This window comes from Pseudoduganella sp. GW821-FHT12E03 (assembly GCF_058807115.1).
Genome location: NZ_JBXAQJ010000003.1, coordinates 408,654 through 466,324, shown reverse-complemented (window position 1 = coordinate 466,324; position 57,671 = coordinate 408,654). Strand labels below are relative to the sequence as shown.

The window sequence follows — 57,671 nt, the reverse complement described above, 5'->3', positions numbered from 1 at the left end:
GCTGGCCAGTTCGCTGCCCTTCCTGTCGGACGCGCAAAAGCGCCAGGTCGGCGGCGGAGAAGCGCAGGCGGGGGCGCCGATCGGCCTGATCGGTGCGGGCACCGGCCTCGGCGTGTCCGGCCTGATTCCCGGCAAGGATGGGCGCTGGGCCGCGCTGCTCAGCGAAGGCGGCCATGTCAGCTTTTCGCCGGTGACTCCCCAGGAAGTGGCGGTTCTCGAGCATGCGTGGACCGAGTTCGAGCACGTGTCGGCCGAGCGCTTCATGTCCGGCGTCGGTATTGAACTGATTTACCGCGGCTTGTGCAAATATCGCGGCGTGCAGCCGGAAACCATCGCGGTGCCGGAAATCGTCGGCCGCGCGCTGGCGGACGAGTGCGCGCTGTGCGCCGAAACCGTGGAAACCTTTTGCCGCATGCTGGGCACCGTGGCCGGCAATCTCGGTGTGACCCTGGGCGCGCTGGGTGGTATCTATATAGGGGGCGGGATCGTGCCGCGCCTCGGCGCGCGCTTCGACGGTTCCGGTTTTCGCGCCCGTTTCGAGCAAAAAGGACGTTTTTCCGCTTACCTGGCGCGAATCCCCACTTATGTGATTACCGCCGAGTATCCCGCCTTCGTCGGCGTCTCCGCCATTCTGGCGGAAAAACTTGCCACAAAGTAAATTCATCACGGGAGTGTCGCCCGTGAGCCGTTTTATCAGGTACAATTGTGACTGTTGGATGAAACGGCTTCACCAGACACGCAGAATCAGTCGCGGTAATATCTGCCGGTTTTCGCCCGAAAACAAACATCTCCACTTGTAGTGCTCCTGCCCAGCGCGCTTCGGCCCGGGCTTTCTTCATTGCATTTGCTGCAACCAAATATGGAAATAGCTGAGGCGAAGCAAGTCCTCGAAACCGCTTTGCTATGCGCGCAAGAGCCATTGTCTGTGCATAGCCTGAAAAAGCTCTTTGTCGCATTGGACGATCAGGAGCGGCCGCAGGATGACGGTATCAGCTCGGAGCAAATCAAGGGCATGCTGGCGGAGTTGCAGCAGGAGTGGACGGGCCGGGGTGTAACGCTGGTGAGCCTGTCGAGCGGGTGGCGGTTCCAGAGCCGCCCGGAAATGAAGCAGTACCTGGATCGTCTGAATCCGGAAAAACCGCCGAAATACACGCGCGCCACCCTGGAAACACTGGCGATCATCGCGTACCGGCAACCCGTCACCCGGGGCGACATTGAAGAAATTCGTGGCGTGACCGTGAATTCGCAGACGATCAAGATGCTGGAAGACCGTGGCTGGATCGATGTGATCGGCCATCGCGATGTGGTGGGGCGCCCGGCGTTGCTGGGCACGACGAAGCAGTTTCTCGACGACCTGGGATTGAACACACTGTCCCAGCTGCCGCCGTTGCAGCAAATTAGTGAACCGCAGGGTGGCCCGCCGGATATGGCGGCGCTGGAAGCAGCCCTGCAACAGAATTTTGAGAAGGCGGCGCAGGCCGCTTCACATGCTGGTACTGGCAGTGCAATGGCTGATACAACGGTGGCGACACCGGCAGGCCAGGACGACAGCCAGGTTGTTCGCCTCGATGAGGCGCCGGCTCGCGCCGCAATGCTGGAAGCACCGGTTGACGCTGAGCCCAACCAAGAAATGAATAATGAACAACACTGATACCCAAGAGACTGTCGCCGGCACTCCCGCCGCCGACGTGGCCGCCAAACCGAAGCGCCGCACCAAAGCTCAAATCGAAGCTGATAACGCTGCCGCGCTGGCGGCGGGCGAGCAGCCTAAACCTAAACGCAAGAGCAAGGCGGCAAGCGCTGAAGCTGGCGAAGCCGCCGCACCGGTTGCCGATGCGGCAAGCGACGCCGCGCCGGCGAAAAAGCCGCGCGCCCGGGCAGTGAAGAAAACCGCCGAAGCGGAAGCGCCTGCCGTCGTGCAGGAAGCCGCCGCCCCGGCTGCGGAAGCCGCGCCGAAAGCGCCGCGCACCCGCAAAGTCAAGCCGGCCGCCGAGGCGGCCGATGTTGTCGCCGCCGCGGCGCCAGTGCCGGCGTCAGCGCCAGTCCAGTCGGCAGTGCCGGCGCCAGCCGTGGCTGCTGATGCGGCTGCCGAAGGCAAACCGGCCCACGATGGCCAGCGCCGCCCGCGCGGTCCGCGCCAGATGCGCGAACAGCGCGCCGGCCGCGATGCCCTGCATCCGAAACCGATCGCCGTGGCCGCCGCCGCGGTGGCCGAAGGCGTCACCAGCCTGCCGCCGGAAGGCGAGGCGGTGGAGGGGCAGGAGCGTCCGCAGGGTCAGCGCAACAACAAGCGCGGCAAAGGTAAAGGCAAGGGCGCCAATGTCAGCAACGCCGGCAAGCCGCAAGGCACGCCGGGCGCGTTCGGCAACAAGATGAAGCGCAAGGCGAATGACGCCGATGCCGTGTTCTCGTACGTGACCTCGGATGCCTTCGACAGCGACGAGGCGGGCAAAGGCCGCCAGCAACCCAAGGCCGTGCGCCGCGACCTGACGGCCGACGACGATGCGCCGAAGCTGCACAAGGTGCTGGCGGAAGCGGGCTTGGGTTCGCGCCGCGACATGGAAGAACTGATCATTGCCGGCCGCGTGTCGGTCAATGGCGAGCCGGCCCACATCGGCCAGCGCATCCTGCCGACCGACGCGGTGCGCATCAACGGCAAACTGATCCAGCGTAAAGTCAGCAAGCGCCCGCCGCGCGTGCTGGTGTACCACAAGCCGGCCGGCGAAATCGTCAGCCACGACGACCCGGATGGCCGTCCATCGGTATTTGACCGCCTGCCGACCATGAAGGCCGGCAAATGGCTGGCCATCGGCCGCCTGGACTTCAATACCGAAGGCTTGCTGCTGTTTACCACGTCCGGTGATCTGGCCAACCGCCTGATGCACCCGCGTTATGGCATCGACCGTGAATACGCGGTGCGGACGCTGGGCACGCTGGAAGAAGGCATGCGCCAGAAATTGCTGGCCGGTGTCGAGCTGGAAGATGGCGTGGCGCAATTCTCGAAAATCGCCGATGGCGGCGGCGAGGGCATCAACAAGTGGTATCGCGTGGTGATCGGCGAAGGCCGTAACCGCGAAGTGCGCCGCATGTTTGAAGCGATCGGCCTGACCGTGTCGCGCCTGATCCGTACCCGTTACGGCGCCATGACCCTGCCAAGCGACTTGAAGCGCGGCCGCTGGGAAGAGCTGGAAGAAAACCAGGTGCGCGACTTGATGGCCGTGTATGGCGTCGAGAAAAAGCAGGGCGGCGGCGAAGGCCAGCAAAAACGGCCGGGCGGCCAGGCTGCCGGTCAGCCGGGCCTGCCGGCGCAAGCGGGTCAGCCACAGGGCCGTGGCCAGGGTCAGGGGCAGCGCCGTGAGCGCGACCGTGACCGTGAGCGCGAGCCAAACGGCAACCGCATGGACGTCAGCAACAAGAACGCCGATCCATTCCCGCAGCAGCCACGCGGCCAGCGTCGCGGTGGTGGCCAGCAGGGTGCTTACCTCGGCGCCGGCGGCGGCTTGCCGGAGTTTGGCCGTCCAAGCGGTCGTCCGCAGGGCGGTGGCCAGGGTGGCGGTCAAGGTGGTCAAGGCGGCCAGGGCGGCCAGGGGCAAGGTAAGGGCAAGGGCAACCGCCCACGCCAGCCGGATCCACTGCAAACCACGTTCGGCTTTGCCGGCGCCGGTGCGGGTGGGCAGCGGCGTGGCGGCCAGCCGCGCGGCGGCGCCATGGATCATGGCATGCCGCGCCGCCGTAAAGGCTGAGCTACTCAGCTGAGGCAATAAAGGCCGGGTTGGTACGGGCGCTAAGCCCGTGCAACAGCCCGTATTTCGCGCCTTTATGACCGTATTTGATGTGTTGTAAGCCTCGCCATTCCGCGATGCGGCATTGCAGCGAAATCAAGTTGCGGTTATAATGGCCATCCAATGGAAAAGTTATTCGCAGGACGTGCACTTGCTGCGCGGTTGCTGAGGCTGCTTTCATCTGGGTTGGAAATACAAAAGATGGGCAATTGCCCATTTTTTTTTTGGTGAACGTTTTTAGCGGTCCAGCGCACAGTCGAATTGGGCCGCGATCTGGAGAATTTCTTTGCAACTGCCGGAGTTAATTGAAACGACCGTCACGGGTCTGGGCTATGAGCTGGTTGATTTCGAACGGGCCGAGCGTGGATTGCTGCGCGTGTATATCGATTTCACCGCCGAAGACGCAGCTGAAAAAGGTCCGATCACCGTGGAAGATTGCGCGAAGGTCAGCCATCAGCTGAGCCACGTGCTGACCGTGGAAAACGTCAACTATGAACGGCTTGAAATTTCCTCGCCAGGCCTGGACCGGCCATTGCGCAAACTGTCCGACTTCGTCCGTTTCGCAGGCTGCGAAGCGATCATCAAGTTGAAGATTGCAATGCCGGGCACTTCCAACCGGAAGTCGTACCAGGGCATTTTGCATGAGCCGAATGGCGACGCGCTGGCGTTGGAATTTGAAGGTAAAGAAGGGCCGGCGTTATTGGAATTTACGCTGGCCGATATGGACAAGGCACGCTTGGTGCCACAGGTGGATTTTAGGAGTCGCAAAGCATGAGTCGCGAAGTTTTGTTATTGGTTGACGCGCTTGCGCGTGAAAAGAACGTCGATAAAGACGTGGTCTTTGGCGCGCTGGAGTTCGCGCTGGCGCAAGCCACGAAGAAGCGCTACGAGGGCGAAGTCGATATCCGCGTCTCGATCGATCGCGATAGTGGCGAATTCGAATCCTTCCGCCGCTGGCACGTGGTGCCGGACGAAGCCGGCCTGCAGCTGCCTGACCAGGAAGTGCTGCTGTTCGAAGCCAAAGAACAAATCCCCGACATCGAAGTCGACGAATACATCGAAGAGCCGATCGAATCCGTGGAATTCGGCCGCCGCTTCGCGCAAGACACCAAGCAAGTGGTGTTGCAGCGCGTGCGTGACGCCGAGCGCGAACAGATTCTGGCCGACTTCCTCGAGCGCGGCGACGCGCTGGTGACCGGCACCATCAAGCGCATGGAGCGCGGTGACGCCATCGTTGAATCGGGCAAGATCGAAGCGCGCCTGCCGCGCGACCAGATGATCCCGAAGGAAAACCTGCGTATCGGCGACCGTGTGCGCGCTTTCATCCTGCGTGTGGACCGCAATATGCGTGGCCCGCAGGTGATCCTGTCGCGCACCGCGCCGGACTTCATCATGAAGCTGTTCGAACTGGAAGTGCCGGAAATCGAACAGGGCATGCTGGAAATTAAATCGGCGGCACGCGACGCCGGCGTCCGCGCCAAGATCGCGGTATTCACCAGCGACAAGCGGATCGACCCGATCGGTACCTGCGTCGGCATGCGCGGTTCGCGCGTGCAGGCCGTGACCGGTGAACTGGGCGGCGAGCGCGTGGACATCGTGCTGTGGTCCGAAGATCCGGCCCAATTCGTGATTGGCGCCCTGGCGCCGGCGAATGTTTCGTCGATCATGGTTGACGAAGAAAAGCACGCGATGGACGTGGTGGTCGACGAGGAAAACCTGGCCATCGCGATCGGCCGTTCCGGCCAGAACGTGCGCCTCGCTTCCGAGCTGACCGGCTGGAAAATTAACATCATGACGGCCGAGGAATCGGCCGACAAAGCTGCCCAGGAAACCGCCGCGACCCGCGCGCTGTTCATGGAAAAGCTGGATGTCGACCAGGAAGTGGCCGATATCCTGGTGGACGAAGGCTTTGCCAGCCTGGAAGAAATCGCCTACGTGCCGATTTCCGAAATGCTGGAAATCGAAGCGTTCGACGAAGACACCGTCAACGAACTGCGTACCCGCGCCCGCGACGCGCTGGTAACGGAAGCCATTGCTTCGGAAGAAGGCCTGGAAGGCATGGACGAAGCACTGGTTGGACTGGAAGGCATGGACCGCATCACTGCGGGCAAAATGGGCCTGGCCGGTATCAAGACGGTTGAAGCATTTGCCGCACTGGCGTACGACGAATTTGGCGCCATCCTGGCCCTGTCGTCCGACCGTGCCCGTGCATTGATAGCCAATGAATTTGAAGATGTGACCGACGACGAGATGAAGTTGGTTGACTCGAAGTACGACGACCGCGCCAAAGGCTTGCAAGCCAAGGCATGGGCGTTGGCCGAATCCGTAAAGGCTTAATTTGAGTATCTTTATCATCTCCGCGACACATAGAAAAGAGGACTGAATGGCGAGTAACAACGTAGCCCAATTTGCCACCGAACTGAAGATGCCTGCAGATTTGCTGCTGACGCAGCTGCGTTCTGCTGGCGTCGAAAAAAGTTCGACGTCAGATCCATTGTCGAAAGATGATAAGGACAAGTTGCTGGAACACCTGCGCCGTACCCACGGCGCAGCGGCTGACACGGAAAAGAAGAAGATCACGCTGACCCGCAAGGAAACCACCGAGATCAAGCAAGCCGATTCTTCCGGCAAATCCCGCACCATCCAGGTTGCGGTGAAAAAAGTGCGCACCTTCGTGCAGCGCGATGACCCGGCGCCAGCGCCGGCGCCTACCGCCGCACCGGTCGTGATCGATGCTGCCGAACAGGCGCGCCGCGAAGAAGACATCCGCCGCCAGGCCGAGCTGATGGCGCGCCAGGAAGCGGAGTTGAAAGAAAAGCAAGAACGCCTGGCCAAGCTGGAGTCGGAAAAAGCTGCGCAAGCGCAAGCCGCCGCCGAAGCCGAAGCCAAGCGCGCTGCCGACGAGCAGGCCCGCAAGAACGCGGAAGCCAAGGCCGCCGCGGACAAGCAGGCTTCCGCCGCTGCCGCGAAGCCGGCTGAAAAGCAGGCTGACGCTGCCGCCGACGCCAAGAAAGCCGCAGCCGACGCTGCCGCCGAAGCCAAGAAAGTTGCTGCCGAAGCGGAAACCAAGAAAGCCAATGAACAGGCTGCCAAGGAAGCTGCCGAACGTGCTGCCGCCACCGAGCGCGCACGCCAGGCCGTGGCCGACGAAGTGGCCCAGATCAAGGCCATGATGAGCCAGCCGCGCCGTGTGATTAAAGCACCGGAGCCGACCCCGGCGCCAGTGGCGGCCAAGCCGAAGCTGGCCGAAGGCACCTTGCACAAGCCTGCCGACAAAAAACCGGCAGCGCCAGGCACGGCGGCGCCGGCAGCGGGCGACAAGGACAAAAAAGGCGACAAGAAATCCATCAAGTCGGCCAATGTGTCGTCGACCTGGCAGGATGACGCCAAGAAGCGCGGTGCACCGAGTGGCCAGAAAGGCCGTGGCGGCGCCAACGCCAATGCCGGCGGCCGTGATGGCTGGCGCAGCGGTGGCCGTGGCGGCCGTCGTGGCAACTCGCACTCGGATGATCGTGAATCGAACTTCCAGGCGCCGACCGAAGCCATCATCAAAGAAGTGCACGTGCCGGAAACCGTCACGGTGGCCGAGCTGGCGCACAAGATGTCCGTCAAGGCATCGGAAGTCATTAAACAGCTGATGAAGCTGGGCCAGATGTGCACCATCAACCAGGTGCTGGACCAGGAAACCGCGATGATCGTGGTGGAAGAGATGGGCCACAAAGCCTTCCCTGCCGCTGTCGATGATCCGGAAGCGATCCTGGCCGACCAGGGTGAGCACGCTCACTTCGAATCGACCCCGCGTGCACCGGTGGTGACCGTCATGGGTCACGTCGACCACGGTAAAACGTCGCTGCTGGACTACATCCGCCGCGCCAAAGTGGCATCGGGTGAAGCGGGCGGCATTACGCAGCACATCGGCGCTTACCACGTTGAAACGCCGCGCGGCATCATTACCTTCCTGGATACCCCGGGCCACGAAGCGTTCACGGCAATGCGTGCACGCGGTGCGAAAGCCACCGACATCGTGATTCTGGTGGTGGCCGCGGACGACGGCGTGATGCCGCAGACCAAGGAAGCAATTGCGCACGCCAAAGCAGCCGGCGTACCGCTGGTGGTGGCGATCAACAAGATCGATAAACCGGGTGGCAACCTGGAGCGCGTGACGCAGGAACTGATCGCCGAAGGCGTGGTGCCTGAAGAATATGGTGGCGATTCGCCATTCGTGCCAGTGTCGGCAAAAACCGGCCAGGGTATCGATTCGCTGCTGGAAAACGTCTTGCTGCAAGCTGAAGTGCTGGAACTGAAAGCACCGGTCGAAGCGCCTGCGCGCGGCCTGGTGGTGGAAGCCCGCCTGGACAAAGGCCGTGGTCCTGTGGCCACCATCCTGGTGCAGTCCGGTACCCTGAAGCGCGGCGACGTCGTGCTGGCGGGTTCGTCGTATGGCCGTGTTCGCGCCATGCTGGACGAAAACGGCAAGGCGATCTCGGAAGCTGGTCCATCGATCCCGGTTGAAATCCAGGGTCTGACCGAAGTGCCGGCCGCCGGTGAAGAAGTCATGGTGATGGCGGACGAGCGTAAGGCACGTGAAATCGGCCTGTTCCGTCAAGGTAAGTTCCGCGACGTGAAGCTGGCAAAACAGCAAGCGGCGAAACTGGAAAACATGTTCGACCAGATGGCCGAAGGCGAAGTGAAGAACCTGCCGCTGATCGTCAAGACCGACGTGCAGGGTTCGCAGGAAGCACTGGTCAGCTCGTTGCAGAAACTGTCGACCTCCGAAGTGCGCGTACAAGTGGTTCACGCGGCCGTCGGCGGCATCACGGAATCGGACGTCAACCTGGCTACCGCTTCGAAGGCCGTCATCATTGGCTTCAACGCCCGTGCCGATGCACAGGCGCGCAAAGTTGCCGAGACCAACGGCGTGGACATCCGCTACTACAACATCATCTACGACGCGATCGAAGAGGTGAAAGCAGCACTGTCCGGCATGCTGGCGCCAGAGAAACGCGAAACCGTCACCGGCCAGGTGGAAGTGCGCCAGGTTATCCTGGTGTCGAAAGTTGGCGCGATTGCCGGCTGCCTGGTCACCGATGGTGTGGTCAAGCGTGTTTCGTCGGTCCGCCTGCTGCGCAACAACATCGTGGTGTGGACTGGCGAAATCGACTCGCTCAAGCGCTTCAAGGACGATGCGAAAGAAGTCCGCGCCGGTCTGGAATGCGGTCTGTCGCTGAAGAACTACAACGACATCCAGGTTGGCGACACCCTGGAAGTGTTCGAAGTGCAGGAAATCGCCCGTACGCTGTAATAGCGGAAGGCAGCAGTACTGGCGGGTGCTTCCGCCTCGCGCAATGCGCGGGGCCGGGGCACCCGTTTTTTTGTTGGCGTATGCTCCGTAGGGCGGCTTTTACAAAGCCGCCTGCATGCATCAACGCGGCGCGTGCATGGCGGCTTCCGCTATGCGGCAAGTCACTCCGGTAGGAGTGACGTTCGTACTGAATGCCAAGGCGGGTTGGCGGGCCCCGCCCGCTAAACCGCCCTACAATATTTAGGTAACACATCATGGCTAAACATAGCAAAAACATTCCACAGCGCGGCGTGCGCGTGGCGGACCAGATCCAGAAGGATTTGTCCGAACTGATCGCCTTCGAACTGAAAGATCCGCGCGTGGGCATGATCACGCTGTCGGAAGTCCAGCTGACGCCGGACTACGCGCATGCGAAGATTTTCTTCACGACCCTGAAGGACGACAAGGACGCCATCAAGAACACGCTGGCCGGCCTGTCCGCCGCCGCCGGCTACCTGCGCAACCAGCTGGGCAAGCGCTTGCACATTCACACCTTGCCGCAACTGCATTTCGTGCACGACACCTCGACCATGCGCGGCATGGAAATGTCGGCGCTGATCGACAAGGCCAACGCGACCCGCGCCGCCGACTACGAAGGCGATGACGAAGGCGAAGGCAAGGAATGAAGCAGGCGAAGGTAAAGCGCGTCCGCGACATCGTCGACGGCGTGCTGCTGCTGGACAAGCCGGTGGGTTTGTCCAGCAATGATGCGCTGATCAAGGCCAAGCGCGTGCTCAATGCGAAGAAGGCGGGCCACACCGGCACGCTGGATCCGTTCGCGACGGGCTTGCTGCCGCTGTGCTTTGGCGAAGCCACCAAGTTTTCGCAGGATCTGCTGGAATCCGACAAGACTTACCTGACCACCGTGCACCTGGGCCAGCGCACCGATACCGGCGATACTGAAGGGCTGGTCATCGAGACGCGTGACGTCGATGTGACGGTGGCGCAAATCGAAGCCGTGCTGGCGCAATTCCGTGGTCCGATCAAGCAGGTGCCGCCGATGTATTCGGCCCTCAAGCGCGACGGCAAACCGCTGTATGAATATGCGCGCGAAGGCATCACCCTGGAGCGTGAAGCGCGCGACGTGACGATTCATCAACTGGAATTCGTGTCGTATGAAGCGCCGTTCCTGAAGCTGTCGGTCACGTGCAGCAAAGGTACGTATATCCGCGTGCTGGGCGAAGACATCGGCGCTGCGCTGGGCTGTGGCGCGCACTTGAATGCGCTGCGCCGTATCCAGGTCGGCGACCTGGTGATGCGGGACGTCGTGACCCTCGAGCAGTTGGCGGCGCATCCCGAACCGTTGTCGCTGCTGGCGCCGGTCGATGCACTGCTGTCGTCGTTCCCGCCGGTGCAGTTGACGGCGGAACTGGCCAAGCGCTTCCTGCAAGGGCAGCGTTTGCCGCTGGGGAAAGAGCCGGAAGCGGTGGTGCCGGCCGAGTATATCGGCCGCGTGCGCGTGTACCACGAGACCAAATTGCTGGGTACCGCGCAACTGCAAAAGTTCGCGATCCTGGCGCCGGAACGCCTGATCGCCACCGCTGGTTGACGGTTATCCGTGCCGCCTTGCCTGCGTCAACGTGGCGCAGGCATGGCGGCTTCCGCCGCGAACAACCGCGACAACAGGGTAAAATCCCGCATTCCGGCGTTTTCACCGCCAATCTTGTTCCCAACGTTCAGAATGTCGCCCACCCTGTGCTATACTAGTGGGTTCCAGTCTCGCACATCCTGTGCGCACCGCAGTTTCTCTGTACTTACAACGACTATGTCTAATACTAAACGCGCTATCCGCAATATCGCCATCATCGCCCACGTTGACCACGGCAAGACCACCCTGGTCGACCAGCTGCTGCGTCAGTCCGGCACCTTCCGTGAAAACCAGCAAGTCGACACCCGCGTGATGGACTCGAATGACCTCGAGAAAGAGCGCGGCATTACGATTCTGTCGAAGAACTGCGCAGTGGAATACGAAGGCACCCACATCAACATCGTTGACACCCCGGGCCACGCCGACTTCGGTGGCGAAGTGGAGCGCGTGCTGTCGATGGTTGACTCGGTGCTGCTGCTGATCGATGCCCAGGAAGGCCCGATGCCACAGACCCGTTTCGTGACCCGCAAGGCACTGGCCCTGGGCCTGAAGCCGATCGTGGTGGTCAACAAGATCGACCGTCCGGGCGCGCGCGCCGACTGGGCGATCAACCAGACCTTCGAACTGTTCGACAAGCTGGGCGCCAACGATGAGCAGCTGGACTTCCCGATCGTGTACGCATCGGGCCTGAACGGCTACGCCGGCCTGGACGAATCCGTGCGCGATGGCGACATGAAGCCGCTGTTCGACGCCATCCTGCAACACGTTCCAGTCCGTGACGACAATCCGGATGGTCCGCTGCAGATGCAAGTGACGTCGCTGGACTACTCGTCCTACGTCGGTAAAATCGGTATCGGCCGCGTGTCGCGTGGCCGCGTCAAGGCTGGCCAGGACGTGGTGTTCATGAACGGCCCTGATTCGACCCCGCAAAAAGGCCGCATCAACCAGGTGCTGAACTTCAAGGGCCTGGAGCGCGTACTGGTGGACGAAGCCGTTGCCGGCGACATTATCCTGATCAACGGTATCGAAGAAATCGGCATCGGTTCGACCGTTTGCGCGCCGGAAGCACCGGAAGCGCTGCCAATGCTGACCGTCGACGAGCCGACCCTGACCATGAATTTCATGGTCAACAACTCGCCACTGGCCGGCCGCGAAGGCAAGTTCGTGACCTCGCGCCAGCTGCGCGACCGCCTGGACAAAGAACTGAAAGCCAACGTCGCGCTGCGCGTTGCGCCGACCGACGACGACACCATCTTTGAAGTGTCGGGCCGCGGTGAACTGCACCTGACCATCCTGATCGAAAACATGCGCCGCGAAGGTTTCGAGCTGGCCGTGTCGCGTCCACGCGTTGTGTTCAAGATGGTCGATGGCGTGCGCCACGAGCCGTACGAGCAACTGAGCGTTGACGTGGAAGAAGTCAACCAGGGTGGCGTGATGGAAGAACTGGGCCGCCGCCGTGGCGACCTGCAAAACATGGAATCGGACGGCAAAGGCCGTGTGCGTCTGGAATACCGTATTCCTGCGCGTGGCCTGATCGGCTTCCAGGGTGAATTCATGACCCTGACCCGTGGTACCGGCCTGATGAGCCACGTGTTCGACGCCTACGCGCCAGTCGACAACACCAAGGGTGGCGAACTGGGCAGCCGTCGCAACGGCGTGCTGATTTCGCAGGACGACGGCGCCGCCGTTGCCTACGCCATCTGGAAACTGCAAGATCGCGGCCGCATGTTCGTGGTCCACAACGATCCAGTGTACGAAGGCATGATCATCGGTATCCACTCGCGCGACAACGACCTGGTGGTTAACCCGATCAAGGGCAAGCAGCTGACCAACGTGCGTTCGTCGGGTACCGACGAAGCCGTGCGCCTGGTGCCGCCAATCCAGATGTCGCTGGAATACGCAGTCGAATTCATCGACGACGACGAACTGGTGGAAATCACCCCGAAATCGATCCGCCTGCGCAAGCGCTTCCTGAAAGAACACGAGCGCAAGAAAGCCCAGCGCGAAGGCGCGTAATGAACCCTCAGGCCATTACCGTATGAAATGGTGATGGCCTGAAATCCGTAGGGCGGCTTGGCGCGTCGGCGCCAAGCCGCCATGCATGCGCCGCCTGGCTGCACGCATGGCGGCTCGCCAGCGAACCGCCCTACGCATTCAAAGCCCACCACCTTGAAAAAGGTGGTGGGCTTTTTTCATGCCCTTGCGCCCATGCGCCGGATAATTGTGGTCTACTTAGCGGGCACCCCCACTACCGGAGATTCGCAATGAGCAACCCGGCGTTTGGCTTGTTTGGACAGGCCGTGGAATACTGGACCGATGCCTGGCAGCGGTCCATTTTGATGATGGACGTGCTGTACCAGCGCGGCAATGAGCGCAATGCGCGTGAACACGAAACCGCGCCCCACGTCCTCACCTTTGAATTTGATACCCTGATCGATGGCCGTACTCTCGAGCGGCCCTGCAATTACAGCCTGATGCGCATCGTACCGCCGCCCGGCGTGGTGATCGATGACACCAAGCGTCCCTTCATCGTGTTCGATCCGCGCGCCGGCCATGGTCCCGGTATCGCCGGCATGAAACAGGACAGTGAAATCGGCGTCGTGCTGAAGGCCGGCAATCCCTGTTACTTCGTCGGCTTCCTGCCCGACCCGGAGCCGGGCCAGACCATCGAAGACGTGTGCCGCGCCGAAGCGCGTTTTATCGAGCACGTGGCATCGCTGCATCCCCAAGCCGAAGGCAAGCCGGCGCTGATCGCCAATTGCCAGGCCGGCTGGCAAATCATGATGACCGCCGCGCTGCGTCCCGGCATCACCGGGCCGCTGATGCTGGCCGGCGCGCCGCTGTCGTACTGGGCTGGCGTGCGCGGCAAGAATCCGCTGCGCTACCTGGGCGGCTTGTATGGCGGTACCTGGCTGACCTCGCTGGCAGGCGACCTGGGCAATGGGCATTTCGATGGCGCGCACCTGGTGTCGAATTTCGAAAGCATGAACCCGGCCAATACCTACTGGAAGAAGGCGTACAACGTATATGCCAATGTCGATACCGAAGCGGAGCGCTTCCTGGAATTCGAGCGCTGGTGGGGCAACCCGGTGCTGCTCAATGCCCACGAAATGCAATTCATTGCCGACAACCTGTTCGTCGGCAACCGCCTGTCGAACGGCACCATCCACGACAGCGAAGGCCGCCGCATCGACTTGCGCAACATCAGCGCCCCGATCATCGTGTTTTGCTCGTGGGGCGACGACATCACGCCGCCGCAGCAGGCGCTGGGCTGGCTGTTGGATTTATATGAAGACGACGCCGCGCTGGTGGCGGCGGGACAGACCGTGATCTATTCGACGCACCAGTCGATCGGGCACCTTGGCATCTTCGTGTCGGCCTCGGTGGCCAACAAGGAGCATGAGGAATTCACGCGTTCGATGGATTTGATCGACGTGCTGCCGCCCGGCTTGTATGAAGCCGTGTTCGTGGAAAAGAGCGACGACATGGCCAATCCCGACCTGGCCGATGGCCGCTACGTGATGCGCTTCGAACGGCGCGACGTGCGGTCGCTGGCGGCGATGGGCGGTAATGACGATGAAGATGAACGCCGCTTCGCCACCGTGGCGCGGCTGTCGGAAGTCACGCAGGGCTTGTACCGCACCTATGCCAGCCCGGTGGTCAAGTCGATGGCCAGCGAACCGGTGGCGGAATGGCTGCGTTTCATGCATCCGTACCGGCTGCGCTATGAAACCTTCTCCGACAAAAATCCGTTCATGAACGGGATTCCCGCGCTGGCGGAAAAAGTACGGGCGGAGCGCCAGCCAGTCTCGGACGACAATCCCTTCGTGAAAATGCAGGAACAAGTATCGGACGGCATCGTCGCGATACTGGACCAGTACCAGCATGCGCGCGACCACTGGGTGGAAAACTTCTTCCTGAATGTGTATGGCCAGCCGTTGCTGCAAACCCTGGTGGGCTTGCGCGCCGATTCCGGCAGCGTGCGCCGCCGCATCGGCCGCGATATCGCCCGTGAATCCGTGGTGGCCGCGCGCCGCACGGAACTGGCCAAGCAAATGGCGGCCGGCGGCGAGCCGGACGGCGTGGTGCGATCACTGCTGTATGTGGCGCGCAGCCCGGAAATGCGGTCCGCCGACGAGCGCGCCTTTGCCGCGCTGCGTGAAGTCCGTCAGCTGATTCCCGCCAGCCGCCGTGTATCGCTGGCCCGTTTCAAGGAAATCGTCCACGAGCAAAACATGATCTTGCAGCTCGACGAAGCGCGCGCGATGGCGGAAATGCCGCACCTGATGCCGGCCGATCCGGAAGGGCGCCAGCGCGTGTGGAACAGCATCCAGTCCATCATGACGGCAGCGGGCGAACTGAAGGGAGAAGCGGCGCGCCGGCTGGCGTATGTCGGTGAATTGCTGAACAGCCCGGCGCCGGACCGCGCCATCGCGCCGCCAACCGCGCCCGACGCGGCGCTGCCGCACGTGACCCTGGAGCTGAAGGCCGAACCGCTGGGAGCCATCCCGACCTCGGCCGCCGGCGTCAGCGCGATCGACGAGCCGGCCGGCCCGGGCCAGCCGCCCGTGTTCGTGCCGCCGCAGGCGGCGTCCAGGGCGTCCGCGAAGGCGGACGGCAAGGGTCATGGGAAAGGCCGTGGCAAGTCACCGAAATAACTGACGCCAACCCCGTGGGGTGGTTTTCGCCGGAGGCGAAAGCCACCATGCATGCGCTGTCACCAGCGCCGGTCGTACCGTCATGCCGGCATGGCGGCTCGCAAGCGAACCGCCCTACGGTTGGCCCCGCCGACACCAGTGCCAACACCAGCGCGGGCAGGCGCGGAATCTGCCTGTATAATATGCAGCCCAGTTTTCGCCCCTGCATAGCTTGCCAACATGACCATCCTGTCCGACATCGCCACCGCCGTCCCCGCCGCTACCAACGTGAACGGCCGCCGCCTGTCCGTGGCCCCGATGATGGACTGGACCGACCGCCATTGCCGCGTATTCCACCGGGAAATCACCAAACACACGTGGCTGTATACGGAAATGGTCACCACCGGCGCGCTGGTCTATGGCGACGTGGAGCGCCACCTGCGTTTCAATGAAGAAGAACACCCGGTCGCCCTGCAACTGGGCGGCAGCGACCCGGCCGACCTGGCCACCGCTGCCCGCCTGGGCCAGCAGTGGGGCTACGATGAAATCAACCTCAATTGCGGCTGCCCGTCCGAACGCGTGCAAAAAGGCGCCTTCGGCGCCTGCCTGATGGCGGAGCCGCAACTGGTGGCCGATTGCGTCAAGGCCATGCGCGACGCCGTCACCATCGACGTCACCGTCAAGCACCGCATCGGCATCGATAAAACCGAAAGTTACGACTTCGTGCGTGACTTCGTCGGCACGGTGGCAGACGCCGGTTGCCGTACTTTTATTGTGCACGCCCGTAATGCCATCCTGAAAGGCTTGTCGCCGAAGGAAAACCGGGAAATCCCGCCGTTAAAATATGACTTCGCATACAAACTGAAACAGGACTTTCCCGACTTTGAAATCCTGATTAATGGCGGCATTAAAACCGAATCGGAAATCGACGAGCATTTAAAGTATGTCGATGGCGTGATGCTGGGCCGCGAGGCTTATCACAATCCATATATGATGGCGCGTTTCGACCAGCGTTATTACGGTTCCGATGCCCCCGTGAAGACCCGCGCCGAAGTGTTGGCCGCGATGGTGCCGTATATCCAGGCCCAGTTGGCGAAGGAGGGCGCGCGCGGCCTCAAGATGAACAGCCTCACGCGCCACATGCTGGGCCTGATGCAAGGCTTGCCGGGCGCCAAGCAGTTCCGCCAGACCCTGTCCGACTCGAAAAAGCTGGCCAGCGGCGACGCCCGACTGTTACTGGAAGCCGCTGCGCGGTTACACGGCTTTGCATAATATTTAACACTTCATACTTTCTATGTGGCAATATATCGGCGCAAATGGGTTTCGGCCCGCGCCGCTATCGCTTCATTAATTAACCGCATTTTTAGCCGTTAAAAGATGAAATTCCCATGCAATGTTTGCGTTATCTTGCTTTCTCCGCAGAAAGTTAGGATGCGTAAAATTGAGGCAGTTTTTGCTTGCCCCAGGGAAAATTTTGCCACTATAATTTCGAATATACACACATAGTCACACTCTCCGCTGTGCACCCGCTGTGTACCGTGAATGCGCTGAAAAACCACACATTGTCACAACCGGAAGCGCAAGTTTTGCATTCGCAGTCATTGTTTGTTACTGTCTTTACTTGCGCGGCAGCAACGGGACTTGGCGGATGTCAATCATGCAAGATGAATGCATTCCTGGGTATTTCTTATCAATAGTGTCACTTACAAAGAAGCCGAAATGAATTTTGCAAAAATGAAAGTGGGGACGCGCCTGGGCCTCGGGTTTGCGTTGGTGCTGGTATTCCTGATCGCGGTGACGCTGGTCGGGATTATTCGCATGGCACAGATTCAGGACCGTCTGGACCACGTCGTCAGCTTTAACAGTGTAGTGACACGGCAGGTGATCGACATGCGCAATAACGTCGTCAGCCGTGGTGACCGCCTGCGCGTTTTGACCTTGATGAGCGACTCCGGTGACATGGAACCGGAAATGAAGAAAATCAAGGAAGAAGCGGAAAAGTACGCTGCTGCGCAAAAGAAGCTGCAAGAACTGTTTGCCAAGGAAGGCACCAAGGAAGAGAAGGCCCTGCTGGCGCAAATCGTCGAGCATGAAGGCGCCGCCATGCCGGCCATCGCCAAAGCGTCCGACCTGTGGATGAATGACCAGGCCGAAGCCGCCACCAAGGTCATGATCAAGGAAATCCGTCCAGTCCAGAAAAAATGGATCGAGTCCCTGGACCAGCTGTCCGCGCTGGAAGACAAGCTCAATGAACAAGTCAAGAAAGATGCGGCGGAAGGCTTCTCCGGCGCGCGTACCTTCATGATCATCCTGGGCGGCCTGGCCACCGCCATGGGCATTGCCGCCGCTTATATCATTACCCGCGGCCTGCTGAAACAGCTGGGCGGCGAACCGGATTACACCGCCGCCATCGCCGGCCGTATCGCTGACGGCGACCTGTCCGTGGCGATCGACACCAACAGCACCGACAAGGACAGCCTGCTGGTGGAAATGAAAGACATGCGTAACAGCCTGGTCGGCATCGTTGGCCAGGTGCGCAACGGCACCGAAACCATCGGCACCGCCTCGCGTGAAATCGCCGCCGGCAATACCGACCTGTCGTCGCGTACGGAAATGCAGGCATCGGCGCTGGAAAAGACCGCGTCGGCCATGGAAGAACTGACCTCGACCGTGAAACAAAACGCCGACAATGCCCGCCAGGCCAACCAGCTGGCAGCCAACGCATCGGACGTGGCGCGCAAGGGTGGCGAGGTAGTGTCGCAAGTTGTAGACACCATGAGCTCGATTAATGAGTCGGCCAACAAGATTGTGGATATCATCGGCGTTATCGACGGTATCGCGTTCCAGACCAACATCCTGGCGCTGAATGCCGCGGTGGAAGCAGCCCGTGCCGGTGAGCAGGGCCGCGGCTTCGCGGTGGTGGCGTCGGAAGTGCGTTCGCTGGCCCAGCGTTCCGCCGCTGCGGCGAAAGAGATCAAGACGCTGATCGGCGATTCGGTGGAGAAAGTCGAGCGCGGTTCGAAACTGGTCGGCCAGGCTGGCGTGACGATGGATGAAGTGGTGGATTCGGTGCGCCGCGTGACCGACATCATGGGCGAGATTGCCAGCGCAAGCCAGGAACAGAGCGCCGGTATCGAACAGGTGAACCAGTCGATCATTGAGATGGACAGCATGACCCAGCAAAATGCCGCACTGGTGGAAGAAGCCGCCGCTGCCGCACAAAGCTTGCAAGACCAGGCGTCCGAACTGGCCCGCGTGGTCAGCATCTTCAAGCTGACCGAAGGCGAAGAGCGCAAGCGGGCAGTGCCGGTTTCGACCGCGGTGGTCGCCAAGGCGAAACCACCGGTGGCGCGTCCGCCAGTGAAGAAAGTTGCCGCACCGGCCGCCAGTAAGCCGGCGGCAAAGAAAGTCGCAGCGGCCACCGCGGCCGCCGACGAATGGGAAGAGTTTTAAATAGCAGTGCGGATGGCTGCGAAGGGAGCCGCCATCCATTCAAACCAAGAGAGAATTATTGAACATGACCAAGTATTCGATCAGTTTTATCGCAGCCGCCGTTTTCAGCACGTCCGTTTTTGCAGCAGAAGTCTCCGCCGTTTTCGATGCAAAGAACTGCAAGGCTGAATACCCCAAGGCCTCGCTGTTGAATGAAGAGCAGGGCGCAGTATCGATGTCGTTCCTGGTATCCCCGTCCGGCGACGTGCTGGATTCGAAAGTCGACAAATCGAGCGGCTTCAAGAACCTGGACAAGGCAGCAGTGAAAGCGATCAGTGCTTGCAAATTCAAGCCTGGCACCAAGGATGGTGCTGTGGCGCAGACCTGGACCAAAGTCGACTACGTCTGGAAACTGTAATCCGGCGTCGTTCAACTCCAGCAGATCACACACGGGGAAATCAGATGTTTACGAATAAGCGTTGGTTGAGTGTTATCGCTGCGGTGCTCGTTTCGGGCGCAGCGTTTGCCGCAGAAGTTCCCGCCAGCTTTGATGCAAAGAATTGCAAGGCTGAATATCCGAAAGCCTCGTTGATGAACGAAGAGCAGGGTACCGTCACCATGTCGTTCCAGGTATCGGCCTCGGGCGATGTGCTGGAGTCCAAAGTTGATAAGTCCAGCGGTTTCAAGAACCTGGACAAGGCCGCCATCAAGGCCATCAGTGCGTGCAAGTTCAAGCCGGGCACCAAGGACGGCAAACCGGATATCACCTGGACCAAGGTGGACTACGCCTGGAAACTGGATTGATTTATTGCGATCGGCGTGCCTGCGCCGCTGCAACCGAACCGGCCCTGGTGGCCGGTTTTTTTTCGCGTTTTTTCATGTAACAGCCGGTAAGAAATGCGGAAAGGCGTTCCGGAATTTCCTATAGTGATAGATCAAACTGGAGTCTGTCCATGAAAATTGCGATCCCATCCTTCGGCGTCCTGGCCGCCGTTACCGCCGCCACGGTCTTGTCTGGTTGCGCCGTGCCGGCGCAGCAGCGTTATGCGCGCGCCCAGCCGGTCAACCCTTATGAATGGCATACGGTGTCGGTCACGCCGGTTGCCCCGGGCAGCCGCGTCATCGCGCGCGATACCCGGCCGACGGAATATACGACCGAAGAATTCAGACCGGTGCCGGCGCAGGCACGGGTCGAATATACGACCGAACCGGTTTCTCCCGTGTATGCGCCAGCGCCGGCGTATTACTATCCGCCGGTGACGATCGGGCTGGACTTCGTGTTCGGCAATTGGGGCCACCGCCATTATCGCGGCCGCCGCCGTTGAGGATCGGGGTTTAGTGCACGAAGAAGAACGAGGCTTTGTGCAAGACTTCGGCCGAGCACAGCAGCCAGGTGGAGAGGCCGGCCAGTCCGACCAGCAGCGATCCGAATGTGATGGGGCTAAAGCGAGTCATGGTGCGCTCCTGCAATTCGATGACGGTATGACGTCATCTTAGTAGCGCACCCGCTGGACGGGGATCAGCGGAAAGTCCTCCACCCTGTAGGACTTTGCCTCGTTAAAACTTATCTTTCTTCCATGTTATGTGATCGGACGCCGGCGCGGTATCCATCGCGTTCGACACCGTCAGCCAGTGCACCAGTTTTTCCGGGTGCTTGATGTTGATACCGTTGCCTTCGATCAGGCCGACCAGTTCCAGTTGCTTGGCGTCCAGCTTGCCCTTCGATACGGTCGGCGCCCGCATCACCATGCGGTCGTACGCCTTGCGCACCTTGTTTTCCCATTTGTGCAGGCTGGTTTCATCGAAGCGGTTGCCTTCGAAATACACCGTCAGCGTCCCATCGGGATTGCCGAAGCCGACAATGCCGCACCCCATGCGGATGGTGGCGTTGGCCGCAAAATTGAATTCCGCGGAAGGAACGAAAATACCGGCGCGGCCATCGATATCGGGGTGGCCGATGGGCGTTTCTTTGCTGTAGGTGGACAGCTGGGCCAGGATCTTCTCTTCGGCCGTCAAGGGTTTGTCTTCGGACATGGTCAGCTCGGAAAAGTGGGACGTGGTGGTGATGGCATTGTACCGTCTATTCAATGCCTTAGGGCAACGCGCGACTGCGCAGTCACAATAATATCCGGATAAAAAAAATGCCGTCCATGGGACGGCATTCCGTGCGTTGCACTTATTGGGATGCGGCTGTTGTTAGCAGCGCCCGGCAAGGCCATCGTAGTCCCTGCAGGCTACGTGGCAAGGCTCCCTGCTAGGAGCGTTATTCGGTGCTTGGTATTAAAAATTTGCAACTAAACTTTCTTCTTGGTATGTAAAAATCATACCACCGGCGCGGGAGAATGGCAGTAAAAAACCGTGCAAACCGTGTATCCATGCGCCCTCCGTTGTATTTCCGCACGCCGGGGCGCCAGCGTGGCGTGCCCCGGGATATGCAATCTTTTCTATATCTAATTTGGCAAGTCCGTGTATCATTCGGGGAAATGTTTTTATGGCAACACCCTGATGAGCAACGATCTATTTCAACCCCTGGCCGCTTCCCGTCTGGCCTTCCTGGACGGGGGCGGCGAGTGCGGCGAACGGCTGCGCGCCTGCGATTGGCGCGCGTCCCGCATGGGGGCGCCGGAGCAGTGGCCGCTCAGCCTGCAAATGGCGTTGCGCACGATCCTCGCCTCCAAATTCCCCATGGCGATCCACTGGGGCCGGGACTTGCTGACCTTTTATAACGACGCCTTTGCCCATGTGCTGGGCAGCAAGCACCCGGGCCATCTGGGCCGCCCGGTGATTGAATTGTGGCGGGAAATGTGGGATCAGCTCGGCCCCATTTTTGAACATGTGTTTACGGGCGAAACGTATTACGTGGAAAACGCCAGCTATGCGCCTGAGCGGGGGCATACCCAGCGTGAAACCTACTTCACCCATTGCCACAGCCCGATCTGGGGTGACAGCGGCCAGGTCGAAGGCGTGTTGCTGGTGCTGACGGAATCGACCCGCGAAGTGCTGGCCGAACGCGCGTTCGTCGCGCTGAACCGGCGCCAGGCATTCCAGCTCGACATGGCCGACCAGTTGCGCGCGCTGGGTTCGGCGGCGGAAATCACGGCGGTGTCGACGGAATTGCTGGGCAAGTATTTGCGGGTATCGCGCGTGTATTACTCGGAAATCCATGCCGCCAGCCACACGGCGTTCCTGCAGGGCCTGTGGACGTCGGCGGAAGGCGGCGCCTTGCCGCCGCTGCCCTCGAGTTTCAAGCTCGATGAACTGGGTCCGGAAATCATGGCCATCCTGGGCGATGGCAAACCGTTTGTGGTCGATGACATCCATATCGACCGCCGCACGGCGCCCCACGCGCACCAGTACCAGGCGCTGGGGATCGCCGCCATGGTGGTGGTGCCGCTGATGCAGCAGGGACGGGTGACGTGCGCGCTGAACTTGACGATGGCCACGCCGCGCCAGTGGACCCGCGACGATATCTCGATGACGCAGGATGTGGTGCAGCGCACCTGGGAAGCGGCGGAGCGGGTGCGCGCGGTGGCGGCATTACACGCGGAACACGACGCCAGCAAGCGCGCGCAAGCCGCGCTGCGCGATGCGGACAGCCGCAAGGATGAATTCCTGGCGATGCTGGCGCATGAATTGCGCAATCCGCTGGCGCCGATCGGGACCGCCGCGGAATTGCTGCGCCGGTTCCAGTTCGACGAAGCCACGGTCAAGCGCACCAGTGAAGTGATTTCACGCCAGGTGCGCCACATGACGGGATTGATCGATGATTTGCTCGACGTGTCGCGCGTGACGCGCGGCATGGTGGCGCTGAAAAAGGAAACGCTGGATTTCCGCACCGTGGTGTCGCACGCGGTGGAGCAGGTGCGGCCGCTGATGGAAGCGCGCCGCCACCGCTTCAATGTGCACCTGCCGCAGGAAGCCGTGTTTATCCATGGTGACAATAAGCGCCTGGTGCAAGTGCTGGCCAACCTGCTCAACAACGCCGCCAAGTACACGCCGGAAGATGGTTTTGTGGAATTGCGCGTCAGTGTGCGGGGCGAAAACATCACGGTGACGGTGCGCGACAACGGCGTCGGCATGCGTCCGGAATTGCTGGCGCGCGCCTTTGACTTGTTTGCGCAAGACGAGCGCACCCTGGACCGCTCCCAGGGCGGCATGGGCCTGGGCCTGGCGCTGGTGCAACGCCTGGCGGAAGCGCACCACGGCAGCGTGGCCGCGCACAGCGACGGCATCGGCAAGGGCAGTACCTTTATCCTGCGCCTGCCGATGGCGCAGCCGGGCGCGGACAGCGCGGTGCTGGCCGACAGCGGCGGCGCCGACCCCGTGGCCCGCAACCTGAAATTGCTGGTGGTCGACGATAACGTGGATGCCGCCAGCACGCTGGGCATGGTGTTGTCCGATGCGGGCCATACGGTCCGTGTGGAAAACCATCCGTATGCCGGCATGGATGCGGCCCGCGCCATGCGGCCGGACGTGTGCCTGCTGGACATCGGTTTGCCGGGCATCGACGGCAATGAACTGGCGCGCCGCCTGCGCGCCCGGCCGGAAACCGCCAACGCGGTATTGGTGGCGATTACCGGGTATGGACAGGAACGCGACCGGCAGGAAGCGTATTCGGCCGGTTTCGATTATCACTTCGTCAAGCCCGTCGACATGACGCGGCTGTTTGCCTTGCTGGCGCGGGTGGAGCCCTGAAAAAAAATCGCTGCAGCGGTTTGCACCGGTGCAGCGAACAGCCCCATCAACTTGGCTTAAATCATTAGGTCCATTGTAGGCATTTCGGGCGGCCTCGACTTCGATTCCCTCAATCTTTTTCATGTTGCGTGTTACTCTGGAGACAAATTGCATAAAGGGAGTGAGTGGTGTTCTCGACGTGGTGTCGGAAAGTCATGACGCTGGCGGCCATTTCCGCCATGTCTGCCGTGGCGCCGGGTTGGGCCGGCAACGAGCCGCCTGTATCGGCGGCGCCTGCGCCTGCACGGTTCCGCCTGTGTTCGATGGATGTCGACTATCCACCCTATGCGCGGGTCGATGGCACCGGCCACCTGCAATACCTGATGCAGCAAGCCGCGCGCGGCATGGGCGTCGAGCTGGAGCGCCGCGTGGCACCGCGCCGCCGCTGCGTGGAAGAGTTGAAGGCCGGCCTGGTCGATGGCATGGTTGGCGCGTATTCCGCCGAACGCGCCGAATACGCGGTGTTTCCCACGGCGGGCAATGGACTCGATGAGCGAAAAGCCATGGCCGTGCCGCGTTATTTCCTGTACCGCCGCAAGGGGACGCCACTGGACTGGGATGGCCAGCGCCTGACCGGACTGGGGGATGGCCGCATCGGCGTGGAATCCGGGTTTGTATTCATCATCGAGCGCCTGCAGCAACTGGGCGTTGCCTACGACGATGGCAGCAAGGCGCTGGACCCGAATGTCGCCAAGCTGGCGGCAGGGCGGCTCGATGGCGTGATTGCGATGGAACTCGAAGCGGACCCATTGGTGGCGGCGCGCTATGAAGGCAAGATCGAGCGGGCCGGTAAACCGTTTGAGCAAACGCCGCTGTACCTGATGATGTCGCGCCAGTTCCATGCCCAGCATGCCCGCTTCGCCGACCGCTACTGGCAGGCGCTGGCCGAGTACCGCACGACCGCCGATTACCGCCAGTATCAGCAGTCGCGTCCCTAGCCGGCGGTTACTGCCAGTCCCACACGATCACCTGCCACGGTGATCCTTGATTGATTTCCTTGAAACCGACACCGGCGTGCGCATGCATCGAGCGCAGGTTTTTACGCGACACATCGGTGGCGACGAAATCAAAGTGCGCCCGCATTTCCTCGCGCAGCTTGTGGTACAGCCCGCGGAACATGCCCTGGCCCCGGTAACCATCGGCCACGCAGACCTGGCCCATGACGAAGTAGCGCGCATCCGCTGCGCGCCAGGCGTCGACCGCTTCAAACATGTTGCCAATCTCGGGAAAGTATTCCTTCGCTTCCGGCAGCAGTACTAGCGTATAGCCGACCACCTGGCCGCCATCTGTCGCGATCACATGGCGGTACGGGCCGCACACGGATTCCAGCAGCGGCACTGTGTACTGCAGCGTCACGAACCCCTGCTCATCCTGCCCCGGCGCGGCGCCAGGCAGGTTGGCGCGCTGCAGGGCAAGGATTTGCTCGAGGTCGGCGCGGGATTGGGCGGTGGTGTAGGTGAGGGTGGGTTTCATGGTTCCAACGAGTTGGCATGGCGATGTTTCGCGCTGATTAAAGTTGACTGCTCGCCGCTTTATCCTTTGCCCTTTCCAGTGTTTCGACAGGGCTGTTGGCCTTCATTTCCTGCATAAAGGTTTTAATGCAGTCGAGCGGATAATCTTCCGGCAAATGACGCAGCACTTCCTGTTCGCAACGGGTGATTTCCTCGCACATTTCTTCCATCAAATGCAGCCGGTCCGGATCCGTCAAGCCAGGGGAATAGGTCATGGGCAAGGTGTCGAACGGAATGCCCACGCCATTGCTAGCCAGGAACTGGCCAATGCTGCGTATCGGTCCCCACATGAGGCGGCGCGACGCTTGCAGCAGGCGGCCATCGTGCATATGCGACCAATCGAGCGCCATGCAGACCAGCCAGTAATACAAGTTGGACAGCCAGGCCACTCGACGAAATGCCGGCGCCAGGATGGCGCCGTCGGCACCCTCGCATGCGCTGGGATTGGAGGGTAATGGATATGCCGGGTAGTCGGGATGCTGCGGCGGCAATTCCCATGGGTTGTCCACGCCGGAAAATGCGGGGTGCGTCCCAAGCAAAATGCCGCTGAATAATTCAAAGTGCCCGCCTTCGCCTTCGTCCTTGATCTTGCCCAGCTCGCTGCGCCAGTGCGCATAGTCGAGACCGGGGAAATGGCCGGACGTTTCCAGCTCGGTCAGCAGGTGCAGAATCCGGTCGTAAATGCTGCCAACTGGATTGAGGCGGACATAGCGGCTCAGCCAGCGGTTGACCGCTTCGCTGATCGGGTTGCTATTGTCCGGCAGGATCTGGCCGTGCGGCGCTTCGATATACGCGTACTTGGCAACGCTGCCGGGACTGAGCGGCTCCAGATGCACAGGAAACGGATAGACATCGGATTCCAGCGGGAATTGCTGGCGGCCCAGGTTGGGGCGGGCCCCCAAGGCGACCAGCAGCTGGTTCACCGTGTACAGGTGCACCATTTCCTCCACCGCCACCCCGAGCAGGCTGTTGGGCGGGCCGCCATGGCGGTGGGTGCTCCAGCCGGCCAGCATGGCATAGCGCGGCAGCTTGATGGAAAACACCGCATACAGGTACTGGATCATCAGCGAATGTTCGATTTCCGCCGCCGAGCGCAGTAGCCGGATCAGCTCCAGGTGTGCCGACGCGAACGTGCGGTGAGGCCCCTGCGCCGCCGTCTTGAAGTAGGGCTGCGGTGGCGGTGGTGGTGGCGTGGGCGCCGCGTCGGGAACCTCATCTGGATCGGCGCCGATCGCGCCGGCCGCCAGCCGTTTAATCGACGCGTAATATTTTGCATACCCCGTGCATCGGCAAAAGTTTTCGCCCAATGCGTCCTGTATCAGTTGCGGCAGCTGTTCCGGCGGGACGGGCTTGACCTTCAACTGTTCGAGCAAGCCGATGGTCGACATGATAAAGCCGGGCGCGCAATAGCCGCACTGGAACGCGAAGTTGTCGACGAATTCCTTTTGTACCTGTGCGTACTCGGTGCCGGCGACCGACTCAATGGTGTAGATGTGTTGGCCCTGGCAATGGCGTAACGGTGTCATGCAGCTTTGTTGCGCGCGCCGGTGGCCAGCCTTCGGATCGGCCACCAGCACCGTGCAGGCGCGGCATTCGCCGATTCCGCATCCATGCTTGGTGCCCCGGGCCTGGAGGCCTGGGTCGTCATGCAGCAGGTTGAGCAACGACCTGCTGCCGTGCGCCATGGTGTTCACTTCCTGGTCGTTGACTGTCAGGTGGACGTTGATTTTATCCATTAATGTTTTCCCTCAAACGCGCTCAGGATGAATTGACGGGTCAGTGGCAATTGCAATCCGTTGAGCCAGTCATAATTGCCTGACGCATGGGCAATGGCGTTAGCCAGCGCCGGTGCGACGGTGGTCATCACGGCTTCCGCAATGCCTTTCGAACGTGCCTTGGGCTGTCCGTCCGGCAGGATGCTGACACCGCTGGGCAGCGGTATCAATTCCAGCGTGTGCCGAACTGGCGCCACGTTTTTGAACCGCGGCGCCCGGTACGTATGGAAGTTCATGAAATCCGCGTCGCGCGGATCGTCGGGAATTTGTTCCGACAGCGCGAATCCAAGGCCCATGGCAAAGCCGCCTTCGGCCTGGCCTTCAACGATTTCCATGCTGATGATGTCGCCCGCGTCGAGGATGGAATGGCAGGACAGCACGGTCAAGCGGCCGCTGTTCGTGTCGACCGTCACTTCGACCAGGTGGCCTGCCGATGCATAGAGCGAACGCTGTGGCGCACCCTTCGGTGGATCTTCCGGCGTGACGGGCAGGGTGTGCCATGCGTTGGTGAATTCCGCCTGGATCGCAATCCCATCGAGGAAGACCGGGGTTTTTTCATCGTCGATGATCGCGGTGGCTTTGCGCCAGCCATTTTGGAACGCGGCGTGACACATGACACCGCTCCACAGGTGTTTGCCGCGGATCGTCTCGAGCAGCGTGGTGCGCTTGACCGGCTCCGCGCCGGGGATATGAAGCGAGTCGCCTTCCCAGCGGTATTCGCGCGGAAGGGCTGCGAGTCCCAGGATGTGCTGTGCGGCCGGCAGGAAGCCATGCTGCATTAACAGTTGGCAGGCTTCGCGGATTGGGTGCACGTGGATAAAGGCAGTCCGCGATGCGGTGCTGGAACTGTGTTTCAGCTGGCTGGTAAACGGCGCTTCGAATATGCCGGTTTCGGCGAGCTTGATGTCGTCCATGCCTGGCCTGACACCAAGCAGCGCTTCCACCACCAAAGCAAGGGAAGTACGGCTGCCTTGCCCCATTTCCGCCGCGTCGGAATAAACAATGACATTGCCATCGTGTGTCAGCCGCACGGCGCCGAACACGGGATCGCTGGATGCCCCGTAGGCTTCCATATTGGCGGCAAAGCCCACGCCGTATGCCAGACCCTGGTCACGCATGTCAATCTGGCGCTGCTTGCGGTTGATCCATATGTCATGGGCCTTGGCTGCCTCGATGACTTCGCGGTTGGCAACATGGAAGTTGAGTTTATAACCGGCCGGGTCCATGTCGCCATTCTTGAACAGGTTCCGCAGCCTCAATTCGATGGGATCGAGCTTGAGGTTGGCCGCGATCCGGTCCACCAGGGTCTCGATATGCAGGCATGCTTGCGGGATGCCGAAGCCGCGCGATGGGCCGCAGGGCGTATGTGGCCGTAATGACGCCATGCCGTGCAGGGATGTCTTGGGGATGCGGTAGGGGCCGGTCAGGTGCAGGGTGCCCAGTGCCACGATGGCGCTGCTTAAATTGGCCTGGATGCCGGCGCCCAGCACGTAATAGGACTCGAGCGCCAGGAATTCCCCTGAAACCGGGGCGGCGCGCAGGGACGACTGGACGATGGAAGAGTGCCGTTTGAGGCCGAGTAAGAATTGCTGAAAACGGTCCCAGCGCAGCCGCACCGGGCGGTCCTTGGCAGACACGGCAGCCAAGGCCAGGTAATAGACGAACAGTGAGCCGTTGCGGCCACCAAAACCACCCCCTATATCGTGGTTTTCCGCATTGCATTCGACTTTGTCTTTTTCTCCGACAGGCAGTGCAGCTTTATAGGCTTCGATTGCCGAGCCGGCATTGCCAATGTCGCTGAAGATGTTTTGACTGCCGAGCTGCAGATGTAGGCGTTTGGTCGCGGATTCGTACCAGGCCAGTCCGGACTCCGGTTCCAGGAACGCGTTATCCCCCAGCATGGTGCCGGTTTTATGCGTATACACGTTGGGATCCGGCGATGCTGTGGAAGTCTGCCGCACCGCCGCCTTGACTTCGTTATAGACGTCCCAGGCTACTTTGTCCGTGTCGATGTTGTCGTTAAAGCGCGGCATGGGCGGCATGCCGACATTGCGCGTTTTGAATCCCGGCAGGTCGCTTTTGAACGCGGGCTGCTTGTCTGGTGTTTTCAGGTAGCTGATCGCACCGGTGCTGGCTTTGGGGAGCAGCAACTGTTGCCATGCTTCGAGATCATCCTCAAGCGAGAAGCGGCGTTTGAGGCTCTCGTCATGCGCATACTTGCCCTCGAATTGGCTCAGTTCGCGCAAATACTGGTTGGCAAAAAAGGCGGTTTCACTGTCTTCGTACAAGGCGATCGCAATCGGTTGGCCGAAGAAATCCGGCTTTTTGCCAACGGTGGCAAAAAGAGGCAGGTTGCCAATTTCTCCGAGGGCCAGCTTGGCATCCCCTGGTGGCTGAAATACCTGATTCGGACGCACCGCCTCGGGCAGTTGCTGGCTATCCCATGGCTTGATTTCGTGCTCAAGGGTCCTCGAGCAGACCAGGATGGCTTCAAGCGGCGGTGGCGCCTTGTCCCATTCCTTAATATTACGTGGACCAAAGTCACTGATGAAAATGCGTTCGCCCTGGCTTTTTGCAGGCCCTTCGGTTCGTCCCATCGGTTTCCCCAGTCGGCTACAACAAGTTGCATGAAGTATATTTGACTTAGCGTAACACCGATGCCGTTGAAAGCACAAGATTGCCAAGTAGATATCTTTAGGGGAGTTTCAGGGCGGCGGGACGGGGGCTCAGTTTCGCTTCAGATTGCCAATCACGCTGGCGACCTTGGTGGTAATCACATCCACCGCCGGCCCATTGGCGCCGTGCGGCAAGATCACGTCGGCATGGCGCTTGGTCGGCTCGATGAATTGCTTGTACATCGGGCGCACGGTTTCCATGTATTGCCCGATCACGCTCTCCATGCTGCGGCCGCGTTCGGAAATGTCGCGCTGCAAGCGGCGGATAAAGCGCACGTCCGACGCCGTGTCGACGAAGATCTTCAGCGACATCTGCTCGCGCAAGTCGGCGTCGAACAGGGCAAACAAGCCCTCGATGACGATCACCGGCGCCGGTTTCACGTGAATGGTCCGGGTCGAGCGGTTGTCGATGGTGAAGTCGTATTCCGGCATCTCGATCGCTTCGCCGTTGCGCAGCGCCTGCACTTGCTGGATCAGCAGCGGCCAGTCGAAGGCGTCCGGGTGGTCGTAGTTGGCCTTGCGGCGCACGTCGGGGGCGAGGTGGGTCTGGTCGCAATAGTAATCGTCCTGCATGACGACCGACACCACGTCGGCGCCAAACGCGGCCAGTACTTGCTGGGTCACCGTGGATTTGCCACTGCCGCTGCCACCAGCGACACCGATCACAAACGGCGGGGAAGAAGTTGTATTCATTATTCGCGGGACGCGGGGAGCGTCGTGACGGTCGAATTAGCGCTAGCTTGCGCCAAACGGTACCAAATGAAAAGCCCAGCGCGAGGCTGGGCTTTGGAATTTTGGGGTGACTGATGGGGCTCGAACCCACGACAACAGGAATCACAATCCTGGACTCTACCAACTGAGCTACAGCCACCGCTGTTTTACTGCTTTACTTCTTCTGTCTTTGCTGTGTTCTGCAAGACAGGACCGAATTATATAGGCGGATACGGAACTTGCAAAGGGTAATCGCCACTTTTTTATGAAAATAGCGGCTTACTTGCAATGTTGCTTAAATTTTCAGCGTCTCCACCGCAACATCGAGCTGCAGCAGCGAACGGAACGCGGGCGCCAGCGCATCGACGCCGCCGGTGGTGTAACCGCGCAGCTGGGGCGGGTGGCCGACGCTGCCCGGACGCTGCAAGCCGCCACCTTCCAGCAGGCGCGCCAGCTGGCGCGCCACCGCGCCGCCGGTGTCGATCAGCGTCACGTCCTGCCCGCCGCCCGCCAGCACCGCCCGTTCAATCGCCGGCAGCACAAATGGGTAGTGGGTGCAGCCCAGCACCAGGGTATCGGCGCCCTGCGCCAGCAGCGGGGCGATGAACCCGGTCAGCAGCGCATCGGTGGCGGGGCTGTCGAGTTCTCCCTGTTCGATCAAATCCACCAGCCCGGGGCAGGGCTGTAGCAGGAATTGCGCGCCGGTGGCCGCTGCAATCTGGTCGCGCAGCAGCAGCAGCTTTTCACCCTGCAGGGTGCGCACGGTGGCCAGCACGCCGACCTTGCCGTTGCGCGTGGCCGCGGCGCCCGGCTTTAAGCCCGGCTCCACGCCGACCACCGGCAATTCCGGATAGTGCGCGCGCACCGCCTTGATGGCGGCCACGGTGGCGGTATTGCAGGCCACCACCAGCGCTTTGACGCCTTGCCCGGTGAGGTAAGCGGCGATCGCCAGTGCGCGCTCGACCACAAATGCCTCGGTCTTGCCGCCATAGGGCGCGTGGCCGGAATCGGCCAGGTAAATCAAGTGCTCCTGCGGCAGCTGGGCGCGGATATGGCGCAGCACGGACAAGCCGCCGACGCCGGAATCAAAGACGCCGATCGGGGCGTCCGCCGGGGTAGGGAAGGGAGGGTGTGAAGTCATTCCAGCAGTATATACGCCGCAAATAAATAAGGCGGATCATGAAGATCCGCCTTGCAGGGTGATGCGTCCGATGCCGCTTACTTGGTGACGACCGCCACGTTCAACTGCTCGATCTTGGCTTGCCACTCTTTAGGACCGGTGTTGTGCACCGAGGTGCCCTGCGAATCCACCGCCACGGTGACCGGCATGTCGACCACGTCGAACTCGTAGATCGCTTCCATGCCCAGGTCTTCGAAGCCCACTACTTTGGCGTGCTTGATCGCCTTCGACACCAGGTAAGCCGAGCCGCCCACCGCCATCAGGTAAGCCGACTTGTGCTTCTTGATCGATTCGATCGCCGTCGGGCCGCGTTCCGCTTTACCGATCATGGAAATCAGGCCGGTTTTTTCCAGCATCATGTCGGTGAACTTGTCCATGCGGGTGGCGGTGGTCGGACCGGCCGGGCCCACCACTTCGTCGCGCACCGGATCGACCGGGCCGACGTAGTAGATCACGCGGTTGGTGAAGTCCACCGGCAGGCTTTCGCCCTTGGCCAGCATGTCCTGGATGCGCTTGTGCGCGGCGTCGCGGCCGGTCAGCATTTTGCCGTTCAGCAGCAGGGTCTGGCCCGGCGCCCACGATGCGACTTCTTCTTTCGTCAGGGTGTTCAGGTCGACGCGCTTGGATTTTTCGGTATCCGGCGCCCACGACACGTCCGGCCAGTCGGACAGCTTCGGTGGTTCGATGTAGGCCGGGCCGGAACCGTCCAGCACGAAGTGCGCGTGGCGGGTGGCCGCGCAGTTCGGGATCATGGCGACCGGCTTCGATGCCGCGTGGGTCGGGTACATGTTGATTTTCACGTCCAGCACGGTCGTCAGGCCGCCCAGGCCCTGTGCGCCGATGCCCAGCGCGTTGATCTTGTCGCACAGTTCGATCCGCAGTTCTTCGGTCTTGTTGCGTGGACCGCGCTGCTTCAACTCGTACATGTCGATGTCTTCCATCAGCGACTCTTTCGCCATCAACATGGCTTTCTCGGCCGAGCCGCCGATACCGATACCCAGCATGCCAGGCGGGCACCAGCCGGCGCCCATCAGCGGGACGGTTTTCAAGACCCAGTCCACCAGCGAGTCGGACGGGTTCAGCATGACGAACTTGGTCTTGTTCTCGGAGCCGCCGCCTTTGGCCGCCACGCTCACGTCCACCGTGTCGCCTTCCACCAGTTCCATATGCACCACGGCCGGGGTGTTGTCCTTAGTGTTCTTGCGGTCGAAGTGCGGGTCGGCCACGATCGAGGCGCGCAGCTTGTTGTCCGCGAAGTTGTAGGCGCGGCGCACGCCTTCGTTGATCGCGTCGGTGACGGTGCCGGTGAAGCCTTCAAAGCGCACACCCATGCCGATCTTCAGGAAGACGTTGACGATACCGGTGTCCTGGCAAATCGGACGCTTGCCTTCGGCGCACATGCGCGAGTTGGTCAGGATCTGTGCGATCGCATCTTTTGCAGCCGGGCTTTGCTCTACTTCATAAGCGCGCGCCAAATGCTGGATGTAGTCGGCCGGGTGGTAATAGCTGATGTATTGCAGCGCGGCGGCTACGGATTCGATCAGATCGTCTTGCTTTATGATGGTCATGGTGAACTCGCTAGAGATGAAAATAAATACGCGGTCAGTGGTGCTTTGTTGTCATTGCCTGAGTTTTGGTCATCAGGTGATCCGTGTACGCGATCGCGATCGTGGACAGCAGGAATACGCAGTGAATGCCGGTCTGCGCGATGAGGGTTTTCGTGTCATACGAACTGGCATTGATAAACGTCTTGAGCAGGTGGATCGACGAAATGCCGACGATCGCCATTGCCAGCTTGGTCTTCAGCACGGACGCGTTCACGTGCGACAGCCATTCCGGCTGGTCCGGGTGGCCTTCCAGGTGCATGCGCGAGACGAAGGTTTCATAGCCGCCCACGATCACCATGATCAACAGGTTGGAAATCATGACCACGTCGATCAGGCCCAGTACCACCAGCATGATGGTGGTCTCATTGAGTTTGGTGGGGGCAGGCGCACCCGCCACGGCCACCGCGTGGAAGATGTGTTCCAGCGACGCGGCGTTGCCCATGGCCGCGCCAATCAAGTCTTTCAGTTCGACCCAGAAGTGGAACACATAGACGCACTGCGCAAGGATCAGGCCCAGATAGAGCGGCAACTGCAGCCAGCGGGACATGAAAATGAACGCCGGCAGTGGCGACATCTTGAACGGTTGTTGATTAGGATCACGGTCCGCCATTGAAAACTGACTCCTTTACTGCAGAAAATTAATGCCGACATTCTACATGTGATTGCCCTGCTGCACCGCAATGCGCCGACTTGCCGTAAAATTGCAGAAATGCTCATTCACATACCAATTAAATACCAGTTGATCATGGTTGGATGGGACTAGTAAGGCATCAGTAAGCGACTACATTTATGGTGTAGTCAAAATGATTACCACACGGAGACTTCAGCATGACATCGCAGACCACGGAACAACAAGGCCCACAAGAATCCCGCCTCTTCAATCCACCGGCATCGTTTGTGGCGAACGCCACCGTGTCCGGCATGGACACCTACAACGCGCTGTGCGCCGAGGCCGCACAAGACTATGAAGGTTTCTGGGCCCGTCTGGCCCGCGACAACGTGGAATGGAAGGTGCCGTTCACGCGCACGCTGAACGAAGACAATGCGCCATTCTACAAATGGTTCGAAGACGGCAAGCTGAACGTGTCGTACAACTGCCTGGACCGCAATCTGCAAAACGGCAACGCGGACAAGGTCGCCATCATCTTCGAGGCCGATGACGGCGCCGTGACCAAGGTTACTTACCAGCAATTGCACGAAAAAGTCTGCAAATTCGCCAACGGCCTGAAATCGCGCGGCATCAAGAAGGGCGACCGCGTGATCATCTACATGTCGATGTCGGTGGAAGGTGTGGCGGCGATGCAAGCCTGCGCCCGTATCGGCGCGACCCACTCGGTGGTCTTCGGCGGCTTCTCCGCCAAGTCGCTGCAAGAGCGCATCATCGACGCGGGCGCCGTGGCCGTCATCACCGGCGACGAGCAGCAGCGCGGCGGCAAGTTCCTGCCCCTGAAAGCCATCGTCGATGAAGCGCTGGCGCTGGGCGGCTGCGACACCATCAAGGACGTCATCGTCTACAAACGCACCGGCAACCCGATCGCCTTCACCGAGGGCCGTGACACCTGGCTGCACGACCTGGTGGCCAAGCAGAGCGCCGAATGCGAACCGGAATGGGTGGAAGCGGAACATCCGCTGTTCATCCTGTACACGTCCGGCTCGACCGGCACCCCGAAAGGCGTGCAGCACTCGACCGGCGGCTACCTGCTGTGGGCCAACCTGACGATGAAGTGGACCTTCGACATCAAGCCGACCGACGTGTTCTGGTGCACGGCCGATATCGGCTGGGTCACCGGCCACACCTACATCGCGTATGGCCCGACGTCCGTTGGCGCGACCCAGATCGTGTTCGAAGGCATCCCGACCTTCCCGCACGCGGGCCGCTTCTGGGAAACCATCGCCAAGCATAAAGTGTCGATCTTCTACACGGCGCCGACCGCGATCCGTTCGCTGATCAAGGCGTCCGACGCCGACGCGAAAGTGCATCCGAAGAGTTTTGATGTGTCGTCGCTGCGTTTGCTGGGTTCCGTCGGCGAGCCGATCAATCCGGAAGCGTGGATGTGGTACTACAAGAACGTGGGCGGCGAAAAGTGCCCGATCGTCGACACTTTCTGGCAAACCGAAACCGGCGGCCACATGATCACGCCGCTGCCGGGCGCCACGCCGATGACGCCGGGTTCCTGCACCTTGCCGCTGCCGGGCATCATGACCGCCATCGTCGATGAAGCGGGCCACGATGTGCCGAACGGCCAGGGCGGCATCCTGGTGGTGAAACGTCCATGGCCATCGATGATCCGCACCATCTGGGGCAATCCGGACCGTTTCAAAACCAGCTACTTCCCGGAAGAGTTCGGCGGCAAGTACTACTTGGCCGGCGACGGCGCGATCCGCCACAAGGACACCGGCTACTTCACCATCACCGGCCGTATCGACGACGTGCTGAACGTGTCGGGCCACCGCATGGGCACGATGGAAATCGAATCGGCGCTGGTGGCCAACCCGCTGGTGGCGGAAGCGGCCGTGGTTGGCAAGCCGGATGAAACCACCGGCGAATCGATTTGCGCCTTCGTCGTGCTGAAACAGGCCCGCCCGAGCGGCGACGAAGCGAAAAAGCTGGCGCTGGAATTGCGCAACTGGGTCGCCAAGGAAATCGGCCCGATCGCGAAACCGAAGGAAATCCGCTTTGGCGACAACTTGCCGAAGACCCGCTCGGGCAAGATCATGCGCCGTTTGCTGCGCGTGCTGGCCAAGGGCGAGGCGATTACGCAGGATGTGTCGACGCTGGAAAATCCGGCGATTCTGGAGCAGTTGAAAGAAGCTTCCTGACGCGGTAGTCCATAGAGAAAGCCCGGCCACGCACTGGCCGGGCTTTTTTTATTTGCATGGAACAGTTGTGGTGGAAGACTTGGGCCGGTGCATAGCCAGTACTTGCGCACAATTGGAATTGCTGAAAAATTAACAATTTTGTTATGCTGGCTGCTTCCTATGCGGGCATTGTTGAGCCCGACCTTTGAAAGGGAAGCCATTGCCAACCGATATAACAAGCATTTGGTCTGAACTGGGCAGGTTAGAGCAGCGACTGAGTTTTGGAAATGGCCTGCACGCCGCTTACGATAGTCTGGGGCGGGAAAAGCGTGCAAATCATTATGGACACTGGGGAAATTTTGATGAACAGCTGTCACGTGTCGAGCGCGTGCGCCGCGCATTGTTCGACTCTGGTGAGGCCGCCAAACGTATCGTCGTCGGACGGCTGGCCGGTATCGATCTTTCTTCCATCTGGCCCATCCTCATAGAGGCTTGCAAAGACATTGCGCTCATTTATGGGGGCTCGATTGCAGCAGGTGCGACGGTCGGTGCTGCCGGGGGAGCATTCCTTGGGGGAGTAGGCGCTTTTCCGGGCGCCGCTGCCGGAGCTGCGGCCGGCACCCAGGTCGGTACCTGGATAATGGCGTTACTGGGTTTGAAGTCTGTAGTTGATGAATTGCAGATATCTGTTCCTGAGGCGGTGAATTACTACGAACGCGGTTTTAGGATGGCATGGGGGCCGACATGGCGCGAACAACAGTTACGCGCGCAAACAGTCGGCGGCCTGAGTGACGGTGACGTACGCCAAGCTGCATTCGAATTTGCCAATGGCCACGTGATCTTGGTGGCTGCAATACTGACTGCGCTCACGGCTTATGTGTCGCGAGGCAGAGGTAACAAAGCCGCAGTGTTGCGAGAGATACGTGGTAGTTCTCGATTGGGGCCGAAGGTCGCTCGCTGGATCGAGGAAAATGAAAAGACATTGATAGCGCATCCTGCCTTGCAAAGCAGGCGTAACAATGTTGTTGGCAGTGAAAATGCGTCGTCCATGGCCGGGGGAAAGCGGCAGCGCCCAGCGGTGGAGGGCGAGCAATCGCTTCCAAAGGGAATGCCGTTGAAAGGAGTACCATGCTTCAAGGCGAATGATTTGCCTTCTGGAAAAATTCCGGAATTTGACCGCCAATTGGCAGGGCAGGAGACCGGCCTGAATAGAATGACGGTTGAGGAATATATTGAAGGGCGCGACGCGTTTAAAAATAAAATTTCGGTACGTGACCCACAGATAGCAAGAAATGCCAGAATAGACCATGAGCAGGTCTTAATTGAACGATTTGCAGAAAAATTCCTTGATGAAGGAATGCATATTGATGAAGCTGAAGCAAGAGCTAAGAAACTCGCTGCGCAAAAAATGGAAACATTGGCAGCGCTTCATAATCCCGATATGGTTTCGGCGGGTAAGGATGTGATCGCGGATTTTGGTGACCGCAATGTTAATTCACGTATCGGAGCTCAGTGGAGAACACGAGTATCTGAGTTGGATGCGGCTGCAAATAAGGTGCCGGAAGCAATGCGAAGCAAAGCAAACATGAATGTAAAACTTAAGCGGTGTTAAATCATATGGATGATTTTTTTGAAAAATTTCAAAGGGAATTTGGCGAGGCGATCGATAGGCGTGATGTCCCAGCCTCAACGATAGAGCGCTATCGTGGAAAGCTTCCTGATAAATTATTATCCTATTGGGAAGAGCACGGATGGTGCGGCTATGCCGACGGCTTGTTTTGGACCGTTGATCCTCAAGATTATGAGCCTGCTTTGGAAGCTTGGATCGGGGATACCCAGTTCATGGAGGACGATGCCTATCACGTTATTGCGCGAAGCGCATTTGGCGCTATTTACTTTTGGGGCGAACGAAATGGATTTGCATTTAAATTGTTCGCACCAGGGTCTTATGCGGTGGAGAGAGAGCGTAAGTCGAGTTCGCTGGAGAGACAAATTCAAACGTTCTTTGCCCTTAGAACACGTAAAGAAAATGATTTTGATGAAATGTTTGCCGGCGCCTTAAAGAAAATTGGACGCCTTCGCTACGATGAAATGTACGGTTTTGTGCCGGCGTTGGCGCTGGGCGGAGCGGCTACATTGGAGTCCGTAGAGAGGGTTAAAGTAGTTGAGCATTTGGTGTTGCTTGCACAGATTGAATCCCTGGAGATAATGTCCGTTCCGCCGGATTGAGATGGGAAGTCAGGTCCAGCCCAGCCTCCACCCGCGCCAGCCCCTCCCGTATCGCCGCCCCATCAAAACACGAAAACCCCATCACCAGCCCCGGGGGCGCCGCATGGCGCACCCGGTACGCCGACACCGGCCGCGTGACGATTCCTTGCCGATCCAGCGCACCCGCCACCAGCAGATCATCCATTCCGGCCGGCAGCAGCACCGTGGCATCCAGCCCGGTACTGATCGGCGCCACAGTCAGCAAGCCATCGAAGCGCGCCTTGCATTCCTGCTGGAACTGCTGTGCTCGCTCGCCGTACAGCAGGCGCATTTGGCGCAGGTGGCGGGCGAAGTGGCCGTCGGCGATAAAGTCGGACAGCACGGCCTGCTGGAACACCGGCGCATGGCGGCACGTCAGCGACAGCGCCGCGGCAAACGCGTCGGCCAGCCCGTCCGGCACCACCATGTAGGACAGCCGCAATGACGGGAACAGCAGCTTGCTGAACGAGCCCAGGTACAGCACGCGTCCGCTGCGGTCCAGGCTTTTCAAGGCTGGCAGCGGGGCGCCGTCAAAACGGAATTCGCCATCGTAATCATCCTCGATGATGATGGCGTTGCAGGCGTCCGCCCACTCCAGCAGCGCCAACCTGCGTTCCAAGGGCAAGGTGCCGCCCAACGGGGCCTGGTGCGCGGCTGTCACATAGGCCAGGCGGATGTCCTGCGATACCGGCAGTGGCGGCTCGGTGCGCAAGCCTTGCATGTCCACCGGCACGGCCACCAGTTGCGCGCCGGCGGCGTTGAAGACCTGGCGGGCGCCGGAATAGCAGGGGTCTTCCAGCAGCACGCTGTCGCCGGGATCCAGCAGCAGGCGGGCGCACGTGTCGAGCGCATGCGTGCAGCTGGAAAAGATGATGACCTGGCTGGCGTCGCATGCGATACGCTGGGAATAGTGCAGATGGTCGGCAATGGCGTGACGCAGCGGGGCGTAGCCGGCCGCGTCACCGTAGCCCATTTCTCGGATCAGGCGGCCGCGCGCATAGCGGGTGGACAAGCGGCGCCAGATGGACAGCGGAAACGCCGACACGTCGGGCTGGTTGGGGCGGAACGGCACCATGTCGCTTTGCTCTTGCAGCGGAAAGGGGGTGTCGGTCAAGCGCAGGCCTTGGCGGGACAGGCGCGGCTGGGCGATTGCCGCCGGCGGCGCTTTGGCGGGCGTGGCTTTGTCCGGCAAGCGCGGCGAGACGGTGGTGCCGCTACCGGTGGCGCCGGCCAGGTAGCCCTCGGCGATCAGCTGTTCATACACAGCCAGTACGGTGCCGCGCGAGATGCCATGCTGGCGCGCGAAATCGCGGGTGGACGGTAGGCGTTGGCCGGGGGCAAGCCGGCCCGATAGCACCGCGCCGCGCAATTCGCCATACAACCAGCCTTGCAGCGTGCCGCCAGGTGGGCGCGGCGCCAAGGCGAATTCCAGTTCCTGTGCACGTCGCATACCAAAGTGGCCTAATCAATTCTGTGCTAAATGGGCATATGAATCGTACCACACGACCTTTACTATTCATTCATCGATAACACATCACTGAAAGGAAGCGCCATGACGCAGCGATTCGAACCCGCCAAACTGATCCCTGAAGGCTATAAGGCGATGTATGGCCTGCACAAGCAGGTGCAGAGTTCCGGCCTTGGCCTTGGCCTGGGCCTGCTGGAACTGGTGCGGCTGCGGGTGTCGCAGATCAATGGCTGCGCGTACTGCATTGCGATGCACGTGCCGCTGGGACGCGAGCATGGGCTGACGGAACATCAGGTCAACCTCACCGCCGCCTGGAAAGATGCGCCGGTGTTCAGCCCGCGCGAACGCGCCGCGCTGGCCTGGGCCGAAGCCGTGACGGTGCTGGAAGGGCGGGAAGTGTCGGATGCCGCCTATGCCACCGTGAGCGCCGAATTCAGCGCGGAGGAAGTGGCCCAATTGACGCTGGCCGTGTGCGAGATCAATTCGTGGAACCGCCTCAGCATCGCGGCGCGCCTGACGCCCGTGCTGGCATGAGCGGAGGCTTGATGAAGACATTGAACCTGCTGCTGATTGAAGCCAGCCCGCGTCTGGCCAATGCCACCAGCGGTGCGCTGGGCCGGCGCCTGGTGAGCGCATTGCAGGAGCGTTCGGGCTGCCGCGTGGTACTGACCGAGCGCCACCTGGGCGCCCGTCCATTGCCGCCGCTGTCGGCCGAGTATGCGGAATCGTTGTTGCTGCCCTATGATGAGGCGCTGGCGCGCTATGGTGCGCACCTGGAGCTGTCCGATGAACTGGTCGCGGAACTGGAACGGGCCGACATGGTGGTGATCGCCTCGCCCGTGCACAATTTCACGGTCCCGGCCGCGCTGAAATTGTGGATCGACCTGGTGGTGCGCAATGGCGTGACGTTCAAGATCACCCCGGAAGGTAAAGTGGGCTTGCTGCGCGACCGGCCGGTGCTGGTGGCTGTCACCTCCGGCGGCGCCATGTTCCGCGACCCGCCGAAACAGCCGGACTTCTTCCGCCCTTACCTGAGCGCGGCGCTGGACGTGATTGGCTTGCGCAGCATGACCTATGTGCCGGCCACGGGACTGGCATTTTCCGAGCAACCGCTGGCGCAGGCCGCGAGCGAGGCCGATGCGTGGATCGCCGCGTCGCTGCAGGATTTTTTGCAAAGCGTGCCGGGGCCAGTGCAGGAATAAGGGATGGGCGCAGCCGGGATCCGCCATGGCGACGCGGATGCCGGTCTGCCACACGGTATCGGCGCCAGGTCCTGGCGGATCCGGTGTGTTTTTGCGGTAGAATTGTTATCGATAACTATTTCGATAACTGGAGACCGCATGACCCCACGCCGCATCCCGGTGCTCGCCGCCACGGCAGCCATCCTTGCCGCCGCGCTGAGTATTCCCGCCGCAGCCCAACTGCCCAACACCGTCCTGTTCGGCGCCGCGTATTACGACGAATACCTGCCGGTGGACCGTCTGGAGCAGGACGTGGCCATGATGCAGGCCGCGAACATCACCGTGGTGCGGATTGCCGAATCCACGTGGGGGACGCTGGAGCGTCAGCCGGGCGTGTTCGATTTCACGCACGTGGACCGCATGCTGGCGGCGATGCACAAGGCTGGCATCAAGGTCATCGTCGGCACACCCACCTATGCGATCCCGACCTGGCTGGCGCGCGCGTATCCGGATGTGCTGGTGGAGCGCCCCAACGGCAAGGCGTTGTACGGGCCGCGCCAGAACATGGACATCACCAATCCTGAATACCGCGCGGCCGCCGAGCGGGTCATCGTGGCGCTGGTCGGTCACGTCAAGGATCATCCGGCGGTGATTGGCTACCAGCTGGACAATGAAACCAAGGCTTACGACACCAGTGGCCCGAATGTGCAGGCCGCGTTCCAGCAATGGCTGCGCAAACGCTTTCCCGACCTGGACCAGCTGAACCACGCGTACGGCCTGAATTACTGGAGTAACCGGATCAACCGCTGGGAAGACTTCCCGTCCGCGACCGGGTCCATCAACGCCAGCCTGTCGTCCGCGTTTGCGGAATTCCAGCGCGAGCTGGTGACGGATTTTCTTGGCTGGCAGGCGGATCTGGTCCGCAAGCATGCGCGCCAGGGGCAATTCGTCACGCAGAACTTTGACCTGGACTGGAAGGACGCGTCATACGGCGTCCAGCCGGCGGTCGACCACTTTGCCGCCGCCGCCAAACTCGACATCGCCGGTGTCGACATTTACCACCCCGGCCAGGACAAGCTGACCGGCGCTGAAATCGCATTCGGCGGCGACCTGACCCGCTCCATGAAAGGCAACCGCAATTACCTGTTGCTGGAAACCCAGGCCATGGGCTTTCCGCACTGGACGCCGTATCCCGGCCAACTGCGGCTGCAGGCCTACAGCCATATCGCGTCGGGCGCCAACATGGTCGAGTACTGGCACTGGGGCACCACCGCCAACGCCATTGAAACCTACTGGCGTGGTTTGCTGGCGCAGGATTACCAGCCGAATCCCACCTATGAGGAAGCAAAGCAGATCGGCGCCGAGCTGCGGCGGCTGGGACCGAAGCTGGTCGACCTGCGCAAGCGGAACCGGGTCGCGTTTTATGTCAGCAACCGGGCCTTGACCGGCTACAACGCTTTTAAACCCGCTGGCAACGCCGGCTACAACGACGTGCTGCGTCCGTTATATGACGCGCTGTACCGGATGAACGTGGAAGTCGATTTCGTCCATCCCGGCACGGAAGACTTGTCGCACCACCAGCTGATCGTGGCGCCCGCGCTGTATGCCGCGTCGGACGCGGAGATCGCCAAGCTGAACGCATTCGCCAAGGCGGGCGGCCATGTGCTGTATACGTTCAAGAGCGGCTTTTCGGACGAGCACGTGAAGGTGCGTTATGCCACGCAGCCGGGCGGCATTGCCGAAGCGGCCGGTGTGCGCTACACGCAGTTCACCAATCCGGACCACGTTGCGCTGGCCGGCGACCCGTACAAGGTTGGCAAGGAGGCGAACCAGGCGCGCTGGTGGATGGAGTTGCTGACGCCGACCACGGCGCAAGTGGTGGCGCGGTACCAGCACCCCGTGTGGGGCCAGTATGCGGCGGTGACGCGCAACGCGTATGGGGCGGGGGAGGTGACGTACGTCGGGTTCATGCCGACCGATGCCATGGCAGAAAAAATCCTGGAGTCAGCGGTGAAACGCGCCGGCTTGTGGCGTGAGCAGCAGGCGTTGCGGTACCCGCTGGTGGTGCGCAGCGGGGAGTTGAACAATGGGCGGCGGGTGCATTACCTGTTGAATTATTCCGCCAAGGCGGTGACGGTGCGCAATCCATTCGGGGCGGGGGAGGATTTGCTGACGGGGCGGCGGATTGGCGCGGGCGCCAGTGTCGGGTTGGGGGCGTGGGGTGTGGTGATTTTGGAGGAGGGGCGGAAGTGATGGTTGTGGCGGGTTCATTATTTTGGGCTTTTCGGTCCCTTGAGAGGCCGGCGCGATGACTTTGGCATACACAGATCAGTGGCATGGGCAGCCAGTCATGTGTTGACAACAGCTATACGCTCTCCTACTATTTGTATATCCATTGCATACACAAAAAGGGGCCACCATGCGTGCAGCAGCCATCAATCTACGCGCCTTGCCCGAGCAGCGTGATCTCATCGATCAAGCCGCCAGCCTGTTAGGCAAAAACCGTTCGGACTTCATGCTGGAGGCTGCGTGCGAGCGCGCGCAATCGGTGTTGCTCGACCAGATATTCTTTGGCCTGGATGCGGAGAAGTTTCGGCAGTTCACCGCCATGCTCGACGCGCCGCCGGCTGTTAATCCGGGACTTGAGCGGTTAATGGCGGTCAAGGCGCCGTGGGATGACAGCCAGGGATGAACTTGAAGCTCTCCGCACCGCAACCGCTCACCGCCACGCATCTGTTGGATCACTTCGAGTGCGGCGAGCACGCGCTGGATGAATGGCTCAAACGCCGGGCGATGAACAATCAGCTCAGCGGCGCCAGCAGAACGTTTGTGGTCGTTGACGAAGAAAATCGGGTGCGGGGCTTCTACGCCATGGCAGCGGGCGCGGTCACCCATCAGCTGGCAACGAGTGCGGTTCGCCGCAACATGCCCGACCCGATTCCCGTCCTGGTGCTTGGCAGGCTGGCAGCGGATCGCCAGGCGCAGGGCATCAAGCTGGGGGCGGCCATGCTGCAGGATGCGGTGAACCGTGCCATTGCCGTGTCGCAGAACACCGGGGTTCGTGCGTTGCTGGTCCATGCGCTCCATGAGCGCGCCAAACAGTTCTACCAGCACTACGGTTTTCAGGAGTCGCCGCAGCATCGGATGACGCTGATGCTGCGGTTGCAGGGTGTTGGGGCTTAATCGGGCTGGGTCGGGCTTTTTCGTTACCTTCGTCTAGACGCGCGTCCTTTGTGGCGCGCGTTTTATTTTCAGCAATCGAATTCTGGAGTGCTGAGTGAGAAAGAGGCCTGTTTTCGTGCCATTTCCGACTGGCGGCGAAATACGCTGTGTTTCAAAATGGACTTTCCAGTAACTACTCAGGAAAATTCCTATGAAAGCCTTGATCATCATCCGCGTGCGTAGCAGCAAGAAACTTGGCTCGATGAAACAGTCTTTGGGAATCGGGTTAACTGCCGCATGTTTGTTGCTGGGCTGTCTGGTGTTCGTACTGGTGAGTCAGCGGATGCTATAGCAACAGGGGAGCGCGAAGTCATATGGCGCGCGCTCTTTTTGTTGAGAGGGGGATTCGAATCATTTGATTTTCTGATGATATAGCTCAATAATTCAGAAGTTCGAATTTACGAATTGCCCCCAATTTTCTCTTATTCGGAAGAGAAAGCCATCCACTTTTAATGGGTTAAGTTTTAATCGTTCTCTAAATTACACTCCGTCTCTCGCTTAACCGAACCTAAAGTGTCATTCTTGCATTGTTTCATCCAGTCATGAAAAATATCAGGTGCGCCTGTATATCTTTGAAGAACTGTGGTTGTTAAGGATGCAATCCGCTCTCTGATAATTGGAATGTCATGAATGTCTAAATTGGATGAGGGGAGTGAATATTTTGCTTCGTTTAGTAAGAATTCCATGCCTACTTGAATTTCCTGAAGAATTAAATTTTTGTAATTTGGATTGCAGTTATTTAATATCCATGAACTTAAACTCAAAGCTGGGATTAAGAGTGGTATTTGTCTTTTTTGTATTGCATTGCCTAATTCAGAAATAATACTTTCAACTATTTCTGAAATGTTTGATTCTGAATTTATCCTCTCTAGCCAGTGGCATATTAATTGGCATGCCGCAGTGCAAAGATCTCGATCTCCCGATGACATATAGCTTCTTATCTTCTTTTCGACTGAATTACACAAGTCAGGAAGTTCTTCTAATAGCAGTGGATAAACTCCCGCGGAATATTGAGAGAAATCTTCATCGAAACTTTCTAACTTATTAAAGATTTCAAAGCAAAGTTCCTTGTCAATTTTTATGCTGCGAATAAGATGTGGTAAAGACTGCAAAAAATCCTTGTCCGCTTCATTGCTACCTAAGACTTTTGCTATCCGATGCATTGGTGGAGGATTTGATGTCCTAGACCAACTTAAAATAGACTCTTTGATCCATATTTTTTCATTTTCGGAAAGTTCAAAATTTTGATAATTTAATTTTGAAGCCAGAAGGCACTGAGCTATAATGTGAAGAATTCCGACTGGAGCCACTTGATTTAAGTTTACGAATTTTTTTCTGAATGCATAATTTCTTTTACTGCTAGCATTGCAAGGAAGTGAGAAGAATGCCCATGGCATGATGGCAGCATCTGGCCAGCCATCAGCATCAACATTTCCATTCTCCCAAATAGCCGAAGCTAAGTATTTCATCTCCTTATTGTTCAAATAGGATGATCTAATTAGTATCGATAATCTTTGAAGAGCAAGACCTCTTACGGTAGGGTCATTGTCGCTGGAATTATTTATTAAAAATAATATCGTCTCTTCTAATTTTGCATTTCTTTCTTTTGAAATGCCAAGTTGATGTGTTTTTCGCGGCCAATTTGATGTCGGGTCAAAACCAAAAAAATTTTCATTTTTAAGTGGGAAGGAAAAGCAAACTGGCATGTAATTTTCTAACGCATCATAGGGAAGCGAGAGGTTCAGCGCCCTAGCCAGTGTTGAAATGGATTTACTTAACTTGTGATCCGCTTTCAATACGTCATTGTGAAGAATGTGTCGTAGAATATTTATTTCGTCATCAAATCCGAAAGATCTGGTTCTAACAGTTAATCTAGCCAGTACTTCTACTGCTGTCGCTGTCCGTCGAGTGCCCCAGCGCAGGTAATCTTCTTTTGGCAATTTTAAAAGTAACGATAATTCATTAAGGGCATATGCTCTAAGTGCACGAAAATGGTTTTCTGAAAGCGCCGCAATGTGTGTCCGTGAAAGAGTTTGTAAATCTATTTCACCAGAATCAGAACCTTTAACTGAATTTATTGTACCCAACCATTGATCAGATTCAATCAATGTTAGCGCAGCAAGTTTAATTCCATTATTTGTAACAGCTACGTTTCCGCACATGCAAGGCATTCCCGATAAATCGCATAACCGCAATATTTGATATGCAAGTCGAATTTCTTCCGGGAGACCGTTAGATAAGCTGACAGAAGTATTGCGTCCACCAAAGAATGTTCTATGCTCTCTTACCTCTGGCTTTTTCCTCACTTTTTCCAAAGAAAGGTTGGACACAATTTCCTCAAAGTCTACAAAAGGATTGCAATCAAATGTGTTTAAGCTTCGGAGCCTAGTCACCGCCCCCTCATTTTTGCGCAAGGAACTAAATATGTCGTTATTTGATTGAAAAACTGATTCATGCCATAGTAACCACCCTTCTCTTGAAAGCGCAGGGTAATCAATATCACCTTTTCGTCTATTCCGACGAGTTCTATTGATTGCCATTCTGTTAGTTCTCTCAGCCATAGAGAATTTTCCAACATGAGCCAGTAGTCCAGCTTTTTTTATTGACCAACAAGTGTCAATATTAGTGACATCCCATTCATCCAGAAGTTTAGTTAAATTCTGAATCTCACCTCTATCGCGATAAATCAAAAGATCTTCATAAATGGCACTATTAAATATTTTCTCATCATGGCCGGAAATTTCTTTTACTCTATTTATCTGATTTTTTGATAACGCAAAGTCAGCAGAATTTCTCGCATCGCAAGCGATAAATAGTGTCACACGACACCATGCCGAAGTGATATGGCTCCAAGAAAATTGGGCGCTAATTTTCACATCGGCAGGATTGGAAATTGATTTTTCCTCCACTAAAACCTTGTCAGTTACTGATTTTGCGCAATTAATGACATCAAGAAAAAATGGTGCTAGGCACGTTTCAAGTCGCCAAATTAATTCATCTAAGGCGACAAGGGCATCTATTGGGTGCAAAGAATCGATAGAAGTGCATAGGGGCTCTATCCAATATTTTGTATTATTCCACAATGCATCTCGTACCGATCTGGGGGCAATAAGCCATCCGGGATAGAGATCCCTATTCCATTTCCAGATTTCTATTTGATTTTGCAAAGTTTGGATAGGTACGACTTCTGTCCCTGGAAAAACGGGCTCATCTTTAGTTATTATTTCTTGTGGCTCAGGTATTTCACCAAGGTGAGCGGGAGAGAATTGCTCTTCTCTTTGGATATTTGGCCAGCTCTGGCGATTTTTTATTCGCTTTCTACTTAAGGATCGCAAAAACCACTCGGTAGCGTTTTTGTGTCGTAAATTTTCATGCCACTCTTTGGACTGCGGTAGTTTAGAAAGGTCTATAGGGACGACATTTCTTTCCTCTAACATTCTACGTCTGTGCTGGGACAAATCTAACCAGCCTACTAAATAGATTTTCGGTGCGTTGGGGCCTAGATTGTCGCGCACCCAGCCTGTCCAATGAAGGAAGTTAGGATCATCCCCTGAGAAGCCGATTAAACAGAGCATTGACTCCATTAATGACTGTTGAACTAAGTTGACAAAAGAGGCATTGTCAGACGGATATTTTCTATAATCGTCTTCAGTAAAAACAAAGGGCTCATGAGCTGGTAATGTGCCGTGAAGCTTTACTATTCGTGGCCTTTTGGAGGATGGAATTTCTGAGTGAGTCCTGATTACATCATAATCGAACTCAAATATATCTCGCGCAGTTCTTTCTAGCAAAGTATCCCAGTTAGTTGTATGAATATCGCTCCACGGGAGGCTAAGTAAAAGCTTGTGTAGTTCTCCAGGTTCGTACTCCATATCTGGAACGATTGTTCTAATTTTTTCGTTCAGCGCTCCTTGTCCAAAGGCAACTTTGAACTCCTGCGCAAGTCGTAAAAATCCACTAGTTGAAGATAATTCATTCAAGATGCCGTTTTTTGCGTCTGACTCTATAGGGTAGAGTAAATCACATAAAGATCGAGAAAGTTGCAGCCAAGTCGGCATTGGCTTAGCCGTTGGGGATGTTGGAATGGCATTACGACTAAATCCTGCCCCAACCATAACTGCTGCTCGATTCCCTGTGGAGCTCCAAAGGGAATCCCTAATTGCATCAATCGCATACTGATCTGGAAATGTCATTTTATATGTTAGGGTTCGAAAGCAAAATATATTGCTTTCTATTATTTTGCTTATATTAATGAAATTATAATTCTTTTTAGATATTAATATTACCGATCGTTGATTTTTAAATTATTCAATATTCATTGATCAAGCAATTTCTTTTCTACGGCATGATTCGAATAATCTATAGCGTAGGTCTCTAGTAAGAATTTCTTTCCTATGGTCGAAAGTTGGTCAACGACATAGCTTTCCTTCTTTTTGTCGATATACCTCTGAAATAGCAATTGCGGCATCGCCCCGAAGCTAGCAAGAGTGGATACTCCTGCTAAAATTATTAAGAAAATCATTACCTTAGGATCCCAAAATGAAGATATAGTGTAGTATTTGTCAAAGATAAAGCTTGATATTCCTAATGTGACAGCTAACACACCGAACAGTGATGCGAAAATGACATCCCAAGTCCTTTGTATTCTAGGAAGTTGATTCACAATTGAAACTAAAATTTCTTCTTTGTCTTTTTCTCTCTCATTAGAAATTAAGGTGATTTTTTCGCTAACTTCAGAGAATTTTTCAGTTAAACTGCTCAATGATTGATGGTGCTCATTTGAAATGTCAGAAGCTTGTTTCTTTATGGATGCGAGTTCAATCTTGTTTTGCAATAACTCATCTAGAATTTCACGCTTTTCTGCTTCGTTGGCTGCATTTAAATTATGTTGCTCATCCTGAATTCTCTGCAATTCAAGGTTTTTACTTTTTTCCATTTCTACTGCAGCTTCTTCTCCAGCAGCATTTTTAACAGCTTCAATAAATTCACTTATATTATCAAGGGTAACTAAACTGGGATCTCCGAGAGATTTTCTTAGCATTACTTCTGCTCCCCTGGGAGTTCTTGACCAAATCATAAATGACTTTGAAAGTTCAGACTCATCCTCAGAAATTAACCTTATTACACGTTCCCGAACTAGTTGATCGGATTGAGGTATCGCTGCGCAGTTGGCTAAGAGGCGCTGATATGGTAATCCCGCGTTCTCGGATGAACCGTACATCAGCCATAAAATTGCTGCTAATGAACTATCAGTGACGACTGGCGGCATATCATCATCATTGTAAACTTGTTGAGCTAAAAGAAAATTTTCAGAGAGTTGTGCGAGACGGGTATTTCGAGTAATGAAAATATATTTCGTAGATGAAAAATCTTGCCTAGCAGATCGATGATTTCCACGAAGCCTAACTATCGAAGCTATTGAGCTAGCATCTCTTAGCCTTGCTGCATCTTTTGAGTAATAGCCAATATTATTTGATAAATGATTCTCTATATCAAAGCTTAAGAAGGCTTGTGAGGAACTTGATGTGGGCGCGTCAAATATGGTAAATCCTAAATCCTTCACTTCCATTTTAAGATTTTGTTGAACGGCACTAATTCTTCGAACAAAATCAAAGCTCGAAATCATCCGGATTCCGATAGCGCCATGGGAATTTCTTTCGCTATAAGCTGAAAGTGCTGCTTTAATATTATTTGAAGTCTCGGAGAGGGAATGTGAGAAAACGCCGAATTTCGCCTTAGCATGATTTAGCTGGGAAAACATTTCTTTAGCAAAAATATGCCTTTCTGGCGAATCTAGATCAAGTAAATCCATCAGCAAAGGTGTATCAAAAATAAACCAAGTATTTTGTAAATTTTTTTCGACCTTAGGGTCGCAAAAATTAAGAACAGCTTCAACGACAATCGAGCCAGTAGCCACCTTTTTAAATAGTTCATATTCTGAACTGGATGTCCCTAGCTTATTTAAGACAAAATCAGAAAATATTACGTTCATCCATTGAATTTTTCTATTTTCATCAATTTCTTCTTCACTCAATTGTGATTTTCTTGTTAAGGAAAGCGTTTTTGAGGAAGGATTTTCGGTTCGATATTGTTTCCATGTATTTTGATCGGGTAATGGAAAGCTTTGCAGGCGTGTAATGAAAGCAGCATCTAATTCGGAATTGGTAAAATCTTTTAGTCCATGTTCAGCAGTTTGATTATTAGCGAACTCTCTGAATGATTGAAAAAGTTTCTCGACGTGATTTTCATCAACATTACTTTCAATTGCGATGGTCTTGCTAACTGTATATATCGCTAAATTTGATTTGGTTTCTCGGCCAGATTCAATAAGGTAGCCAGAGTCACGTAATTTTGACGCTAAAGATCGTACGGCATATGGGTGTATTTTTGAACCGTATACCTCACTAAAACTCCTCGCTATTTGCACGGGGTCGAAAATATTTCCTCCCAAAGGCTGCAAAATGGGTGCAAACATAGGAACCAATCCGTCTAATGTGCTAATTCCGTCATCAATATGACTCTGTACTCCGAGCAAGTAGGAAAAAGTCAGTTTGCTCCGATATTCATCGTAATTCGGCATAAATTTTTATATAGATTTTTTAATGATTGATGAATGGATTTAATATTTTTAGCTGGTGTGATAGCTTGGCATTAGAGAAAAAATGAAGGGGAATAGTTTTATTGAATAAAAGAATTTCATATCGTCGGATGATGAATTTGTTTACGTGGTTAATGGTATATTGCTTACTACTTTGATGCATCACATGAAATGTTGTTTAACTGAAAACTATCAAAATGATAGCGTGGACGAAAAGTGGTATAGAGAAAACTCTACGCTTCATCATGGATAGATGCAATACGGAAATATATTCTTACTGATACATGGATGTCTTGTAAAGGAAGTTTTCCAATACCTGAATCAGCTTGGAGCTTTTTCAGAGTACAGCTCTGAAGAGTAAGGAGGAGGCTGTTATCGATAGTGCGAAGAAGCTTCTATTTTGTACACCGTCTATACACTTTATAGTCCGATTAGGTCGCTGGACAAGTAGGTATGAATACCTCCAGAACCGTGAGCAATGTACTTGCCCGAGGTTCTGGGTTTTACGATATGGAAAAGAAGGAGCAAAGCGGCTACGCTGAAGAGGGGCAGCGCAATTTATCCCTCACGTCAATACAGCGCTGTTGCCATAATGCGATTTCGGCCTCGTCCCACGCTATTGTCTTGGGGCCAATGGGAATTGGTGCTGGCAACACACCTGCTTTCACTTTACGCCATATCGTAGCGCGAGACCATCCAGTGGCCCTCGATGACAGCAGGTAAGCGGAGAAATTTTCGGGGCGTACTCATGATTACTCCTTCGGTCTCGGAACGGAAACAGAAAAACGGATGTGCTGCTTGATGCGATTGTTATTTACCTAGATAGATGGCGGTCACTTGCTCGCGAAAATGGCCCATCTCCTTCGATAATTTGAGTCTTACGTCTCGATCGACCAGTTTGTTGGCAACAGTTAGTTGCTTCGAAGAGATCCCTCCACTTGCCGGGCACGGCCAACCAGACAACTCCGCATAGCGTCGTTGTGCATACTCATGCCGCAACCCATGCACACCATGGATGCCAGCCTTATTGCACTGCGCCCGAAAACGGTTCAACTGATCCCTATACCGCATCTCCGCCGGAATCAGGCTGCCTTTCCCTGCCAGCGCCTTGGCCGCGTCCAGCACAGCACGCTGCTGCGCAGTGGTGATCGGCACCTTCCGTTCTTTGCCGCCTTTGGTCCAGCTATCCCGCAGCCGCAAGGCGTCGCCGCAATCCGCCCAGCCCGGCATGATCTTGATACTTTCCTCGCGCCGCAATCCAAACGCCGCCTGCAACTGCAAGGACATCCGTGTATAGGGATCAGTCACGCGGGCCAGCATACCTGCGTCCAGCATCTTGGCCTTGGAGACATTGGTGACAAACAACCGTTCAGCGATGCCGTAATCGCTGTTGGAGCGCGCAATGACGTTTTCCTTGCCGGTCTTCTCGGCCCACCACCGCAAGGCGCTCATGCGGTTTTTAACGGTCCCGGTGCTGATGCCATCCTGCTTCCATTTTTCGAGCAGCGCCGCCACATGCTTCGGCTTCAGGCTGTCGGCATTCAGATGCTGGAAGCCGCGTGCGACCAGGTCGTTCGCGCACAGGTTCAATAAGCGCTCGCGGTCGGCCTGCGTCGCATAGCTGCCGTCCCGGTTGCGTTGACACAGTTGCTTGAGCTGGTAGTTCAAGTCGTGCATGGCAAAGTCCTCCTTCCGATCATTGGGGTTCAACAAACATCGATGCCGCGTGGTGTAAGCCTGTCCGGTAAGTGTTTCTGGCCACCCGTACTGCCGCAGCAGGACGGGGTTGAATAAAGGCCTCGGGGCACCACCCCCCGTGTATGCGGTTGCTGTTACTGCCTGCCCGCGCCGCATGCGCGTGTGGCACCGCTGCGCGTTCCCGGAGGGAACTGCCGCAGCGGGGACTAATCACCCAGGGTCCATGGAGTGCACCTCGTGCACGGATCAACTTCAACTAATCAGCCCGAAGCGTGCAAAGGACATCGCGAGGCTTGCCTGCGATGCGGGGCGCTTGGCCCCATCACTGACCACCATCACGTGGAAGAATGCCGCTTGCCGCCAGCGTTTATGCCGCTTGCGGCGCGTCGTTACTGGCAGCACGCCGCCAGTAACGACGCGCGGGCTCGCATCCGTGACAACTGCTCTGGGTAACGCCGCTATCGCACGGTGTGCGACGGTCGCGGCGGATCGGAAGCGCCAGCGTTGGCGGTTCATGGGCGAAGTGCTGGCGTCCAGTGATAACACTGCTGGAGGAGCAGGCCAGTCGCGCAGAATGCAACGCAGGGCTTTATGCGGCCCGCAAATCACGAGGAACGTGCGGGCCAATCGGTGCAAGGAGCTTGCCCTTGCCAAGGCGCGCCGCAAGGGCGCAGATCGGTAAAACACGCCACCGGATTCCGGTGGCTTCTTCTAGTCGCTGACCACGTTGCCGTGCAATGTCAGCTTCATCGACTTACGAAAGCGCTCTCTGCGCTCAATATGCAGGCAGGTGACGACTGCGACGCCTATGCCGCCAGGCATAGGGACATGCTCGACGCATGCCCTCGTGGGAGCGATTCCCACATGTGAGGTCTTTATTCTATGCCAAGCAGTGATGTTTGCAAGAGAGGACAGTGGTAATGCGGTGAACGGCGAAGGTTGTTTGCGATCTCATTTACAATCGGGGTATCTCAATAGCTACCCGGCGCAAAGTCGAAATTAATGGATCATCGCCGCGAACATGCCAGAAGATTCCTTACCGTCCCGAGTACCGTGATTCCGTTGGATGGTAGCCCTCCGATAAGTGCGCACCTGATCGACCTGTCACGTCACGGGGTCGGCTTCCTGTCCAAAGTCCAGTTAGACCCGGACGCACGCTACGATTTGCGTTTCCAGTTCCCCGGCCAGAGCGACGTCGACTCGGTTCGGATCGAAATTGTCTACAGCAACTTGCATGAAGCGACTGGTATGTTCCGGTGCGGCGCTCGTATTTATGCGATGACCCCGGAGTCCGTGACGCGCCTGGTCGATTTTGTGACCATGCCAATTACGGATGAAAGATGATGAGGGAGGGGCGGAAGTGCCTGGCTGGTCGTCACGGGGAACCATTGCCGCGTTGCCGATGGTTGGTGGCTGCGGGCTGATCCACCGACGCGGCGGCGGACTTCATCTCATCGCGTTTGGCGACCACTTCCTTGCGTAATTCCTGAAGCCGTTCGTCGGAGTGGCCTCGTGTCAATACCTGCGATTGAAGCTCTGCCTGATAGCGAAGCACAGCCTCGTGCCACGCGAGCCAAGCGTTGAAATATTTTTCCCAGTTCGACACTTGTTCCCCACTTCCTTGAGTTTTTCCACGCCTTCAATGCTCAGGCGGGGAAGCATTCCAAGCCGCGAAGTACACGGTAAAAGCTTGGGCTAAGTGCTTAGATGCAAGCAATATGTTAAATGAAAAATCTTTGCCTGTGCGCACGACACTTTGTTGTGCAGCACGGGGCTTGCATGCCGGGCTAAGGGCATGGCCATGGTAGGTGTTGCAATTTTTAGTATTGGCGGAGTTTGGAGTCGGCATTGTCACCAGAGCGGCGCACCCGGCCTCTGGCATCTTTCATCGCGATTGCCAACTCATCGGCATTCATTCCGCTGCGCAAATAGCTTCCGGCCAGCGCCGTCGCAATGCCTTCCAGTTGACGATATATGCCTTGCAATCCGGCCTGCTCAATTTGCCGGGTGAAGGCTCGCAGGATATTGCGCTGGGCTTCATCGGCCGGAATCCGGGCCAGGGCAGGGAATAGGGTGGCTTCAAGATGGCGGATGGCGTACCGGGCAGTTTGCAAAATACTCGTGTGGACATGGTTCCAATCTGCATCGTTTAACAGTTCGTCCAAGGGAACTAGCTGCGGCCGTGGATGCAGCTTTTCATGATTGAATTCTGTGCGCGGGTCCAGTGCATGTTTCAGCATCTTGCGGGCCGTGTACATATGTTCGCGTGCCTTGGTGATGGAGACTTCGGGATACCGGCCAAACGTGAGCGCATTTTCCGAGCGGTCTTGCTGGCGGTATTTCATGCGCCAGATCTTGCTGCCGGAAGGTTGCACCTCGATGTAAAGCCCGTCTCCATCGAACAGTCTGTAGGGTTTTTCTCTTGGCATTGCTTGATCGATTTTGGCCTCGGTTAGTGGCGGAATACGTTTAGGCATGGAGGCCTCCTGTTCCGCCATCACGGCTGAAATCGTCATTGACCGGCATGAGCCGTGGCGTTTGCGGCGGCGCTCCCTTGCCGCTAACGGAATCGATGTAATCAGCCCAGTCCTGCATCATTTTGCGCCGTTCAGCGAGGAACTGCGCGCGGTCGTAAGCGCTGGCCACCTTGTCCTTCGGAGCATGCGCCAACTGCCTGTCCACGACTTCATGCCGGTAGCCCAGGCGCTCCTTGATCGTACTCATGGCCAGCGCCCGGAAGCCATGGCCGGTCATCTTGCCTTTGTATCCCATGCGCCCGAGCGCAACCAAGATTGTGTTATTGCTGATCGGCTTTTCGTGGTCGCGCTGGTTCGGGAACAAATGTTTGCTGCGGCCCGTGATGGTGTGCAGTTCGCGCAGCAGCTCCAGCGCCTGCCGCGACAGGCAAACGTGATGGTTGGTCATGTCGGGATTAACGGTCAGCTTGCCGCGCTTCATGCGCTGCCACGGAATGATCCACTCGCCGCGCTCCAGGTCGATCTCACTCCACGGTGTTTCGATCAGTTCACTGGTGCGATCTTTTCGAAGGTATTGGCGGCGCGGTCCTTTAGAAGCCGCTTGGCTTCGTCGCGCTGCTTGCCGGGTCTATCTTTTGCAGCAGCAGTCTGCGTGGCGCCATGCGTTTTAGTTGCTCCTCCTGCTGGGGATGTTCGCTTGGGGGCCGAGCGTCGGCATGTCAAGCGCTTTTCACTGCGTGGGGCCTGATTCTTGTAGGCGGGGCTTGGGGACCGCGCGGATCTGCATGTTTAACTGCAGAAGTGGTGACAAGACGCGCGCCCACGGCGCGCGGCGCTGGAAGTTCGCCGCGTTGCGGCAAACTTCCAGCAAATGGGCGATTCGGTCGCGTCCCGCGACCGCGCGTTCGCCTGCAGGCGAGACGCTTTCGAATCCCCCGCGCAAGGCCCGCAGGGGCCTTGCTTCTCTCCGCCATGAAACAAATGCAAAAAGGCTACCCGAGGGTAGCCTTTTTCACATTTGTATTCCTGGCGGAGAGAGGGGGATTCGAACCCCCGATAGGCTATTAACCTATACACGCTTTCCAGGCGTGCGACTTCAACCACTCATCCATCTCTCCTACTTCTTACAGCCTCGCTGCAAGAGAGGCCGCATTGTAGCAAAGATTCTGAAAAGTACCAATATTTTTTATCACCATTGCTGTGGCGCGTCAGTACTCGGGGCGGCGCAGCTGTGGTTGCCTTGATAACATTTTAATCAGGGCAGCCCAGGCCGCACTCGCCGTCATTCCGACACGCCTGCCTCCGCCACCAACCGCCCCCGCCGCTCCTCCGCAAACCCCACCAGCTCCGGAAAGAACGCCTCAAACCCCGCCGCAATCTCCTCATAGTGCAGCCACAAATCCGCAATCCCCGCCCGCAGCTGCTCGCCATTCCTGCTCAGCCGCAGTGAAATCCGCTGCACCGCCTTGTCCACGCTGGCGAAATCGTCATAGGCGTTCAGCCAGTTCACCTGCACCATGTGCGGCGCCATGGCGCGCAGGCGATCTGGCAGCAGGGCTTCGTGTTCGGCCAGTGCCGCATAAAAGCGGTCCAGCATGGCCTGGCGCGGTTCGTCGCACCAGCGCTGCCACTGCAGGCTTAATAAATGGTCGTAAAACACGTCGAGCAGGATGCCCGCGTAGCGGCGCCGGCCTTCGGGGAACAGCTGGGCCGAGGCTTTGACGGCGGGGTGGCTGTCGGTATAGCTGTCGATGTAGCGGTGAAGCTGGATTTCGCGCGCGATCTCCACCGGATAACGGCCGGTGACATCGGCTTTGACGAAGTCGCCCATGATGCCACCCAACATGGCGGCGCCGCTGTGGCGGGCGAGAAAGAGGTGCGCGAGGTAATTCATCGGCGTCGTCTCAGCGCACCGTGCGCAGCGCCACCGGGTGGCCGGCGCGCAGTTGCAGCAAGTCCCACAGGTTGCCGTACAAATCTTCGAACACGGCCACGGTGCCGTAATCCTCTTCCTTGGGTTCGCGGATGAAGGTGACGCCGTTGGCGCGCAGGCGTTCGTAGTCGCGCCAGAAATCGTCGGTGTTCAGGAACAGGAACACGCGGCCGCCGGCCTGGTTGCCGACGAATGGCTGCTGTTCGGGCTTCGACGCCTTGGCCAGCAAGATGGTCGTGCCCACGCCGCCGGGCGGCGCCACCACCACCCAGCGTTTGTCCTGCGCCGGCTGGTACGTGTCGTCCAGCAGCTCGAACCCCAGCTTGCCGACATAAAAAGCGATGGCTTCATCATAGTCCCGCACGACCAGGGCAATGTGAACAATGGCTTGCTGCATAGACGCTCCGCTGACAGGTGGAGCCGCCATTGTAGGCGTTCCTTGCGCGGCATGTTTCGCCGCTGTTTGCTACGATGGCGCTCTCTCCCTATTCTGAAGGAAACCCTATGCGACTCGCCGCCATCTCCGATATCCACGGCAACCTGTGGGCGCTGGACGCCGTCCTGGCCGATATCGCGCGGCGCGGGGCCGATGTCATCGTCAACCTGGGCGATATCCTGTCCGGGCCCTTGCTGCCGGGCGAGACGGCCGACCGCCTGATGGCGCTGGCGTTGCCGACCATTGCGGGCAACCATGAACGGCAAGTGCTGACGCATGCCCCCGAGCGCATGGGCGCATCTGATCTGTATGCGCACCAGCAGATCACGCACCGGCAGCGTGAATGGCTGGCGGGGTTGCCGCCGACGTTGCAGCTGAATGCGGACGTGCAGATGGTGCACGGAACGCCCGGCAGCGATCTGGTTTACTGGCTCGAGACGGTGACGGTGGAGCAGGGCATGCGGCCCGCCACGCATGCGGAAGTGGTGGAGCGCTCCGCCGGGGCGCAGGCGCCGCTGGTGCTGTGCGGGCATACGCACGTGCCGCGCGCGGTGCAGCTCGATGACGGGCGGCTGATTGTCAATCCGGGCAGTGTGGGGTTGCAGGCGTATGACGATGACATGCCGTATCCGCACCTGG

47 protein-coding genes and 2 tRNA genes (2 of these 49 cut by a window edge) are annotated in these 57,671 nt (G+C 57.9%); 28 read left to right on the top strand and 21 right to left on the bottom strand.

The window, feature by feature from the left end:
* The 15 genes from AC1RRC_RS09910 to AC1RRC_RS09840 all read left to right on the top strand — a co-directional run.
* Positions 1-658, top strand: the 3' portion of a protein-coding gene (locus tag AC1RRC_RS09910) for a glucokinase (protein WP_493055286.1). Its footprint begins 362 nt before the window's first position; 658 of the gene's 1,020 nt are visible here — the last part of the coding sequence; the start codon falls outside the window, past its left edge; the stop codon is at positions 656-658.
* 201 nt (positions 659-859) lie between these two features.
* Positions 860-1,651 carry an SMC-Scp complex subunit ScpB gene (scpB, locus tag AC1RRC_RS09905; protein WP_493055285.1) on the top strand — a complete coding sequence of 264 codons (792 nt, stop codon included), beginning with the start codon at positions 860-862 and terminating at the stop codon, positions 1,649-1,651.
* On the top strand, positions 1,638-3,743 hold the full coding sequence (locus tag AC1RRC_RS09900) for a pseudouridine synthase (protein WP_493055284.1): 2,106 nt from the start codon (positions 1,638-1,640) through the stop codon (positions 3,741-3,743). Before scpB ends, AC1RRC_RS09900 begins: the two co-directional genes overlap by 14 nt.
* 325 nt (positions 3,744-4,068) lie before the next feature.
* A complete protein-coding gene (gene rimP, locus AC1RRC_RS09895; protein ID WP_493055283.1) occupies positions 4,069-4,557 on the top strand; it encodes a ribosome maturation factor RimP in 489 nt (162 codons plus the stop codon).
* Complete coding sequence (nusA, locus tag AC1RRC_RS09890) at positions 4,554-6,119, top strand: transcription termination factor NusA (protein WP_493055282.1); 1,566 nt, start codon at positions 4,554-4,556, stop codon at positions 6,117-6,119. Before rimP ends, nusA begins: the two co-directional genes overlap by 4 nt.
* 46 nt (positions 6,120-6,165) lie before the next feature.
* Positions 6,166-9,084 (top strand): translation initiation factor IF-2, encoded by a 2,919-nt coding sequence (infB, locus tag AC1RRC_RS09885; RefSeq protein WP_493055281.1) that lies wholly within the window; start codon positions 6,166-6,168, stop codon positions 9,082-9,084.
* 254 nt (positions 9,085-9,338) lie between these two features.
* On the top strand, positions 9,339-9,749 hold the full coding sequence (gene rbfA / locus AC1RRC_RS09880) for a 30S ribosome-binding factor RbfA (RefSeq protein WP_493055280.1): 411 nt from the start codon (positions 9,339-9,341) through the stop codon (positions 9,747-9,749).
* The gene (gene truB / locus AC1RRC_RS09875; protein ID WP_493055279.1) at positions 9,746-10,672 is read left to right on the top strand and encodes a tRNA pseudouridine(55) synthase TruB; all 927 of its coding nucleotides are present in this window, start codon (positions 9,746-9,748) and stop codon (positions 10,670-10,672) included. Before rbfA ends, truB begins: the two co-directional genes overlap by 4 nt.
* Before the next feature lie 216 nt (positions 10,673-10,888).
* Positions 10,889-12,727, top strand: coding sequence for a translational GTPase TypA (gene typA / locus AC1RRC_RS09870; RefSeq protein WP_493055278.1), 1,839 nt, complete (start codon positions 10,889-10,891; stop codon positions 12,725-12,727).
* A gap of 248 nt (positions 12,728-12,975) precedes the next feature.
* Positions 12,976-15,369: a DUF3141 domain-containing protein gene (locus tag AC1RRC_RS09865; protein ID WP_493055277.1), complete on the top strand. Its 2,394-nt coding sequence runs from the start codon at positions 12,976-12,978 to the stop codon at positions 15,367-15,369.
* A 219-nt stretch (positions 15,370-15,588) separates the two neighbouring features.
* Positions 15,589-16,620 carry a tRNA dihydrouridine(20/20a) synthase DusA gene (dusA, locus tag AC1RRC_RS09860; RefSeq protein WP_493055276.1) on the top strand — a complete coding sequence of 344 codons (1,032 nt, stop codon included), beginning with the start codon at positions 15,589-15,591 and terminating at the stop codon, positions 16,618-16,620.
* 447 nt (positions 16,621-17,067) lie between these two features.
* Positions 17,068-18,801 (top strand): methyl-accepting chemotaxis protein, encoded by a 1,734-nt coding sequence (locus AC1RRC_RS09855; RefSeq protein ID WP_493055275.1) that lies wholly within the window; start codon positions 17,068-17,070, stop codon positions 18,799-18,801.
* A gap of 64 nt (positions 18,802-18,865) precedes the next feature.
* Positions 18,866-19,198 carry an energy transducer TonB gene (locus AC1RRC_RS09850; protein ID WP_493055274.1) on the top strand — a complete coding sequence of 111 codons (333 nt, stop codon included), beginning with the start codon at positions 18,866-18,868 and terminating at the stop codon, positions 19,196-19,198.
* Between the two features lie 44 nt (positions 19,199-19,242).
* The gene (locus tag AC1RRC_RS09845; RefSeq protein ID WP_493055273.1) at positions 19,243-19,584 is read left to right on the top strand and encodes an energy transducer TonB; all 342 of its coding nucleotides are present in this window, start codon (positions 19,243-19,245) and stop codon (positions 19,582-19,584) included.
* Between the two features lie 149 nt (positions 19,585-19,733).
* Positions 19,734-20,105 carry a hypothetical protein gene (locus tag AC1RRC_RS09840; RefSeq protein WP_493055272.1) on the top strand — a complete coding sequence of 124 codons (372 nt, stop codon included), beginning with the start codon at positions 19,734-19,736 and terminating at the stop codon, positions 20,103-20,105.
* A gap of 232 nt (positions 20,106-20,337) precedes the next feature.
* Here the strand turns inward: AC1RRC_RS09840 and AC1RRC_RS09835 are convergent, their stop codons facing one another.
* Positions 20,338-20,814, bottom strand: a complete 477-nt coding sequence (locus tag AC1RRC_RS09835) for a hypothetical protein (RefSeq protein ID WP_493055271.1) — start codon at positions 20,812-20,814, stop codon at positions 20,338-20,340.
* Positions 20,815-21,285: 471 nt separating this feature from the next.
* On the opposite strand from AC1RRC_RS09835, the gene AC1RRC_RS09830 reads away from it, so the two are divergent.
* Together AC1RRC_RS09830 and AC1RRC_RS09825 are read left to right on the top strand one after the other, a co-directional pair.
* Positions 21,286-23,475, top strand: a complete 2,190-nt coding sequence (locus tag AC1RRC_RS09830; protein WP_493055270.1) for a hybrid sensor histidine kinase/response regulator — start codon at positions 21,286-21,288, stop codon at positions 23,473-23,475.
* A gap of 194 nt (positions 23,476-23,669) precedes the next feature.
* Positions 23,670-24,452 carry a substrate-binding periplasmic protein gene (locus AC1RRC_RS09825; RefSeq protein ID WP_493055269.1) on the top strand — a complete coding sequence of 261 codons (783 nt, stop codon included), beginning with the start codon at positions 23,670-23,672 and terminating at the stop codon, positions 24,450-24,452.
* Between the two features lie 7 nt (positions 24,453-24,459).
* On the opposite strand, the gene AC1RRC_RS09820 is transcribed toward AC1RRC_RS09825, so the two are convergent.
* From AC1RRC_RS09820 to AC1RRC_RS09785, 8 genes are all read right to left on the bottom strand, one after another.
* Entirely contained in the window at positions 24,460-24,987 is a 528-nt protein-coding gene (locus AC1RRC_RS09820) for a GNAT family N-acetyltransferase (RefSeq protein ID WP_493055268.1), read from the bottom strand.
* 37 nt (positions 24,988-25,024) lie between these two features.
* Positions 25,025-26,761 (bottom strand): ferritin-like domain-containing protein, encoded by a 1,737-nt coding sequence (locus AC1RRC_RS09815; RefSeq protein ID WP_493055267.1) that lies wholly within the window; start codon positions 26,759-26,761, stop codon positions 25,025-25,027.
* Positions 26,761-29,484 (bottom strand): xanthine dehydrogenase family protein molybdopterin-binding subunit, encoded by a 2,724-nt coding sequence (locus tag AC1RRC_RS09810; RefSeq protein ID WP_493055266.1) that lies wholly within the window; start codon positions 29,482-29,484, stop codon positions 26,761-26,763. Before AC1RRC_RS09810 ends, AC1RRC_RS09815 begins: the two co-directional genes overlap by 1 nt.
* A 42-nt stretch (positions 29,485-29,526) precedes the next feature.
* Positions 29,527-30,168: a uridine kinase gene (udk, locus tag AC1RRC_RS09805; RefSeq protein WP_493055262.1), complete on the bottom strand. Its 642-nt coding sequence runs from the start codon at positions 30,166-30,168 to the stop codon at positions 29,527-29,529.
* Positions 30,169-30,270: 102 nt separating this feature from the next.
* Positions 30,271-30,346, bottom strand: a tRNA-His gene (locus tag AC1RRC_RS09800).
* Between the two features lie 135 nt (positions 30,347-30,481).
* Entirely contained in the window at positions 30,482-31,327 is an 846-nt protein-coding gene (gene murI / locus AC1RRC_RS09795; protein ID WP_493055259.1) for a glutamate racemase, read from the bottom strand.
* Positions 31,328-31,404: 77 nt separating this feature from the next.
* Positions 31,405-32,934, bottom strand: coding sequence for a fumarate hydratase (locus AC1RRC_RS09790; RefSeq protein ID WP_493055257.1), 1,530 nt, complete (start codon positions 32,932-32,934; stop codon positions 31,405-31,407).
* Between the two features lie 34 nt (positions 32,935-32,968).
* Positions 32,969-33,520 carry a TIGR00645 family protein gene (locus tag AC1RRC_RS09785; RefSeq protein WP_493055255.1) on the bottom strand — a complete coding sequence of 184 codons (552 nt, stop codon included), beginning with the start codon at positions 33,518-33,520 and terminating at the stop codon, positions 32,969-32,971.
* Between the two features lie 281 nt (positions 33,521-33,801).
* On the opposite strand from AC1RRC_RS09785, the gene acs reads away from it, so the two are divergent.
* The 3 genes from acs (at position 33,802) to AC1RRC_RS09770 (ending at position 38,001) form a co-directional block, all read left to right on the top strand.
* Positions 33,802-35,793, top strand: coding sequence for an acetate--CoA ligase (gene acs / locus AC1RRC_RS09780; RefSeq protein WP_493055251.1), 1,992 nt, complete (start codon positions 33,802-33,804; stop codon positions 35,791-35,793).
* 199 nt (positions 35,794-35,992) lie between these two features.
* Positions 35,993-37,384, top strand: coding sequence for a DUF6861 domain-containing protein (locus tag AC1RRC_RS09775; RefSeq protein ID WP_493055249.1), 1,392 nt, complete (start codon positions 35,993-35,995; stop codon positions 37,382-37,384).
* A 5-nt stretch (positions 37,385-37,389) separates the two neighbouring features.
* On the top strand, positions 37,390-38,001 hold the full coding sequence (locus AC1RRC_RS09770; RefSeq protein WP_493055244.1) for a GAD-like domain-containing protein: 612 nt from the start codon (positions 37,390-37,392) through the stop codon (positions 37,999-38,001).
* Here the strand turns inward: AC1RRC_RS09770 and pdxR are convergent.
* Complete coding sequence (gene pdxR, locus AC1RRC_RS09765) at positions 37,928-39,469, bottom strand: MocR-like pyridoxine biosynthesis transcription factor PdxR (protein ID WP_493055240.1); 1,542 nt, start codon at positions 39,467-39,469, stop codon at positions 37,928-37,930. The two genes, AC1RRC_RS09770 and pdxR, sit on opposite strands and share 74 nt — an antisense overlap.
* 102 nt (positions 39,470-39,571) lie before the next feature.
* Here pdxR and AC1RRC_RS09760 point away from each other — a divergent pair, with 102 nt between their 5' ends.
* The 6 genes from AC1RRC_RS09760 (at position 39,572) to AC1RRC_RS09735 (ending at position 44,182) form a co-directional block, all read left to right on the top strand.
* Positions 39,572-40,021: a carboxymuconolactone decarboxylase family protein gene (locus tag AC1RRC_RS09760; protein WP_493055236.1), complete on the top strand. Its 450-nt coding sequence runs from the start codon at positions 39,572-39,574 to the stop codon at positions 40,019-40,021.
* A gap of 11 nt (positions 40,022-40,032) precedes the next feature.
* Positions 40,033-40,689, top strand: coding sequence for an FMN-dependent NADH-azoreductase (locus AC1RRC_RS09755; RefSeq protein WP_493055233.1), 657 nt, complete (start codon positions 40,033-40,035; stop codon positions 40,687-40,689).
* A 138-nt stretch (positions 40,690-40,827) separates the two neighbouring features.
* Complete coding sequence (locus AC1RRC_RS09750; protein ID WP_493055230.1) at positions 40,828-42,921, top strand: beta-galactosidase; 2,094 nt, start codon at positions 40,828-40,830, stop codon at positions 42,919-42,921.
* Positions 42,922-43,087: 166 nt separating this feature from the next.
* Entirely contained in the window at positions 43,088-43,360 is a 273-nt protein-coding gene (locus tag AC1RRC_RS09745) for a type II toxin-antitoxin system TacA family antitoxin (RefSeq protein WP_493055226.1), read from the top strand.
* Positions 43,357-43,851, top strand: a complete 495-nt coding sequence (locus tag AC1RRC_RS09740) for a GNAT family N-acetyltransferase (protein WP_493055223.1) — start codon at positions 43,357-43,359, stop codon at positions 43,849-43,851. The genes AC1RRC_RS09745 and AC1RRC_RS09740 overlap by 4 nt, the downstream gene beginning before the upstream one ends.
* A 190-nt stretch (positions 43,852-44,041) precedes the next feature.
* Positions 44,042-44,182, top strand: coding sequence for a hypothetical protein (locus AC1RRC_RS09735; protein ID WP_493055220.1), 141 nt, complete (start codon positions 44,042-44,044; stop codon positions 44,180-44,182).
* Positions 44,183-44,354: 172 nt separating this feature from the next.
* Here the strand turns inward: AC1RRC_RS09735 and AC1RRC_RS09730 are convergent, their stop codons facing one another.
* From AC1RRC_RS09730 to AC1RRC_RS09710, 5 genes are all read right to left on the bottom strand, one after another.
* Complete coding sequence (locus tag AC1RRC_RS09730) at positions 44,355-48,083, bottom strand: SIR2 family NAD-dependent protein deacylase (protein ID WP_493055217.1); 3,729 nt, start codon at positions 48,081-48,083, stop codon at positions 44,355-44,357.
* A 122-nt stretch (positions 48,084-48,205) separates the two neighbouring features.
* Positions 48,206-50,365, bottom strand: coding sequence for a hypothetical protein (locus AC1RRC_RS09725; protein ID WP_493055214.1), 2,160 nt, complete (start codon positions 50,363-50,365; stop codon positions 48,206-48,208).
* 656 nt (positions 50,366-51,021) lie between these two features.
* On the bottom strand, positions 51,022-51,144 hold the full coding sequence (locus AC1RRC_RS09720) for an AlpA family phage regulatory protein (protein ID WP_493055513.1): 123 nt from the start codon (positions 51,142-51,144) through the stop codon (positions 51,022-51,024).
* 154 nt (positions 51,145-51,298) lie between these two features.
* Positions 51,299-52,165: a phage integrase N-terminal domain-containing protein gene (locus AC1RRC_RS09715; protein WP_493055210.1), complete on the bottom strand. Its 867-nt coding sequence runs from the start codon at positions 52,163-52,165 to the stop codon at positions 51,299-51,301.
* A gap of 273 nt (positions 52,166-52,438) precedes the next feature.
* Positions 52,439-52,702 (bottom strand): hypothetical protein, encoded by a 264-nt coding sequence (locus tag AC1RRC_RS09710; RefSeq protein ID WP_493055206.1) that lies wholly within the window; start codon positions 52,700-52,702, stop codon positions 52,439-52,441.
* A gap of 486 nt (positions 52,703-53,188) precedes the next feature.
* Here AC1RRC_RS09710 and AC1RRC_RS09705 point away from each other — a divergent pair, with 486 nt between their 5' ends.
* Positions 53,189-53,530 (top strand): PilZ domain-containing protein, encoded by a 342-nt coding sequence (locus AC1RRC_RS09705; protein WP_493055203.1) that lies wholly within the window; start codon positions 53,189-53,191, stop codon positions 53,528-53,530.
* 31 nt (positions 53,531-53,561) lie between these two features.
* Here the strand turns inward: AC1RRC_RS09705 and AC1RRC_RS09700 are convergent, their stop codons facing one another.
* The 6 genes from AC1RRC_RS09700 to AC1RRC_RS09675 form a co-directional block, all read right to left on the bottom strand.
* Positions 53,562-53,792: a hypothetical protein gene (locus tag AC1RRC_RS09700; protein WP_493055200.1), complete on the bottom strand. Its 231-nt coding sequence runs from the start codon at positions 53,790-53,792 to the stop codon at positions 53,562-53,564.
* A gap of 214 nt (positions 53,793-54,006) precedes the next feature.
* Positions 54,007-54,663, bottom strand: a complete 657-nt coding sequence (locus tag AC1RRC_RS09695) for an integrase arm-type DNA-binding domain-containing protein (RefSeq protein ID WP_493055196.1) — start codon at positions 54,661-54,663, stop codon at positions 54,007-54,009.
* Positions 54,656-55,210, bottom strand: coding sequence for a tyrosine-type recombinase/integrase (locus AC1RRC_RS09690; RefSeq protein ID WP_493055512.1), 555 nt, complete (start codon positions 55,208-55,210; stop codon positions 54,656-54,658). The genes AC1RRC_RS09695 and AC1RRC_RS09690 overlap by 8 nt, the downstream gene beginning before the upstream one ends.
* Before the next feature lie 480 nt (positions 55,211-55,690).
* A tRNA-Ser gene (locus AC1RRC_RS09685) sits at positions 55,691-55,781 on the bottom strand.
* 164 nt (positions 55,782-55,945) lie between these two features.
* Positions 55,946-56,557 (bottom strand): acyl carrier protein phosphodiesterase, encoded by a 612-nt coding sequence (locus AC1RRC_RS09680; protein WP_493055191.1) that lies wholly within the window; start codon positions 56,555-56,557, stop codon positions 55,946-55,948.
* 10 nt (positions 56,558-56,567) lie between these two features.
* Positions 56,568-56,993 (bottom strand): VOC family protein, encoded by a 426-nt coding sequence (locus AC1RRC_RS09675; protein ID WP_493055188.1) that lies wholly within the window; start codon positions 56,991-56,993, stop codon positions 56,568-56,570.
* Between the two features lie 107 nt (positions 56,994-57,100).
* Between AC1RRC_RS09675 and AC1RRC_RS09670 the strand changes: the two genes are divergently transcribed.
* Positions 57,101-57,671, top strand: partial view of a metallophosphoesterase family protein gene (locus tag AC1RRC_RS09670; protein ID WP_493055184.1) — the 5' portion only. Its footprint extends 170 nt past the window's final position; the window shows 571 of its 741 coding nt (coding positions 1-571); it begins with the start codon at positions 57,101-57,103; its stop codon lies off the right edge, out of view.

Excerpts from the sequence above, each read along its gene's own strand:
- scpB (WP_493055285.1), top strand. The coding sequence starts at position 860 with ATGGAAATAGCTGAGGCGAAGCAAGTCCTCGAAACCGCTTTGCTATGC.
- AC1RRC_RS09900 (WP_493055284.1), top strand. The coding sequence starts at position 1,638 with ATGAACAACACTGATACCCAAGAGACTGTCGCCGGCACTCCCGCCGCC.
- nusA (WP_493055282.1), top strand. The coding sequence starts at position 4,554 with ATGAGTCGCGAAGTTTTGTTATTGGTTGACGCGCTTGCGCGTGAAAAG.
- infB (WP_493055281.1), top strand. The coding sequence starts at position 6,166 with ATGGCGAGTAACAACGTAGCCCAATTTGCCACCGAACTGAAGATGCCT.
- rbfA (WP_493055280.1), top strand. The coding sequence starts at position 9,339 with ATGGCTAAACATAGCAAAAACATTCCACAGCGCGGCGTGCGCGTGGCG.
- truB (WP_493055279.1), top strand. The coding sequence starts at position 9,746 with ATGAAGCAGGCGAAGGTAAAGCGCGTCCGCGACATCGTCGACGGCGTG.
- typA (WP_493055278.1), top strand. The coding sequence starts at position 10,889 with ATGTCTAATACTAAACGCGCTATCCGCAATATCGCCATCATCGCCCAC.
- AC1RRC_RS09865 (WP_493055277.1), top strand. The coding sequence starts at position 12,976 with ATGAGCAACCCGGCGTTTGGCTTGTTTGGACAGGCCGTGGAATACTGG.
- dusA (WP_493055276.1), top strand. The coding sequence starts at position 15,589 with ATGACCATCCTGTCCGACATCGCCACCGCCGTCCCCGCCGCTACCAAC.
- AC1RRC_RS09855 (WP_493055275.1), top strand. The coding sequence starts at position 17,068 with ATGAATTTTGCAAAAATGAAAGTGGGGACGCGCCTGGGCCTCGGGTTT.
- AC1RRC_RS09850 (WP_493055274.1), top strand. The coding sequence starts at position 18,866 with ATGACCAAGTATTCGATCAGTTTTATCGCAGCCGCCGTTTTCAGCACG.
- AC1RRC_RS09845 (WP_493055273.1), top strand. The coding sequence starts at position 19,243 with ATGTTTACGAATAAGCGTTGGTTGAGTGTTATCGCTGCGGTGCTCGTT.
- AC1RRC_RS09840 (WP_493055272.1), top strand. The coding sequence starts at position 19,734 with ATGAAAATTGCGATCCCATCCTTCGGCGTCCTGGCCGCCGTTACCGCC.
- AC1RRC_RS09835 (WP_493055271.1), bottom strand. The coding sequence starts at position 20,814 with ATGTCCGAAGACAAACCCTTGACGGCCGAAGAGAAGATCCTGGCCCAG.
- AC1RRC_RS09830 (WP_493055270.1), top strand. The coding sequence starts at position 21,286 with ATGAGCAACGATCTATTTCAACCCCTGGCCGCTTCCCGTCTGGCCTTC.
- AC1RRC_RS09825 (WP_493055269.1), top strand. The coding sequence starts at position 23,670 with ATGACGCTGGCGGCCATTTCCGCCATGTCTGCCGTGGCGCCGGGTTGG.
- AC1RRC_RS09820 (WP_493055268.1), bottom strand. The coding sequence starts at position 24,987 with ATGAAACCCACCCTCACCTACACCACCGCCCAATCCCGCGCCGACCTC.
- AC1RRC_RS09815 (WP_493055267.1), bottom strand. The coding sequence starts at position 26,761 with ATGGATAAAATCAACGTCCACCTGACAGTCAACGACCAGGAAGTGAAC.
- udk (WP_493055262.1), bottom strand. The coding sequence starts at position 30,168 with ATGAATACAACTTCTTCCCCGCCGTTTGTGATCGGTGTCGCTGGTGGC.
- murI (WP_493055259.1), bottom strand. The coding sequence starts at position 31,327 with ATGACTTCACACCCTCCCTTCCCTACCCCGGCGGACGCCCCGATCGGC.
- AC1RRC_RS09790 (WP_493055257.1), bottom strand. The coding sequence starts at position 32,934 with ATGACCATCATAAAGCAAGACGATCTGATCGAATCCGTAGCCGCCGCG.
- AC1RRC_RS09785 (WP_493055255.1), bottom strand. The coding sequence starts at position 33,520 with ATGTCCCGCTGGCTGCAGTTGCCGCTCTATCTGGGCCTGATCCTTGCG.
- acs (WP_493055251.1), top strand. The coding sequence starts at position 33,802 with ATGACATCGCAGACCACGGAACAACAAGGCCCACAAGAATCCCGCCTC.
- AC1RRC_RS09770 (WP_493055244.1), top strand. The coding sequence starts at position 37,390 with ATGGATGATTTTTTTGAAAAATTTCAAAGGGAATTTGGCGAGGCGATC.
- pdxR (WP_493055240.1), bottom strand. The coding sequence starts at position 39,469 with ATGCGACGTGCACAGGAACTGGAATTCGCCTTGGCGCCGCGCCCACCT.
- AC1RRC_RS09760 (WP_493055236.1), top strand. The coding sequence starts at position 39,572 with ATGACGCAGCGATTCGAACCCGCCAAACTGATCCCTGAAGGCTATAAG.
- AC1RRC_RS09755 (WP_493055233.1), top strand. The coding sequence starts at position 40,033 with ATGAAGACATTGAACCTGCTGCTGATTGAAGCCAGCCCGCGTCTGGCC.
- AC1RRC_RS09750 (WP_493055230.1), top strand. The coding sequence starts at position 40,828 with ATGACCCCACGCCGCATCCCGGTGCTCGCCGCCACGGCAGCCATCCTT.
- AC1RRC_RS09745 (WP_493055226.1), top strand. The coding sequence starts at position 43,088 with ATGCGTGCAGCAGCCATCAATCTACGCGCCTTGCCCGAGCAGCGTGAT.
- AC1RRC_RS09740 (WP_493055223.1), top strand. The coding sequence starts at position 43,357 with ATGAACTTGAAGCTCTCCGCACCGCAACCGCTCACCGCCACGCATCTG.
- AC1RRC_RS09735 (WP_493055220.1), top strand. The coding sequence starts at position 44,042 with ATGAAAGCCTTGATCATCATCCGCGTGCGTAGCAGCAAGAAACTTGGC.
- AC1RRC_RS09730 (WP_493055217.1), bottom strand. The coding sequence starts at position 48,083 with ATGACATTTCCAGATCAGTATGCGATTGATGCAATTAGGGATTCCCTT.
- AC1RRC_RS09725 (WP_493055214.1), bottom strand. The coding sequence starts at position 50,365 with ATGTTTGCACCCATTTTGCAGCCTTTGGGAGGAAATATTTTCGACCCC.
- AC1RRC_RS09715 (WP_493055210.1), bottom strand. The coding sequence starts at position 52,165 with ATGCACGACTTGAACTACCAGCTCAAGCAACTGTGTCAACGCAACCGG.
- AC1RRC_RS09710 (WP_493055206.1), bottom strand. The coding sequence starts at position 52,702 with ATGAACCGCCAACGCTGGCGCTTCCGATCCGCCGCGACCGTCGCACAC.
- AC1RRC_RS09705 (WP_493055203.1), top strand. The coding sequence starts at position 53,189 with ATGGATCATCGCCGCGAACATGCCAGAAGATTCCTTACCGTCCCGAGT.
- AC1RRC_RS09695 (WP_493055196.1), bottom strand. The coding sequence starts at position 54,663 with ATGCCTAAACGTATTCCGCCACTAACCGAGGCCAAAATCGATCAAGCA.
- AC1RRC_RS09680 (WP_493055191.1), bottom strand. The coding sequence starts at position 56,557 with ATGAATTACCTCGCGCACCTCTTTCTCGCCCGCCACAGCGGCGCCGCC.
- AC1RRC_RS09675 (WP_493055188.1), bottom strand. The coding sequence starts at position 56,993 with ATGCAGCAAGCCATTGTTCACATTGCCCTGGTCGTGCGGGACTATGAT.